Raw genomic sequence first — 55,276 nt, 5'->3', positions numbered from 1 at the left:
GGAGCTGCCGGACTACGTGGAACGGGTCGTGCGCAGGTATGCCGCGACGCGCACCCCGGGGGAGACCTTCGCCCGCTGGGCGCACCGCGTGGACGACGAGGAGCTGCGGTGAACCGCACCGACCTGGGCCTCGCGCCCGCGCCGCGAGCGGTCACGGGAGCGGCGCGGCCGGGTGCGCCGGACCCGACGCAGTCCGACCCCGCCAGGGCCGAGCACCTGCGTGCGACCGCCGAGGAGGCCGGCCGGCGGTTCGCCGCCGTGGAGGCCGACCTGGGTCCGCGAGCCCTGGCCGACCTGGTCCTGGAGTGGGCGGCCGAGGAGTTCGACCGGCTCGCCGTGGCGTGCTCGATGGCCGACGCCGTGCTCCCGCACCTGGTCGCCGAGCACCGGCCCGGGGTCGACGTCCTCTTCCTCGACACCGGCTACCACTTCCCCCAGACCCTGGCCACCCGCGACCGGGTCGCCGCCCAGCTCGACGTCACCGTCGTCGACGTGCTCCCCGGGCGGACCGTGGCCGAGCAGGACGCCGACCTCGGTCCGCGCCTGCACGACCGCGACCCCGCCCGGTGCTGCGCCCTGCGCAAGGTGGGTCCGCTGCGGCGCACCCTGGCGGGTTACGACGCCTGGATCACCGGCGTGCGCCGGGAGGAGGGCCCCACGCGGGCGGACACCCCCCCTCGTCACCTGGGACGAGGCCTTCGGCCTGGTCAAGATCAACCCCCTGGCGACGTGGACCCTCGAGCAGGTGCTCGACCACGCCGAGCGGGAGCTGCTGCCGGCCAACCCCCTGCTCGCCCAGGGCTACCCCTCGATCGGCTGCGCGCCGTGCACCCGCCCGGTCGCTCCCGGCGAGGATCCTCGGGCCGGTCGCTGGGCCGGCTTCGCCAAGACCGAGTGCGGCCTTCATCCCGGCGCTCCCGCCGGTGACCGCGGCACCGCGCCCGCCGGCGCGCACGCCATACCCCCTGCTCCGACCACCCCGACCCCCCGGGAGGCGCCATGACCACCCTGACCCCCGACCTGCGACCCGCGTCCCTGCCGCCGGTGGCCCAGCTGCCGGCGCGCGGGGGCGAGCACGCCCTGCTGGACGCCCTGGAGAGCGAGGCGGTCCACATCATCCGGGAGACGGTCGCCGAGCTGGAGCGGCCCGTGCTGCTCTTCTCGGGCGGCAAGGACTCCGTGGTGATGCTCCACCTGGCGGCCAAGGCCCTGTGGCCGGCCCGGGTGCCCTTCCCGGTGCTGCACGTGGACACCGGACACAACTTCCCCGAGGTGCTGGCGTTCCGGGACCGGGCGGTGGAGCGGTACGGCGTCGAGCTGGTGGTCGCCCGGGTCCAGGACTACCTCGACGACGGCCGGCTGCGGGAGCGGGCCGACGGCACCCGCAACCCCCTGCAGACGGTCCCGCTGCTGGAGGCGATCGCGGCCCACCGCTTCGACGGCGTCTTCGGGGGCGGCCGTCGCGACGAGGACAAGGCCCGCGCCAAGGAGCGGATCGTCAGCCTGCGCGACGACTTCGGCCAGTGGGACCCGCGCAACCAGCGCCCCGAGCTGTGGCGGCTCTACAACACCCGGCACCGCCCCGGTGAGCACGTGCGCGTCTTCCCCCTCAGCAACTGGACCGAGCTGGACGTCTGGCGCTACGTGGCGCGGGAGGGGATCGAGCTGCCCCCACCTCTACTACGCCCCACGAGCGCGAGGTCTTCGAGCGGGACGGGATGCTGCTCACGCCCGGGCCGTGGAGCCGGCCCCGGCCGGGGGAGGTCACGACCGGCCGCCGGGTGCGCTACCGCACCGTCGGCGACATGTCGTGCACCGGAGCGGTCCTCTCCGAGGCCGTGGACGTGCAGGAGGTGCTCGCCGAGGTGGCCGCCAGCACCGTCACCGAGCGCGGCGCCACCCGGGCCGACGACCGGCTCTCCGAGGCCGCCATGGAGGACCGCAAGAAGGAGGGGTACTTCTGATGAGCACCTGGATCTCGACCTCGACCTCGACCGCGCCCGCGCCGTCGACCCTCACCCGGAACCTAGGCTCCACCCGGGGCTCCGGCCCCGTCCCGGACCCGGCGTGGAACCAGGACGGTGCCGCGCGGTCGGCCACCCCGACCCTGCTGCGGCTGGCCACCGCCGGCTCGGTGGACGACGGCAAGTCCACGCTCGTAGGGCGCCTGCTGCACGACACCCGGTCCGTCCTCGCCGACCAGCTCGCCGCGGTCGAGGCCGTCAGCCGGCGCCGCGGGTGGACGGGCGAGCTGGCCGACCTGGCGCTGCTCACCGACGGCCTGCGCGCGGAGCGTGAGCAGGGGATCACCATCGACGTGGCCTACCGCTACTTCGCCACGGCGACCCGGTCGTTCATCCTGGCCGACTGCCCCGGGCACGTGCAGTACACCCGCAACACGGTCACCGGCGCCAGCACCGCCGACGTGGTGGTCGTGCTCGTCGACGCCCGGCACGGCGTGGTCGAGCAGACCCGCCGCCACCTGGCGGTCGTCGGGCTGCTGCGCGTCCCGCACGTCGTCGTGGCGCTGAACAAGATCGACCTCGTCGACGACGCTGAGGCGGTGCACCGCAGGGTCTGCGCCGAGGTGGCCGAGCTGTCCGCCCGGCTCGGCCTCGCCGACGCGCTCGTCGTGCCGGTCTCGGCGCTGCTGGGGGACAACGTCGTCGAACGCTCCCCCCGCACGGGCTGGTACACCGGCCCCACCCTCCTCGAGCTCCTGGAGACCCTGCCGCCTCTGGACCTGGCGCAGGAGCCGTTCCGGATGCCCGTGCAGCTGGTCCTGCGACCCCAGCACGGCGCGGTGGACCCCGCCCTCGTGGACTACCGGGGGTATGCCGGGCACGTGGGCTCGGGCACGGTGCGGGTCGGGGACGAGGTCGTGGTGTCCGCGTCCGGCCGGCGGACCACGGTCGTGGGGATCGACGTCGGCGGACGCGGCGTGCCCGAGGCGGCAGCACCCCTGTCGGTGACGCTCCGGCTCGCCGACGCCCTGGACGTCGCGCGCGGCGACCTCCTCAGCGCCGCCGACGCGGCCCCGGGAACGACGCAGGACGCGGACGCCGTGCTGTGCTGGCTCGCGGAGACGCCCCTCGTGCCCGGTGCGCGGGTGCTGGTCAAGCACGGCACCCGCACCGTGCGGGCCCGGGTCGCCCGGCTGGTCTCCCGCCTCGACGTGGCCACCCTGGACCACGGCCCCGTGGAACGGGCCGGCCTCAACGACCTCGTGCGGGTCGAGCTGCGGCTCGCCGAGGCCCTGCCGCTGGAGCCCTACGACGTGTCCCGCGAGGGTGGATCCTTCCTCGTCGTCGACGAGCACGACGGGACCACCCTCGCCGCCGGGATCGTCGGCACGGGGTCGCTCCCGTGAGCGCCGGTCTGACCCTGCTCGGGCTGGACCTGAGGGGTCGACGGGTCGTCGCCGTCGGGGGCGGGCCGGTCTCGGCGCGCCGGGCGCTCGACCTGGCCGAGGACGGGGCCCAGGTCACGGTCGTCGCGCCCGAGCTCTGCCCCGACCTGGCCGCGGCGGTGGCCCGGCGGCAGGTCGGCTGGGTGCCCCGTCCCTACGCCGGTCCCGGCGACCTGGCCGGGGCCTGGTTGGTGCACACGGCCACCGGCCAGGATCGGGTCGACGACCGGGTGGCGCACGACGCGGAGGGCGCACGCATCTTCTGCATCCGCGCCGGGGCCCCGGAGCGGGGCACCGCCCGGGTGCCCGCACGCGGCACGGTCGCGACGAAGGACGGACCGCTGCAGGTCGCCGTGCACGCCGGCGGCGACCCGCGCCGCTCGGTCACCGCCCGGGACGCGGTCCTGGCGCACCTGGGCTCCGGGTCGGTCGACCTGCGCGCCCGCCGGCCGCGCCGCACCGGCTGGGTGGCCCTCGTCGGGGCCGGTCCCGGTGACGAGCAGCTCGTCACGACCCGCGCCGCGGCCCTGCTGGCCCAGGCGGACGTCGTGGTCACCGACCGGCTGGTCCCGCGCCGTCTGCTCGAGCGCCTCCCCGGGGGCGTGCGCGTGGTCGACGTGGGCAAGACCAGCGGCAGCCACCCCGTCCCGCAGCAGGAGATCAACCGGATCCTCGTGCGGGAGGCCCGGGCCGGTCGAGCGGTCGTCCGGCTCAAGGGTGGGGACCCCTACGTGCTGGGCCGGGGCGGGGAGGAGCGGCTGGCCTGCGAGGCGGCCGGCGTCGAGGTCGAGGTCGTCCCCGGGATCAGCTCGGCGGTCGCCGTGCCTGCCGCCGCGGGCATCCCGGTCACCCACCGGGGCCTGGCCCGCGGCTACACGGTGGTCACCGGCCACGACGAGCTGCCTGCGCTGCCCACCGGTGGCGACCACACCCTCGTCGTCCTCATGGGCGTGGCCACGCTGCGGCGCACGGCGGCCCTGCTCGTGGAGCACGGCCGTTCTCCGGCCATGCCGGTCGCGGTCGTCGAGAGCGGCTGCACCCCGCAGCAGCGGGTGACCCTGGGCACCCTCGCCGACGTCGCGGACCGGGCCGAGGCGGTGGGCGTCGCGTCGCCGGCCGTCGTGGTCGTCGGGGACGTGGTCCGTCTGGCCCACGCGTGGGCGGCTGCCGGGACCACGCCGGCCGGCGTGGTCGACGTGGGGGGCGAGGTGGCCCTCGGCGTGCCTCGCCCCCTGCCCGTCGGTGCGGTGGCGTGACCACCCTGGTCCTGGTCCTGCTCGTCGGGGTCGCGGCCCAGCTCGTGGACGGGTCGCTCGGCATGGGATACGGCGTGACGTCCGCGTCGCTGCTGCTCTCGACCGGCATCGCGCCGGCCCTGGCCAGCGCGTCGGTGAACGTCGCCCAGCTGGGGACGACGCTCTCGTCGGGGATCAGCCACTGGCGGGTCGGCAACGTCGACTGGCGGATCGTGCGCCGGCTGGCCGGTCCCGGCGCCGTCGGCGGGTTCGCCGGGGCGACCGTGCTCTCCGGTCTGGACACCGCCGTGGCGAGACCCGTGATGGCCTGGCTGCTGCTCTTGCTCGGGGTCGTCGTCACCGTGCGTTTCGTGCTGCGGCCGTCGCCACGGCGGGGACGGTTCTCCCGGTGGACGGCGCGGCGCCGGTTCCTCGGGCCGCTCGGCGCCGGGGGAGGTTTCGTCAACGCGACCGGGGGCGGTGGCTGGGGGCCCGTGGTCACCTCCACCCTGCTGGCCACCGCGGACGTCGAGCCGCGCCGGGTCATCGGGTCGGTGGCGACCTCGGAGTTCGTCGTCACGGTCGCGGCCAGCGCGGGGTTCCTGGTCGGTCTGGGTCTGCGGGACCTGGACTGGTGGACGGTGGGCGCCCTTATGGTCGGGGGCGTGGTCGCCGCGCCCTTCGCGGCCCTGCTCGCCGGGAGGCTGCCGCAGGCCGTCCTCGGCGTGGCGGTCGGAGGGCTCATCGTGCTGCTCAACCTCGCCCCGGTGCTGTCCGGGCTGGGGGTGGCGCGGGCGGGGCTCAGCGTCCCCGCGGTCGTGGCCGTCGTCGCCGCGGTGTGGGTGTCGCTGCTCGTGCGCGCCACCCTGGGTGTCCGTCGTGCCCGCACGCCCCGGCCTGCGCCGACGGGCGAGGAGCGCGTCAGCGTCGGAGCGGCACCATGACGGGCCGGCAACCCGTGGTCCCGGCCCGCCACGCCACGGGCGGGGAGGGCCGCCGCACCCTGGTGGGAACCGCGCACGCCACACCGGTGGGGAGGGCCGCCGCCCCCTGGTGGTGGCGGCGCACGGCACGGCCAGCGAGGAGGGCCAACGCGTGGTCCGCGACTGCGCCGCCCGGGCCGGCGCGCTCCTGGGGCTCCCCTCCCCGCCCCCCGTCGGGTTCGTCGACGTCTGCGGGCCGACCCTGCAGGAGGTCCTCACCGGGTTGACCGACCCGGTCGTCGTGCCGTTCTTCCTGGCGTCCGGCTACCACGTGCGCCACGACGTCCCCGCGGCCGTCGTGACGATGCCCGGGGCGTCGGTCACTCCGGCGCTCGGCGCTGCCGAGGAGGTGCTCCAGGCCCTGGCGGACCGCGTGCTGGAGGCCAGTCCCCGGGCGGGGGAGAGCGCCGGGGCGGCGGCCACGAGGCTGCGGGCCGTCCTCGTCGTCGGCGCCGGCTCCAGCGTCGACGCGGCCCGGGCGGAGGTCGCCCAGGTCTCAGGTCTTCTGGGCGCACGGCTCGGCGTCGCCACGGGCACGGCCTTCCTCAGCGGCCCCGGACCCCGGCCGGACGAAGAGCTGTCCCGGCTGGCCGACGACGGCTCGGAGCCGGGACACGTCGTCGTCGCCGCCCACCTGCTCTCACCCGGCCACTTCCTGGACCGGGCCCACCGGGTGGCGGCCACCGCCGGCACCGTGGCCACCGCACCGCTGGGCACCCACGACGCCCTGGCCGCACTCGTGGCACGCCGCTACCTCGAGGCCACCGCGTGATCGCAGGCAGGTGTGGTGGTGCGTCCGCCCGCCGGCGGCATCGGGCGACAAGGGTGTCATCGGGTTTGCCCAGACCGCATCCACGTTTCCGCAGGTCGCGGTCGCGTGGGTCCGTGCAAACTGGACGAGACCTCTGCCGCCGCACGGCGGCCAACCGTGCCCGGGCCGACTATCAGCCGGTTCTCAACCGCGACATGGGTAAAACCGCAGGTCGCGGGAACGCCCGCCGACAAGAACCGGCCGACAGTTCGACGGGCGGGCCCGCCAGACCGCTCGACCGGCCGCCTCCACCGGCTCGACCCGCGATCGCTCGCCCAGCCGGCCCGCCCCACCGGCTCGACCGGCCACACCGACGGCTGGACCGGACGCCGACGGCTCGACCGGCGATCGCTCGCGCAGCCGGCACGCTCCCGACCGCTGAGCCCGCCCCGCCGACGGCCTGCCAGGCCGGCCCACCACCTGCTCAGCCGGCCAGCACCTCCGCCGTGGTCGCCGCGTCGATCCCGAAAGCCTCCCCGACGGCCGGGTACGTGAGCTGCCCGGCGTGGGTGTTCAGACCGTGCGCGAGCGCGTCGTCGTCGTCCCGCATCGCCTGCTCCCACCCCTTCTCGGCCAGCTGCACGGCATACGGGAGGGTGGCGTTCGTCAGCGCCCACGTCGAGGTGTGCGGCACCGAACCGGGCATGTTGGCCACGCAGTAGTAGATCGACTCGTGCACTGGGAAGGTCGGGTCCGCGTGCGTCGTGGCCCGGGACCCCTCGAAGCAGCCGCCCTGGTCGATCGCGACGTCGACCAGGACCGAGCCGGGCTTCATCGAGGCGACCATCTCGTCGGTGACCAGCTTGGGGGCGCGGGCACCGGGCACGAGGACGGTGCCGATGATCATGTCGGCGTCCGGCACCAGCTCGGAGATGGTCAGCGTGTTGGACGCCAGCTGGCGCACCTGGTTGTCGAACCGCCAGAACAGGGTGCGCAGCTTGGCCAGGTCGGTGTCGAGGATGGTGACGTCGGCGCCCATGCCGAGCGCGATGTTGGCCGCGTTCTGCCCGGCGACGCCACCGCCGAGCACCAGGACCTTGGCGTTGGCCACGCCGCCGATGCCCCCCATGAGCACCCCGCGCCCGCCGTTGACCTTCATCATGGTGTGCGCGCCGACCTGGGGTGCCAGGCATCCGGCGACCTCGGACATCGGGTAGAGCAGCGGCAGCGAGCGGTCCGGCAGCTGGACGGTCTCGTAGGCGACCGCGGTCGTCCGGGCCTCCAGGAGACGCCGGTCAGCGGCTCGTCGGCCGCCAGGTGCAGGTAGGTGAACAGGGTCAGGTCCTCGCGCAGGAAGTCGTACTCCTGCTCGACCGGCTCCTTGACCTTGAGCACCATCTCCCCGGCGGCCCAGGTGTCCTCGGCGCCGTCGACCAGCTTGGCCCCCTGGGCGACGTAGTCCTCGTCGGGGATCGAGGACCCCTCCCCGGCCCCCCGTTGCACCAGCACCTCGTGACCCCGGCGCACCAGCTCGTGCACCCCCACCGGGGTGATGGCCACGCGGTACTCGTTGTTCTTGACCTCTGTCGGCACGGCGATCCTCATCCGCCCACTCTGGCATCCCGGGGCGCTTCCGCGCAGGATCGGCGGATCCGGGGCCCCAGCCGAAGCGGTGTGCCGTCGCGCGCCGAGGAGGTGTGCCGTCGCGCGCCCAGGGGGTGTGCGGTCGCGCGCCGAGGGGTATGCCGAGACGCGCGGTCACCGGGGACCGGGGGCCGGGCGGCGCGCGCGGGGGGTGCTGTCGCGCTCCGCGGGGGAGGCGCGGCATACCCTGGCGCCGTGCCCGTCCGTCCCGATCCGCCCCAGCCGCGCTTCTGGCGCAGGTTCGTCGCCGTGGGCGACTCCTTCACCGAGGGGCTGGCCGACGAGGACCCGACCCGGCCGGGGGAGCACGTGGGCTGGGCCGACCGGGTGGCCGTGACGCTGGCGGCCCGCAACGCGCGCGAGGGGGTCGACCTGCGGTACGCCAACCTGGCGGTCCGGGGGCGACGCATCGACGCCGTGCTGGCCGAGCAGCTGCCGGCGGCGCTGGAGCTGCGGCCGGACCTGGTGAGCCTGTCGGCGGGCGGCAACGACGTGCTGCGCCCGCGGGTCTCGATCCCGTCGGTCATGGCCAGGCTCGAGGGGGCGGTGCAGGAGCTGCGGTCCACCGGGGCCGACGTGCTGCTCTTCACCTCGGCCAACGTGTCCTGGATACCGGTCGTCAGCCGGATCACGCCCCGGCTGGTCGAGCACAACGCCGAGCTGTGGGCCATCGGTCAGCGGACCGGGGCGTTCGTCGTGGACATCTACACGCTTCGGGCGCTGCGAGACCCTGCGATGTACGCGCAGGACCGCATCCACCTCAGCTCGCAGGGTCACGAGCGGGTCGCGGCCCAGGTGCTCTGGACGCTGGGGCTGCCCGTCGAGGAGGAGGGGTGGACCGACCCGCCCGTCCCGCTCCCGCCGCGCGGACGGGTCGAGACCATCCGGGAGCACCGGGAGTGGGCCTCCGGGCACCTGGGCCCCTGGGTCGGGCGTCGGCTGCGCGGTCGCAGCTCCGGCGACGGCCGCACGGGCAAACGTCCGGAGCTGCGGCCGGTGGACCTGGCCGACGGGCCTGCCCGGTAGCGACCGGGGCCTGGTCGCGGAGGGGGCCCCTGGTGAGACCGGGCTCCCCTGGCAGCCTCGGCTCCCCTACCGGCTGCCCCACTCCCAGGGTGGCGTGGTGAGCACCCCCTGTCCCTCCACCCGCGTCTCGCCGAGGTCCTTGGCCAGCTCGACGAGCCGCAGGGGCGGCACCTCGCCGGGCTCCGGCTCCAGGTCGCGCGGGTCCTGCCCGTCCACGGTCAGGGCCCGGGCCAGCTCCTCGACGAGGACCTCGGAGTGGGTGACCACGACCACCTGGGTGCGCCCGGACGCGGTGGCGACGAGCCGGGCCAGGGCGGGCAGCAGGGAGGGGTGCAGGCTGGTCTCCGGCTCGTTGAGCGCCATCAGGCGGGGCGGGACCGGGGTGAGCAGGGCCGCGAGCCACAGCAGGTAGCGCAGGGTTCCGTCCGACAGCTCGGCCGTGCGCAACGGGCGCAGCATCCCCGGCTGGTGCAGCCGGACGTCGAACAGCCCGTCCTGGACGGCGACCTCGAGCCGGGCTCCGTCGAAGGCGTCCGCGACCGCCTCGTCCAGGCCCGACCTTCCGTCCTCGGCGATCGTCTGCAGCGCCGCGGCCAGGTCGGCGCCGTCGTCGGCCAGGGCCCAGGTGCGGGTGCCGACCTGGGGCTGGCGGGCGGGGCTGCCCAGGTCGACCCGGAACCCGTCGTAGAAGCGCCAGGAGCGCAGCTGCTCGCGCACCGCCCACAGCTCGGGTGCGGCCACCGGGTCGACGACCTCGGTGAGCATGCTCGACCAGGCCTGCACGCTCACCGGGGCCTGGACCCAGCTGCCAGCGTCGTCGCGGACCTCGACCCGGTGGTGCCTGCGGCGGGCCAGCAGGGTGGAGGGTCGCATCACCGGCCCGGTCCACACCGCCTCCCGCTTGACCTCCGGATCGCGGTCGAAGGCCGACCCGCCCTGCACCGGGATGCCGAGGTCCACGAGGTAGGACAGCTCGTCGCCACCGACCCCCAGCAGGAGGGAGATCCGGCCCTTGCGCACGGTGCCCTCCACGGCATACCCCCGTCGGGCGCCGCCGAGGGTCTCCGGACCGGCCCACAGGGCCGAGCCGAGCCCGCCCTCGCGGGCCAGCGACCCGACGACCTGCCCGCCGCCGCAGTCGGCCAGCAGGCGCAGCGCCCGGTAGACGCTGGACTTGCCCGAGCCGTTGGCCCCCGTGACGACGGTCAGCCGGCCCAACGGCAGGCGGACGTCGCGCAGGGAGCGGTAGCCGCCGATCGCCACGGTGCTGTACACGGACCCCACGCTACGAGCCGGGTCCGACAGGCGGACGAACGAGTGGACGGGTCATGCGGCCGGACCGGGCGCTCGGGTCGAACGACCCGTGCAGTCGTTCGCCGGGCTCGACCCGGTCCCGACCTCAGCGCAGGTCGGTGACCTCGAAGAAGGTGGTCGTGCCGGACACCTCGTTGCCCACGACGACCAGAGGTGCGCCGGTGGGGGACTCCGAGGCCGGGACGAAGGCCAGGCCCTCGGCCCCGAGGTCACCGGCGGCGGCCAGTGCCACGTCGACGTTGTCGGCGTCCTCGACGGACACCGAGAAGTCCCGGTTGTTCACGTAGGTGACGAAGGACGCCTCTGCGGGTTCGGTGACGTCGTAGACCATGACGCCGCCGGTCCTCTCCAGGCCGATGAACGCGTAGGTCCGTCCGGCGACCTCGCCGAGGACGACGCCCTCGGGCTCGGGTCCCTTGTCGTCGGAGCGGCCCTCGAGGTTGGTCTCGGAGTGGTTGGAGTTGAAGAAGTCCGGGACCGCCTCGGCGACGATCTCCTCGAGCTGGGAGCCGGAGTCGAAGACCAGGGTTCCGGCGCCGTCGAAGATCGAGAAGCTGCGCGTGCCGTAGGTGAACAGCTCGGCGTAGCAACCGGCCTCGACGTCGAGGCCCTGGGCGAGGGTGATGTTGAGGCGACCGAGGTTCTCGTCGGCCTGCAGCTCCGCCACCGTCATGCCCGCCTCCTCGGCGACGGCGTCGCAGACGGGGGGTATGCCGTCCCGGCCCAGGTCCTTGACGCGCGCCTCCTCGGAGTAGGCGTCGTAGTCGCGGGCGTCCCCCTCGTTCGCGGTGACGACGTAGTCGGTGCCGCGCACCCGGTAGGAGTCGATCGCATCCGGCAGGCGGAGGCCCTGCACCGGCCAGGTGTCGAGGTTGGTCCCGCCGTCGCGGTCGGAAGGGTCGAAGGCGACCTCCCGCCGGTCCACCGTCCCCAGCGGCAGCAGGTCGGTGACCGTGGCGGCGCGGACGTCGAGGACGGCCAGGGCGTTGGCCTCCTGCAGGGACACCCACGCGGTGCGGCCGTCGTCGGAGACGGTGACGTACTCCGGCTCCAGGTTCTCCGAGACGGGGGACGCCGGGGTGCCGGTGCCGGCGTCCTCCCGGCCACCGAAGACACGGACACCTGCGGGAAGCGCGTCGCCCTCGAAGGCGTGGAAGTCGGCGGTGGCCACGTCACCCTGCGTGATCGCGGCCGTCCCGTGCTGGGCGGAGCGGCCGCGGTCGGTCAGCTGCTTCGGCAGCCTGACCACCGACACCGAGCCCTCGGGGTCGAGGCTGTAGTCGCCCGTCGGCTCGCCCTCGTTCGCGACGACGAGCGCCCGGTCCCCGCGGGGGGTCAGCGCGACCATGTCGGGCAGCGCACCCACGCGGTAGGCACCGAGGACCACCGGCTCCTCCCGCCGCACGTCCACGACGAGCAGCCAGCCGTCGTCGGTCTTCTGCGGTGCCTCCAGGGCCACGACCGCGAGCCCGTCGGGGCGCACCGCGACGGAGTTGGCGACGGTGCCCCCCGGGATGCTCGATTCGTCGGCGGCGACGACACCGACGGCGGAGATCTCGGCGACCTTGACGGGGCTGGTGGGGTCGGCGGCGTCGAGGACGTCGACGGTGCCGGTCTGTGCGTTGACGACCAGGGTGCGCTGGCCGGCGGCGTACCAGGCGACGATCTCGGCGGCGGACCCGTCGAAGACGCCGGTCTCGAAGCTGCCGACCGGATCGAGGGTGAAGGCGGAGTCCGGTGCCGAGTGGCGGACGGGCTCGGGCACCACCCCGGCGACGGCCGGGGCGGCAGCGAGGCCGCCGGCGAGGGAGAGGACGACCGCCGAGCGGACGGTGGCGGGCAGGGCGCGGGTGCGGGTGGAAGTGGTCATGTCGAGGACGCTAGGAAGGGTGGGCGGCCCCGGGGTGACGTCGGGATGAACGGTACGGGTCGATCAGGTGGTGAGTGGGTCGGGCCGGCGTTCCTCAGCCCGGCCCGCCCTGCCGCCTCTCGGCCCGGTCGGAGAGCAACCAGTCGGCGATGATCGCCAGCCAGCGGTCCGCGGAGCCGCGCAGCCGCCGGAGGGCCTCGTCGACCTCGGGCACCTCGAGCCGGGCCAGCGCCTCCACGGCCACCAGGGCGACCTCCTTGTCGTCGTGCTCGACGGCGTGGACGAGGGCGTCCACCGCGGGCCGGGCGTCGGGGTCGCCGACCACCATGAGCACCTCGGCCGCGTGCCGCCGTTGGACGGGGTCGCCGGCGCGCAGGCGGGCCGCCAGCTCGGGCACGGCCGGCGCGCCCAGCTGCTCCAGGGCCCGGGTCAGCAGCTCGTGCCGGCGGCCTCGTCCGGGTCACCGAGGTGGGCCATGAGAGCGGGCACGGCCTCGGACGTCCCCGTGCGGCCCAGGGCCCACCAGGCCTTGGCGGCCACGGCCGGGTCCGGGTCGTCGGCCAGAGGCAGGATCCGCTCGACCGCCGAGGGGTCCTGGATCTTGCTGAGCGCGTGCAGCACCTGGACCCGGGAGGGTGCCCCGCCCTCCAGGGCGCGGAGCAGGTGCGGCAGGGCGGCCTCGGACTGGCGCACCACCGCCCAGGTCAGGCTCTCCCGCACGAAGAAGTCCGGCTCGGAGACCAGCAGGGCGACGAGCTCCCCGGCGGTCGCGGGACCGGCGAGGGTGCCCAGCCGGATCGCGGCCTCCTGCCGCACGCTCGGGTCCTCGTGCAGCGCCGCGCGCAGCGCCTCCCGCAGGTCCTGGGTCCGGTCGTCCACCCGCGGCAGGCTACCCGGCGGTGGATACGCTGGGGTGTGCCGGCCGCTGCCCGACGGGCTGCGGCGACCCGCGACGAGGAGCGAGCCATGCCCACGGACCCCAGCGCGCAGCCCCCAGGCCCGGACGGTCCGCCGGGGGACGGTCCGCCGGGGGAGGAAGCGGCGGGGGAAGGCGCGTCCTCGGGTCCCTCCCCGGAGGCCGTCGACCTCGCGCACGCCCTGTTCGACCTGGCCCGGAACGGGCGCACCGAGCAGCTGACCGCGTACGTCGACGCCGGCGCCCCGGTCGACCTCACCGACCCGGACGGCAACACGCTGCTCATGCTCGCCGCCTACCACGGCCACCCGGACCTCGTGCGGCAGCTGGCCGAGCGGGGGGCCGACGTCGGCCGGCTCAACGACCGCGGGCAGTCTCCCCTGGCCGGAGCGGTGTTCAAGGGGGAGGACGAGGTCGTCGGCGTGCTCCTGGCCGCGGGGGCCGACCCGGACACGGGGACGCCGACCGCCAGCGAGACCGCGAAGCTGTTCGGCCGCTCCGACCTCCTGGACCGCGGAGGTATGCCGTGAGCGCGCCTCCCCGGGACCGTTCCGTGGAGAGAGACAGGCCGCCGCCGCGGGGCGTGCTGGTCACCGGGTCCTCCCGCGGCGTGGGCGCGGCCACCGCCCGGGCCTTCGCCGCCCGCGGCGACCGGGTCGTCGTCCACTACCACGGCAGCGAGGACCTGGCCCGGGAGGTGCTGGCCTCGCTGCCCGGCGAGGGTCACGGCCTGGTGCGGGCCGACCTGGGCGACCCGGCCGCCGTCGAGCGGCTGGCCACCGAGGCCGTCGGCCTGCTCGGACGGATCGACGTCCTCGTCAACAACGCGGCGATGATCGTCGCTCCCGAGGAGGGACGCGGACGGCGCGGGACGCACCCGCTCGAGGAGACGTCATACCCCGACTGGGTCGCGGTCTGGGAGCGCACCCTGGCGACGAACCTGCTCGGGCCGGCCCACCTGATCTGGCAGGTGGCGCGGCACATGATCGACGTGCCGCCGGGCGAGGGGCTGCCGACCGGGCGGATCGTGGACGTGGGCAGCCGGGGCGCGTACCGGGGCGAGCCGGACATCCCCGCCTACGGCGCCAGCAAGGCCGGGCTGCACAGCCTGGGGCAGTCGATGGCGGTCCGGCTGGCACCGCACGGGATCGCCGTGCTCGGGATCGCGCCCGGGTTCATCGCGACCGAGATGGCCGGGTACGCCCTTGCCGGGGAGCAGGGCGCGGCGATCAGGGCCCAGAGCCCGTTCGACCGGGTCGCCACCCCCGAGGAGGTCGCCGACGCGGTCGTCGCGCTCGCCGACCCGTGGTCCCGCTGGGCCTCCGGGGCGGTGCTGGACTTCAACGGGGCCAGCCACCTGAGGTAGGAGAGGCCGCTCCGCACAGATGTACCCGGCTGTCGTGTCACATCGGTCGTCCCGGTGACCGATGTGACACGACAGCGGCGTCCCACGGCGGGCCGCGCCCGCCCGTCCCGGACGAGCGCATGCCACCCCCCTACCGTGGTCCCATGACTCCGAGCCCTCGCCGTGTCCTCGTCACCGGCGCCGGCGGCACCCTCGCCGGCGACTCCCTGCCGATCCTGCTCGAGCGCACCCGCGGCGAGTGGGAGCTCGTGCTCACCGACGCCGACGCGGACCCCGACGCCGCCCCGCCCGTGCAGGAGCTGGACGTCCGCGACCTCGAGGCGTGCGGGCGGGCCTTCGACGGGGTGGATACGGTCGTCCACCTGGCCGGTGCGGCCGCCCCGGACTCACCGTGGGAGATCGTCCTGGACCTCAACGTCGTCGGCACGAGGACGGTCCTGGAGGCGGCCCGCCTGGCCGGGGTGCGCCGGGTCGTGCTCGCCTCGTCCAACCACGCGATGGGGATGTACGACCGGGACGAGCAGTGGCCCGTCTACAACTCTCAGCCGCCACGGCCGGACTCGCTCTACGGCGTGTCCAAGGTCGTCGGCGAGGTGCTCGGGCGGTTCTACCACGAGGAGCACGGGCTGGACGTGATCGCGCTGCGGATCGGCTGGGTCAGCGGCGACGACTACGGGGCGGCCGACCAGGACATCGTGCGGGCCATGTGGCTCAGCCCCGGGGACGCGGCCCAGGCGCTGCAGCGTGCGGTCGAGGCGCCGACCCGGTTCGGGATCTACTACGCCGTCTCCGACAACCACAACCGTCGGTGGGACCTCACCGACGCGATGCTGGAGCTGGGCTACCGCCCGCAGGACAGCTGGCACGCGGTGGCCGGCGAGGAGGAGCGCGTCGTGCCCGGGGGCGAGCACACGCCCGACTCCTGGCCGGAGGCGTAGGGCGAGGACCTCGTCCGCACGCGCGTGCTCCGGTCCTGCGAGCCGCCGGTCGCGCAGCCCCGTCCGCTCAGCGCCGCCGGAGGGCCGCCCGGTCCTGCCGGCCCAGCCACACCGCCAGCGCCACCCCCGCCAGCGCGCCGAAGAGGTGCGCCTGCCAGGAGACCCCCTCGCGCAGCGGCAGCACGCCCCACAGCATCGACCCGTAGAGCACGACCACGAGACGCACGCCGACGAGCCCCCGCCACAGGTGGCGGGAGACGAACCCGTAGACCGCCAGGAACGCGGCATACCCGTAGACCACCCCGCTCGCCCCGATGTGCACCGTGCCCGGACCGCCCAGCAGCCACACCCCCAGGCCGCCGACCAGCACGACGCCGGCGGTCACCAGCCACAGGTGCCGGGTGGTCAGGGCAAGCAGGCCGCCGAGCAGGAGCAGCGAGACCGTGTTGGTCATCAGGTGCCCGAAGCCCAGGTGCAGGAACGGGCTGAGCACGATCCCCGCCACGTGCCCGGTGTCGCGCGGACGGATCCCGAACTGGTCCAGCGGCAGCGGGAGCACCAGGTCCACGACCTCGACGGTCCACATGAGCGCCACGAGGAGGAGCACGGGCAGCAGCCGCCGTCCCCAGGTGGGCGAGCCGGGTCGGGCGGGGGCGCGGGAGGTCACCTCCCCATCGTGCCAGGGCAGGAGGCGGGGGTATGCCGTCGCGCCGGCCAGGGGTATGAGGTGAGCGCGGCCAGGGGGAATGAGCGCGGCGCGCCTCGCGTTAGAATGATTGACACATCAAGCAACGAGAGGTGAGCCATGCAGTTCGGTCTGTTCAGCGTCGGGGACGTCACGCCCGACCCCACCACCGGCCGCACGCCGAGCGAGCACGAGCGCATCCAGGCGATGACCGCGATCGCGCTCAAGGCCGAGGAGGTCGGTCTCGACGTCTTCGCGACCGGGCAGCACCACAACCCGCCGTTCGTGCCGTCCGCGCCCACCACGCACCTGGCCTACATCGCCGCGCAGACCGATCGGCTCCTGCTCTCCACCGCGACCACCCTGATCACCACCACCGACCCGGTGCGCATCGCCGAGGACTACGCCTTCCTGCAGCACCTCTCGGGCGGCCGGGTCGACCTGATGATGGGCCGCGGCAACACCGGCCCGGTCTACCCGTGGTTCGGCAAGGAAATCCGCCAGGGCCTGGCGCTGGCCGTGGAGAACTACCACCTGCTGCGTCGGCTGTGGCGCGAGGAGGTCGTGGACTGGCAGGGCAAGTTCCGCACGCCGCTGCAGGGCTTCACCTCCACCCCGCGCCCGCTCGACGGCACCCCGCCGTTCGTGTGGCACGGGTCGATCCGCTCGACCGAGATCGCCGAGCAGGCCGCCTACTACGGCGACGGGTTCTTCCACAACAACATCTTCTGGAACATCGAGCACACCGCCCAGATGGTGGGCCTCTACCGTCGTCGGTTCGAGCACTACGGCCACGGCTCGGCCGACCAGGCGGTCGTGGGTCTCGGCGGCCAGGCGTTCATGGCCGGGACCGAGGCGGAGGCCAAGCGCGCCTTCCGGCCCTACTTCGACAACGCGCCCGTCTACGGCCACGGCCCGAGCCTGGAGGAGTTCACCCGGGCCACGCCGCTGACGGTCGGCACGCCGGAGATGGTGGTCGAGCGCACCCTCGGCTTCGCCGACGCCGTCGGGGACTACCAGCGCCAGCTCTTCCTCATGGACCACGCCGGCCTGCCGCTCGAGGTCGTCCTCGAGCAGGTCGAGATCCTGGGCCGTGAGGTCGTCCCGGTCCTGCGGCGCGAGTTCGAGGCCCGTCGCCCGGCGCACGTCCCCAGCGACCCGCCCACGCACGCCTCGCTCGTCGCCGACGGGCCGCAGGCGCCGCACCACCTGGTCGCCCCGGCCCGGTCCGCCGCGGACCGCGCCGCCGCCCGGGCCAGCTGACCCGCCGGGACCGCCGACCGCCGGCGGTCCCGGGACCTGCCCCACGCCATACCCCCGAGGAGTGCCATGACCCGTCGCATCGTCGTCGTCACCGCCGGACTGTCCACCCCCTCCTCCACCCGGCTGCTCGCCGACCGCATCGCCGACGCGGTCACCACGCAGATCACCGCCCGGGGTGAGAGCGCGCACGTGGACGTCGTCGAGCTGCGCGAGCTCGCCCAGGACCTGGCCACCACCATGACCACCGGGGGCATGCCGGTGGGCCGGGTCTCCCAGGCCCGTGACCTCGTGGCCGCCGCGGACGGGGTCGTCGCCGTGACGCCGGTGTTCACCGCCAGCTACTCCGGGCTGTTCAAGATGTTCGTCGACGTCCTCGGCACCGACGCCCTCAACGGCGTCCCCGTGATCGTCGCCGCCACCGCGGGCACCTCGCGCCACCAGCTCGTCCTGGACCACGCGCTGCGGCCGCTGTTCACCTACCTGCGGGCGGTCGTCGTCCCCACCGGTGTGTTCGCCGCCACCGAGGACTTCGGCGGTGGCGAGGGCGACGAGCTGGGCCGGCGGATCGCCCGTGCGGCCTCGGAGCTGGCCGCGCTGGTCGTCGCCGAGAGCGGGTCGGTGGCCGGCTTCGTCCCCCGGGAGGACGACCTGGCCGCGCCCCGCCGCCGACGCTCCGGCACCACCGTCGACCAGGACGTGACCGACTTCGAGACGATCCTCGGCGGCCTGGGGCAGTAGGCGAGGGGAGAGGGCGCGGCGGCGACCCGGCCGGCCCGGGCCCCTGGGACGGCCCGGCCCTCACGCGCGGCTCGGCCACTGGCACGGTCCGGTCCGTTGGACGGCCCGGTCTACGGCCCGGCCCCCGGCACCCGACGATGCAGCGCAAAGCCGTGCGATCGAGGGAAATAACCCCCGATCGCACAGGTTTTCGCTGCCTCGAACGCGACGCCAGCATCTGACCGCCCGCGACGACGGGTCGCGGTCCCCACGGGCTCGTGTCCCAGGTCGCTGACAGACCCGTCCCGCACACTGGGTCCGTGACCTCGAGGACGGAACGGGGCCGCGGGAGCTCCTGCGGCGGGGTGCTGGGCACCCTCGTCGTCGTGGGCGCGGTGATCGTCGGGACCGTCGTGGCTTCCCCCGCCCTGCAGCTGAGCGACCTGCGCGACGCCGCCGTCGACCCGCTCCACGGCGAGCCGGGCTCCGGCGGGGAGGGGTACACCTTCCTGCAGACGACCGGCAGCGGAGCCCCCCTGACGTGGCCCTGCGACGAGCCCGTCGAGATCGTCGTCAACCCCGAGGGGGCCCCGGAGGGGTATGCCGACCTCGTCGCCTCCGCGGTCGACCGGCTCTCGACCGCCAGCGGGTTCACGCTCGAGGTGGTCGGCGAGACCGACGACAGAAACTTCGAGGACCGTGGCTACGGCCCGGTGCTCGTGGGCTGGGCCGACGAGGAGGAGGTGTCGGCGCTCGCCGGCCCGGTGGCGGGGATCGGCGGGTCCAGCTACCTCGCCGGGCCGGGCGGTGGCGGCCGGGCCGTCGGCGGGATGGTGGTCGTCGACACCGAGGAGAACGGTGGGTGGTTCTCCCGCACCGAGCCCGAGGCGGTCCTGGTCCACGAGCTGGTGCACGTGCTGGGGCTGGGGCACAGCGAGGACCCGACCCAGCTGATGGCCGCACGCAACGAGGGGCAGGTCGAGCTGGGGGAGGGCGATCTCGCCGGGCTGGCGGCCCTGCGCGAGGCCGCCTGCTCCTGACCTGCCGTCTCGTGCAGTCGTCCGTGGCCCCCATCAGGGCCACGGACGACTGCACGGCGCCGCTCCGTGACGGGGACACGGCATACCCCGGTCCATGGGGCACGGCGAACCCCTGGACGTGCGGTGACCTGCGCTGTCGTGCACGTCACAGGCCGCGCGGATCCGTTGCCGCCGACCCCGACCCGTGGCAGGCTGAGGGTATGGGCGCCTTCGAGATGTTCACCCGTGGCAACGACAGCAGCGAGGAGCCCCCCACGCCCGTGCCGCCGCCGGTCCGGCCCTCGGTAGGTGAGCAGCTCGGGACGCTGGCCCGGCTGGGGCTGGAGGCGCAGGACGGCGTCAGCACCCAGGACATCGCCGACGACCCGGACGCGGTGGGGTGGATCAAGCTGCACCCCTACGTGGCCGTCCTGCAGGTGATGGCCCGCGACCAGGACGGGTCGCTGACCAGGCACCCGCACGTGACGACGATCGACCTGGACCACCTCGTGGGCCCGGAGTCCTACCCCGACCTCGTGCGCAAGCTCGCGGACGCGGCCGGCACGACCCACCTGCTCGACGAGGTGGAGGGCGGTGTCGACGAGGAGCGGGGCCGTTGGGTGGTCCGCTTCACCTTCGACGAGGTCACGCGGGAGATCCACCCGCGGCGGGACCACGACCGGGCCGACCCGGTCGTGATGCCCGAGCTGTTCGCGGCCGTGGCCGGGGCCGGCCATCGCCCCGCCTACGTGCGCCACGGACGCTCGATGACGGTGGCCTACGTGCCGGCCCGCCACGCCGGCGAGCTGCAGCGCGTCTTCTCCCGCTGGGCCTGACCTCCGCGCCGGGGCGGTCCCGGGTGGTAGGCATGGAGGCATGACGACGACGTCCCCCACCAGCACCGACCGCTACCGCGAGGCCCGCGACCTCCTGCTCTCCCTGCACGGCCAGCCGGAGCGGGCCCGGGCGCAGTTCCGCTACCCGGACGTGGGACAGACCTTCAGCTGGGCGGTCGACTGGTTCGACGCGGTCGCCCGCGGCAACGACCGGCCGGCCCTGACGATCGTCGAGGAGGACCTGTCCGAGCTGACGCTGACCTTCGACGAGGTCGCCACCCGCTCCGACCAGGTCGCCGCCCTTCTTGCGGCGCAGGGCGTCTCGAGGGGAGACAGCGTCATGGTCATGCTCGGCAACCAGGTCGAGCTGTGGGACACGATGCTCGGGGTGATGAAGCTCGGCGCCGTCGTCATGCCGACCACCACCGCGGTCGGACCGGCCGACCTGCGCGACCGGGTCGAGCGCGGCCAGGCACGGGCGGTCGTCGCCAACCCCGCCGACACCCCCAAGTTCGAGGAGGTCCCGGGCGACTACGTGCGCCTCAGCATCGGGGAGGTGGACGGGTGGACCGACCTGCGCACGGCATACCGGACCTCGGTCCCGCCGGCCGAGCACCCGGGCACCCGGGCGGACGACCGCCTGCTGCTCTACTTCACCTCCGGCACGACCAACCGGCCCAAGCTCGTGGAGCACACGCAGGTCAGCTACCCCGTGGGCCACCTGTCGACGATGTACTGGCTCGGCGTGCGCCCCGGCGACGTGCACCTGAACATCTCCAGCCCCGGCTGGGCCAAGCACGCCTGGAGCTGCTTCTTCGCCCCGTGGATCGCCGAGGCGACCATCCTGGTCTTCAACTACGCGCGGTTCGACGCCGCGGCGCTGCTGAAGGTCCTCCGGGCGCACCGGGTCACGACGTTCTGCGCGCCGCCGACCGTGTGGCGGATGCTCATCAACGCCGACCTCTCCGGCGGTCCGGGTGCGCTGCGGGAGGTCATCGGCGCGGGGGAGCCGCTCAACCCCGAGGTCATCGCCCAGGTGCAGCGGCAGTGGGGGCTGACCCTGCGCGACGGCTACGGGCAGACCGAGACCACCGCCCAGATCGGCAACTGCCCCGGGGAGCGGGTCAAGCCCGGATCGATGGGTATGCCGCTCCCGGGCGTCCCCTCCGTGCTCGTCTCCCCGGACACGGGCGAGGTGGTGCAGGGGCCGCGGGCGAGGGGGAGATCTGCCTCGACCTGGCGGCCGCGCCGGTCGCGCTGATGACCGGCTACCAGGGCGACGACGCCCGCAACGCCGAGGCGATGGCCGGCGGTTTCTACCACACCGGCGACGTCGCCGAGCGGGACGCGAACGGCATGGTCACCTACGTCGGCCGCACCGACGACGTGTTCAAGGCCAGCGACTACAAGATCAGCCCCTTCGAGCTGGAGTCGGTCCTCATCGAGCACCCGGCGGTGGCCGAGGCGGCGGTCGTGCCGGCGCCGGACGAGGTGCGCCTGGCGGTGCCCAAGGCCTACGTCGCGCTCGTCGACGGCCACGAGCCGACGCGGGAGACCGCCCTGTCGATCCTGCGGCACGCCCGCGAGCACCTGGCCCCGTGGCAGCGGGTGCGACGGATCGAGTTCTACGAGCTGCCCAAGACGATCTCCGGCAAGATCCGGCGGGTCGAGCTGCGGGCGCGGGAGAACGAGCTGGCCGCCGGCGCCTCGGCGGTCGGGCCGACCGGCCACGTGGGCCTCGAGCACGAGTTCCGCGACAGCGACTTCCCCGAGCTGAGGGGCTGAACCGCAGAGGCCGCCCGCCGGCGCGCGCCGGCCCCGGCGCGCGCCCGGGCGAGGCGCCTGCCCGGCGCCGGGCCGGCCCTCTGCCCGTCACCGGCGAGCCGTCTGTCCGTCACCGGGCGGCCCGCCGGCCCGGCGCCGGGCACAATGGTCGCTCGTGACCACCATCGTCCTCCTCCACGCCCATCCCGACGACGAGGCCTCGCAGACCGCGGGCACGATGCGGCTGGCGGCCGACGCCGGCCACCGGGTCGTGTGCGTCTACGCCACCGACGGAGACCACGGGACGGTGCCCGCCGACCTGGTCGAGGGCGAGACCGTCGTCGACCGGCGCCGGGCCGAGGCCGCCGCGTCCGCCGAGGTGCTGGGCACCGCCCGGGTCGCCTGGCTGGGCTACGCCGACTCGGGCATGACCGGCTGGGAGCAGAACGTCGGGGAGCGCGCCTTCCACGCGGCGGACACCGACGAGGCCGCCGGTCGGCTGGCCGCCATCCTCGACGAGGAGGACGCCGACGTGGTCGTCGGCTACGACTGGCACGGTGGCTACGGCCATCCGGACCACGTCAAGGTCCACCACGTGGTGCACCGGGCGGCCGACCTCGCCGCCCGTCGCCCCCGCCTCCTGCAGGCCACCATGAACCGCGACGCGATGCGGCGTCTCTACCTCGCGGCGAAGGAGGCGGGGCTGGCCGGGGAGGAGGGGCAGGACTGGGACCCGGACCTGCCGGCCGACGACGGCAACCCCATCGGTTCGCCGGAGTCGGACCTGCACTGGCACGTCGACGTGCGGCCGGTGATGGCGGCCAAGCGCACCGCCCTCGCCGCGCACGCCTCCCAGGAGGACGTCGGCTGGATGCTGGGCATGCCGGAGGAGCAGTTCGCGATGGTCTTCGGCGACGAGTGGTACATCGAGGAGGGCCGCCCCGCCGGCGTCGTCGACGGGCACCCGCTGCTCGACGGCTGAGCCGCGGTTCGAGCCCACCGCCTCGTCGCCGCCCCCCCCCCGCCCCGCCCCCCGACGCCCGGTCGCGGGGGCCGGCGCGGCTGCATACCCTCGCAGGATGGACGAGCCCCCCGCCCCGATGCCGGAGTCCGCGCGCGAGCTGCCCGACGGGAGCGACCTCGGCCGGGCCCTGGGTACCGACTTCTACGGCCTGGACGAGCTGCTGACCCACCGGGAGCGGGAGCTGCGCGACGGGGTGCGCCGCTGGTGCGACGAGGAGGTCGTTCCGCGGGCCGCGGAGTTCTGGGAGGCGGCGCGCTTCCCGCGCGAGCTGCTCCCGGGGTATGCCGCCACGCACGTGGCGGGGTCCTCGATCGAGGGGTACGGGTGCGCGGGGGTCTCCCCGCTGGCCGAGGGGATGATGTGCGCAGAGCTGGCCCGCGGGGACGGGTCGGTCGCCACGCTCAACGCGGTGCACTCCGGCCTGGCGATGACGTCGGTGCACCTGCTGGGGTCGCAGGAGCAGAGGGAGCGCTGGCTGCCGGCGATGGCCCGGGTCGAGCTGCTCGGTGCCGTCGCCCTCACGGAGCCCACCCACGGGTCGGACGTGGTCAGCCTGGAGACGACCGCCCGGCGGGACGGGAACGACTGGGTGCTCGACGGGGCCAAGCGGTGGATCGGCAACGGGTCGGTGTGCGACCTCGCGGTGGTGTGGGCGAGGGATGACGACGGGAACGTCGGAGGGTTCGTCGTCGAGGCGCCCCAGCAGGCCGACGGCTGGGACGCCCGGGTCATCGAGGGCAAGATCAGCAACCGGGGGGTCTGGCAGGCGCACATCCGCCTCGACGGCGTGCGCGTGCCGGTGGAGAACCGGTTGGCGCAGGCGCGGACGTTCGAGGACACCAACCGGGTGCTGGCGCGGTCGCGGCAGACGGTGGCCTGGGAGGCGCTGGGCCACGCGGTGGGGGCGTACGAGGGAGCCCTGACCTATGCGCTGCGCCGCGAGCAGTTCGGTCGCCCGCTGGCTGCCAACCAGCTGGTCCAGGATGCCCTGGCGCGGATGGTCACGCTCATCACCTCGATGCAGCTGATGTGCACCCGGATGTTGCAGCTGGAGGAGCAGGGCCGGTGCACCCTCGAACAGGCGGCGATGGCCAAGCTGCACACCACCACGGCGGCCCGGGAGGTCGTCGCCACCGCCCGGGACCTGCTGGGCGGCAACGGGATCCTGCTCGACCACCACGTCGGACGGCACTTCGCCGACCTGGAGGCCGTCTACACCTACGAGGGCAGCCGGACGGTGCAGTCGTTGCTGGTCGGCCGGGCGGTGACGGGGCTGAGCGCCTTCACGTAGACCTGCCGTGGCAGGCCTGATGGTATTTTTCTGCCATGAGGACGACCATCGACGCCGCTGGCCGCATCGTGGTGCCGAAGGCGCTGCGGGACGCCATGCACCTGAGGCCCGGTCAGCACGTGGACATTGTCCTCACACGGACGGACGGCTCGAGATCGAGGTGGCCTCCACCCCCGTCACGCTGCAGGAGGAGGACGGGTTTCCGGTGCTGGTGCCCGACCACGAGCTCCCCCCGCTGACCACCGAGACGGTGCGCGACGTGCTCGAGGCCACCCGCCGGTGAGGCCGTCGTGCGACACCAGCGTCCTGGTGCCCGCGTTCCTGCCGTTCCACGAGCGGCATCGGCAGGCTCTGCGAGGTCTGGGCGGTGCCGAGCTCGACCTCCCCGCCCACGTGCTGCTGGAGACCTACAGCGTCCTCACCCGCCTGCCGGCTCCGCACCGGATGGCGCCGGCCGCGGTGCTGGCAGCCCTGCAGCGGGTCACGGGATCGACGTTGACGCTCCCCGGCGACGGGCACCTCGAGACCGTGGTCGCCCTGGCCGCAGCGGGGATCACGGGGGGTGCGGTCTACGACGGTCTCGTGGGCATGACCGCCAGGGAGCACGACCGCACGCTCCTCACGCTCGACCGTCGTGCCCTGCCCGCGTACGAGGCCGTGGGCGTCCGCGTCCGACTGCTCTGACGGAAGGCCCGACTGGGACCGTCCTCAGACCGTCACGCCGCCCTGACCGGGTAGGCGGGGGGAGCTCAGGACGCGTCGTGCACGTGCCTGCGGAACCAGTCCAGGCTGGCCGCCCACGGGCCGGACCGGTCGGCCAGGTCCGGCAGCAGCGGGGTCAGCTCGGCGCTGAAGGTCTCCGAGGACTCCCGGGGCAGCAGCGAGGGCAGGTTGTCGATCGCGATGACGTCGAGCGGGTGGTCGTCGCCGCCGAACCGGCGCACCGGCTCGTCCCAGGTGGTGATCTCGGTGTTGACCGGGAGCTTGTTCGCCTCGGACGTGACGTCGCAGGTCACGTCCCCGACGACCCGCAGGCGACGCTCCGGGGTGGTCACGTCCTCGGCGGTGACGAAGGCGTCCCCCTTGCCGACGCTGACCACGCAGTTGACGAGAATGTCCTGGTCGAGCAGCGCCGGCTTGTTCAGGACCAGGGTGTCGGCCCGGTCCCACCGGGTCAAGGCGCAGCCGGCCACGGCCAGCGCCTCGACGGCCCCGGTGCCGGACCGTCCGCGGGAGCCAATGACCATCGCGCGCTCCGGCTCCTCGGGGGTGCTGCTGCGAAGCCGCTCGTCCAGGTCCGCGCGGGTCATCGGGCCGACGCCACCCTGGAGCAGCCCGCGGTGGCGCAGCACGGCCAGCGCGGCCCCGACGTAGCCGGCCCAGAAGCCGAATGCCACGACCCGCTTGCCGTCGACGGTGAGGTACTCGACGTCGAGCAGCTCACCGCCGCCGCGGCGGAAGCGGTCGAGCACCTCCTCGGCACCCTCCTGCCCCTTGTAGGCGTGCGCGAAGAACACGTGCGTGTGCTGCAGGTCGGAGGGGTCCTCCGGCAGTTCCTTGATCCCCACCACCACGGCCCCCTCCGGGGCGTCCACCCAGGACCCGAAGGGCGCGACGGAGCAGCCCACCTCGACGTACTCCTCGATCGGCACGATCCGGGTCGGCGACTCCTCGACCGTGACGGTGAAGCCGTCGGCGATGAGCCGGGCGGCGTCGGCGGGGACGATGGGGACGCGCTGCTCGGTCGGGCGGGACTCGGCGCGGATCCACAGGTGGGGACGGGTCATGGAGGCAAGGGTATGGAGTGGGACCGGCGGTCCCCAACTTGCGCTCCGGTGTCGGTCGGCCGGGGTCGGCGGGGCCGCCGACCGGCGGGGGTTCAGGAGCATGGGGCACCATGTCCTGCCATGGGGATGTTCGAGGCCGCCGCCCGTCGTCGGAGGGCGGCGGAGCTGCGGCGGCGGCTCGCCGAGCTCGACGAGTGGGACCGGAGGTTCGGCCTGGGCGGGACCCCGCCGGGCCACTCCCTCGCCCGTGACACCACCGCGTGGCGCTACCACTCACCCGACGGCGCCCCTCCGGTCTCGGTGCTCGACCCGGTGCCGACGCGCCGCCCGGTGCGCCGCCGACGACGGTCCTGGCCGAAGCTTCTGCTGGTCCTCGGTCTGGGCGGCGTGGCTCTCGCCTACGCCTACCCGGACCGGGCCTCGACGGTGTGGACCTGGGCGGAGGGGACGGGGCGTGAGGTCCTCGGCATGCCGGACCCCGACGGGCAGGGGGACGCTCCGCCGGTCCCTGCTCCGGGCGGGCGGGACGACCTCCCGCCCGACGTCGTGTGGCGTGCTGGTCGCTTCGCCGGAGGCTGGGAACCACCGCGAGGCGAGCGTCTGCTGCCGGCGGTGCAGCCGGGACCCGGGGGGGACCACGCGTTCCTCACGACCCAGCCCGGGACCGACGACCCGGTCGGGTTCTCCCCGTGCGGGCCGGTCGAGGTGGCGGTCAACCCCTCGGGTGCGCCGGAGGGCTACGACGCGTTGGTCCGCGCCTCCCTGGAGCGGCTCACGGACGCGAGCGGCCTGCAGCTGGAGCTGGTCGGGGAGACCGACCGCACCTGGTCCGACGACGTCCGCGGCCGCGGCCGTGGGGAGCCGGTCCTGGTCGCCTGGGCCACGTCCGACGAGGTCCCGGCGCTCGCGGGCACCAGCGCCGGCTTCGGCGGCCCCACCGTCGTCACCTTCCCGGACGGCCTGTCGTGGAACGCCTCCGGACAGGTGGTCCTCGACGCCGACGACCTCCCCACACCGGAGGCCCACGCGGCGGTGCTCGACCACGAGCTGGCCCACGTGCTCGGCCTGGGCCACGTCGAGGCCCCCGGGGAGCTGATGAACGCGGTCAACACCGGCCAGACCGACCTCGGCCCGGGGGACCTGGCCGGGCTGGCCCGCCTGGGCGCCATCCCCTGCCCCTGATCCGGCCCCCTCTTGCCGGGAGCGAGGGGACCCGGCCATGCTGGCCCCATGCGCAGCCGTCACCTGAGCCGGATCGTGCACCGGGCCCCGCAGGACGTCTACGACGTCGCCGCTGACCCTGACACCCTGCCCCGGTGGGCCGCCGGTCTGGCCGGGGGGCAGGCCGAGCGCGAGGGGGACGCCCTGGTGGTGCACTCCCCGATGGGTCGGGTCAGGGTCCGGTTCGCCGCCCGCAACGAGCTCGGGGTGCTCGACCACGACGTGACGCTCCCGTCCGGGGCCACCGTCCACAACCCGATGAGGGTCCTGCCGCACCCGGAGGGGGCCGAGGTGCTCTTCACCCTGCGGCAGCTCGACCTGAGCGACGAGGAGTTCGAGCGGGACGTCCGCATGGTCGAGGACGACCTGGACCGGCTCAAGCGCCTGGTGGAGGGCTGACCCACCGGACGGCCTGCCGCCATGCGCCACGCGGCCGGGCGGCCGACGCCACGACGGTCGACCTCACGGCGACGCGCCCAGGTTCAGACCGCCAGCGCCATCCGTCGGACCGCCTCGGCCATCAGCTCCGGCGAGGTCCCGATGTTGAGCCGGGCGAAGCCCGCCCCGCCGGGCCCGAACGCCGGTCCCGAGGACAGCAGCACCCGTCCCCGCTCCAGGAACGCCGCCGCCGGGTCGTCACCGAGGCCGAGCCCGCGGCAGTCCAGCCACGCGAGGTAGCTCGCCGACGGCCGGTGGTAGCGCACCCCGGGCAGGTGCTCGGCCAGCAACGGCTCCAGCTCGCCCACGCGCTCCTCGATCTCCCGACGCACGACCTCCAGCCAGTCGCGCCCGTCCGTCCAGGCCGCCACCGCGGCGTACTGCCCGAGGATCCCCGCGCCCCAGTCCAGCCCGCCGGGCATCGACTCCGGCCAGCGCGCGCGGTCGGCCACCACCCCCACGGCGAGCTTGAGAGCCCGGCGAGGTTCCACGCCTTCGAGGGGGAGTGGAGCGCGACGCCGACCTCGCGCGCGGCGTCGGAGACGGTGAGGAAGGGCACGAACGGTCGCTCGCTGCCCGGATGCACGAGCGGGGCGTGGATCTCGTCGGAGACCACCAGCGCCCCGTGGGCCTTCGCCAGCCCGGCCAGCGCGGCCAGGTCCTCCCGGGGGGTCACCATGCCGAGCGGGTGTGCGGCGAGCACAGCAGGACGACTCTCGTCCCCCCGGCCAACGACCGCTCGATCCCCTCCAGGTCCAGCCGTCCCCCGCGGTCCTGGTCGAGCATCGGCACGTCCTCGGCGACCAGGCCCAGCCCCGCCAGCCACGGGTAGAAGCTGAGGTAGACCGGCGGGTTCAGCACGACCCGGTCGCCCGGCGAGGTGACCGCGCGCAGGACCTCCTGGACCCCCACCCCGACGTCGGCCATCACCCGCACGCTCCCGCCGTCGGCCACCGGGTCCCACCCCCAGGCGTCCCGCGCGAACCCGGCGAAGGCCTCCACCACGGGTCGCGGGTGCCCGGCGTAGCCGAAGTCGGACAGGTCGACCGCGGCGTGCAGCGCCTGCGCGACCGCCGGTGCCGTGCGCACGTCCATCTCCGCGGTCCAGGCAGGCAACACGTCTGGGGCCACCCGGCTCCACTTCGCGCTGCGGTGCTCCCGCATCTCCTCCAGGGTCAGGTCGAACGGTGCTCCCATCACCCCAGCCTGCCAGGCCCAACCAGGAGCGACAGGATGGGGGTATGGCGTCGCGCACCTGGACCTTCACCGGCCGGATCCTCGGGGTCGGCACCACCAGCGGGGTGCGGCTCGTCGTCGGGGTCTGGGACGACTCGCCGCTGGGTTCCTTCGCCGACGTCATGGTCGAGCGGGCCGACGGCCACCGGCTCCTGCTGGCCCCGACCCAGGAGGTGGCCGACTTCGTGACCGGCACCTACACCTTTGACGAGACCCGGATCGAACCGGTCGAGGTCGACCTCGTCGACGTCTCCCGTGCCGCACCGGTGGAGGGGGGAGGCGGACCGGGCGCAACGGTCCGCGTCAGCATGCCCTCCCTGGCCCTCGCCGCCCACCTCGGCCGGCGCACGGCGCTCGGGTGGCTGCTGCGCGGCATACCCCGCAGGGTCGCGGCCAGCCCGCTCCTGTCGACGGTGACCGACCCGGTGGCCCGGGTCGTCCTGCGGGGGGGGGTGCGCACCCGCGGCAGCGCGGGACAGGGGCGACGCGAGTACTACGGCGCGACCGACCTGCGGGCCGTCACCGCCGTGACCGCCCGGCTCGACGGCGTCGACCTGGGCACGCTGACCGCGGTCGACCCGCCGGCCCGGTTCGGGTTCTCCTCGACACCGCGACGGCCGACGCTGACCGAGGTCGTGACCACGATCCGGGAGTGAACGGCGCACCAGCGCACCGGCCGGAAAGGCTGCCACCCCTCCGGCCGGCGGCCGGCGTCGCGCAGTCCCCTCAGGCCACCCGGGTCTGCGGCGCGTTCTCGGCCGTCTTGCCCGGGTCGCGCTCGACGACCCCGTCGAGCACGTCGTCGATCCTGCCCATGAGGTCGGCCTCGAGCCTCACGCCGGCCGCTTTGACGTTGTCCTTGACCTGCTCGGGGCGGGAGGCGCCGACGAGGGCGGCGGCCACGTTCGGGTTCTGCAGCACCCAGGCGACCGCGAGCTGCGGCATCGTCAGGCCGGCCTCCTGCGCCAACGGCTTCAGGTTCTGCACCGCCGTGAGGGTCTCGTCCGACATGAAGCCCTTCATCCCCTTGCCCATCTTCTCGTCGGCCGCCCGACCCTCGGTGGGCTGCTCGCCGGGGAGGTACTTGCCGCTCAGCACGCCCTGGGCCATCGGGCTCCAGACGATCTGGGAGATGCCCAGCTCCTCGCAGGCCGGGACGACCTCGGGCTCGATGACCCGCCAGAGCATGGAGTACTGCGGCTGGGAGGAGATGAGCGAGAAGCCCAGCTCCTTGCTCAGCCGGTGGCCCTCGCGGATCTGGTCGGCGGTCCACTCGCTGACGCCGATGTAGAGCGCCTTGCCCTGGCGGACGATGTCGGCGAAGGCCTGCATCGTCTCCTCCAGCGGCGTCTCGGTGTCGAACCGGTGCGCCTGGTAGAGGTCGACGTAGTCGGTCTGCAGGCGCTTCAGCGAGCCGTCGATCGACTCCATCACGTGCTTGCGGGACAGGCCGGTGTCGTTCGGGCCGCCCGGGCCGGTGGGCCAGTAGACCTTGGTGAAGATCTCCAGGCTCTCCCGGCGCTCGCCCTTGAGGGCCTCGCCGAGGACGCTCTCCGCCTTGGTGTTGGCGTAGACGTCGGCGGTGTCGAAGGTGGTGATGCCCTCGTCGAGCGCGGCGCGCACGCACTGGTGGGCCACCTCGTTCTCCACCTGGGACCCGTGGGTCAACCAGTTGCCGTAGGTGATCTCGCTGATCTTGAGCCCGCTGTTGCCGAGGTACCTGAATTCCATCCCCCCAGCCTACGGACGGAGAGGCGTGCTCCGCGCCGTGGGTGTCCACCCCCCGAGGGGTCGAGGTGGACCCGGCGGGTGTCGACGTCCCCGCGGGGTCGACGTCTGCGGCGGGCGTCCTCCACCGTCGGTGGCCGCGGCTACGGTGGGGGTATGACGTACGGGTCGGGGTGGCAGGACGAGCAGCGTGGGCAGGGTCCTCGGGAGGGCGAGGAGCTGGCGGCGCCGCCCGGTGCAGACCCTGCCCTGCCGGGGCCGGGGATCGACCCCGCGCTGCGGCCCCCCGCCGCTGCCCGGCCCGCAGACGCCGGGCGCCGGGATGCCCGAGGTCGTCCCCGGGGCGCCGGGCTCCTGGCAGGGAGGCGGTGCGGCATACCCCTCCGGTCCGGGGAACCTGCCCGCCCGCCGGGACCGTGACCAGCCGATGGTGTCGGCGTTTGGCGACCTCGTGCGGACCGGGTCGTGGGACGCCGCGAGGAAGACGGTGGCCTACCAGGTGTTCGGCGACAGCAAGCTGGACCTGCGCCAGGTGCTGCGCCCCGGCGAGACGTTGGAGGTCGAGCTCTACAGCCTGTTCGGCAGCGCGAAGATCCTCGTGCCCGAGGGCACGGACGTGCAGATCCAGGGGATGACGCTGCTGGGTGACGCCCGGGCCGAGGTGGGTGCGGCGGCGACCGGGACGACCCCGCCCTCCGGCGGCCGGCTCGTGGTCACCGGCTGGTCGGTCTTCGGCGACGTGCGCGTCCGGTCGGTCGCGGCCGGCGAGAAGCTGCCCCGCGGGTGGCGCTGGGCCCAGCCGAAGCGGTCCTGACGCGGCCGAGCGCCTCTCGCCGGGGTCCTGACGCCGGGCCTCAGCGAGCCGTCGTCGGCGTCGGGTCACCGCCCCGGCGGGCGAGCTCGGCCTCCGCCCGCCGCAGACCGCCGTGCTCGAGGCCGGCGAGGGAGGAGACGCCGCTCCACACGGGCCGCCCGCCGCGGGTCACCCGCACCTCCATGGTGCCGGTGAGGTGCTCCAGCGCCCCCGGGGTGTTGCGACCCTGGGACGGCAGCGGGACGGGGAGGACGTGGGCGTCGCCCACCGGGGCCGAGGCCTCCACCTCGACCCGCCAGCCTCCGGCCCGGTGGGTCCCCGCCAGGAGCCACCGGTCGTCGTGGACGGTGGCGCGGACGGGGCTGAGCCCGGGGTCGCCCAGCCGCAGCACCCGCCCCTGCGGGAGGCGGACGACCAGCCCGGTCACCTCGGTGCGCAGCGGCAGCCCCAGGGGTCGGGCATGGACCTGGCCCCCGGCGAAGGCGACGGCTGCCCCCGGCTCGGCGAAGCCGTGGGCCTGACCCCACCACCAGGAGTCGGGGAACCCCTCGGCGCCCCAGTTCTTCTCCCCGTAGACCTGCGCACCGTCCAGCTCCCAGCGGGCGTCGCCGAGGCGGACCGTGCCCGTGGCGCGTCCGCCGAGCAGCCAGGGGTGCCAGTACTGGTTCAGCCGGGGCACCGCCTGGAAGATGCTGGACCCGCCCAGGGCCCGCCGGGGCCAGGGGGCCAGCGGCTCGAGGCAGACGTCGACCATCGCGTCGTCCAGCTGCACGTGCAGGTGGGTCGCGCTCCCGCTGAAGCTCGGTGACCCGTCCCGGCCCGCCGCCGCTGCGCCCGCCGTGGCCCCCAGCCCGGAGGGGTCGGCCGTGGCGCCGGCCACCGCGGCCGTGCGCAGGAAGCCGTCCGAGGAGCCAGCCCGACGGTCGCCCACGGGCCGTCGGGTCCCTGGTTGACTCCCACGAGCGCGATGAGCACCCGGCCGGTGGCCACGTCCGTCAGACGCCAGAAGTAGCCCTCCATCGCCACGCCCGGGTGGGCCCGGCGCGGGTCGCCCCCCGGCAGGTCGGCACCGGTGGCGCGGTAGCGGCGGAGCGCGGAGGAGATCACCGTGCCCACGCTAGGCCCGCGACCGGCCGGCCGCCCCTCGAGCTCCCTGACCGGCCCCGTCCGGCTTCGGCAGGACGGGGCGGCACGACCGTCCTAGCGTGGGAGGCGTCGCCACCGACGGCGAGCGAACGACGCGGGAGGACCCCAGATGGCCACGAAGAAGTCAGCCAAGACCGCTCCGACGTCCCGGGGAGGGGACGGCCGCAAGGGCGGTCGGCCGAGCGACCCGTCCGTGCCGGCGGTGGAGGACGGCGGCCCCCGGCTCCCGGACTACCCCCAGGACCCGGTCCCTCCGCAGCCGCCGACGCCCCGCCACGCGGGTGCCGCTGCGGACAACCCGCTCTACACCGACGCGACCGAGCCCGGGACCGGTGGCGAGCTGCACCAGCTGCCGGGCGACGGCATACCTGCGATGACGACCTCGCAGGGGCAGGTCCTCTCGGACGACCAGAACTCCCTGAAGGTCGGTGACCGCGGGCCCACCCTGCTGGAGGACTTCGCCCTCCGCGACAAGATCTTCCACTTCGACCACGAGCGGATCCCTGAGCGGGTGGTGCACGCGCGGGGGTATGGCGCGCACGGCACCTTCACCGCCGCCGAGGACCTGTCCGACCTGACCCGGGCCTCGCTGTTCGCGCAGGCCGGCAAGGAGACGCCGGTGTTCGTCCGGTTCTCCACGGTCGCGGGCAACATGGGGTCCTTCGACCTGGCCCGCGACATCCGTGGGTTCGCGACGAAGTTCTACACCGACGAGGGGAACTGGGACCTGGTCGGCAACAACGTCCCGGTGTTCTTCATCCCCAGGACGCGATCAAGTTCCCCGACCTCGTGCACTCGGTCAAGGAGGAGCAGGACCGGGGCTGGCCGCAGGCGCAGTCGGCGCACGACACCTTCTGGGACTTCGTCGGCCTGATGCCCGAGTCGACCCACACCCTGCTGTGGCAGATGTCGGACCGCACGATCCCGAGGTCGTTCCGCTTCATGCAGGGCTTCGGTGTGCACACCTTCCGGTTCGTCGACGCCGAGGGGAAGAGCACGTTCGTGAAGTTCCACTGGGTGCCGAAGCAGGGGCTGCAGTCGGTGGTGTGGAACGAGGCCGTCAAGATCAACGGCGCCGACCCCGACTTCCACCGTCGTGACCTGTGGATGGCGATCAACAACGGCGACTTCCCCGAGTGGGACCTGTGCGTCCAGGCCTTCGACGACGAGTTCGCCGACTCCTTCGAGTTCGACGTGCTCGACTCCTCCAAGATCATCCCCGAGGAGCAGGTGCCGCTGCGGGTGATCGGCACGATGCGGCTGGACCGGGTGGTCGACAACGTGTTCAGCGAGACCGAGCAGGTGGCGTTCATGACCCAGAACGTCGTGCCCGGCATCGACTTCACCAACGACCCGCTGCTGCAGGGTCGCAACTTCTCGTATCTGGACACCCAGCTCAAGCGCCTCGGTTCGACCAACTTCAGCCAGCTGCCGGTCAACGCCCCACGCTGCCCCGTCATGCACTTCCAGCGGGACGGCCACATGCAGATGGGCCGCCAGGCCGGTCGGGCCACCTACGAGCCCAACTCCTTCACCGGGGCCGCCGCCGGCCCACGGGCCGACCGGGAGGCGGGCTTCCGCACGGTGGAGCGCCCGGAGAGCGGCGACACGCGGCGCGTGCGCGCCGAGAGCTTCGCCGACCACTACTCCCAGGCCGGACAGTTCTGGCGCAGCCAGAGCCCGGTCGAGCAGGACCACATCCGGATGGCGTTCGTCTTCGAGCTGTCCAAGTGCGAGATCCCGGTGGTCCGGGAGCGGATCGTGGCCAACCTGCGCAACGTCGACGAGGAGCTGGCGGCCGGGGTGGCCGACGGGCTCGGGATGGACCTGCCCGAGGCCACGACCCCGCACGTGCAGCCGAACCACGACCTGCCTGAGTCGCCGGCGCTGAGCATGGAGGCGAGGGCGCCGGAGAGCTTCGCCGGGCGCAAGCTGGGCATCGTCGTCACCGACGGGACCGACGCAGCCGTGCTGGACGCGCTGACGAAGGCCTTCGAGGACGGCGGCGCGATGGTGGAGACGATCGCCCTCAAGATCGGAGGAGTCACCCTGGCCGGCGGCGAGCGCCGCCCGGTCGACCACAAGATCGACGGTGGCCCCTCGGTCCTCTTCGACGCGGTCGCCCTCCTCGGTGAGGGCGCCGGTGCGGAGGAGCTGGCCGGCCACCCGGCCACCCGGGACTTCGTGGCCGACGCGTTCTCGCACTACAAGTTCATCGGCTACGTGCCCGGCGCCCGCCCGCTGCTGGAGGCCGGCGCGATCGCCGAGCGCCTGGACCAGGCCTGCCTGGACCTGTCGACGACGACGCCGGAGGACTTCTTCACCGCCTGCGGGGCGATGCGCCGCTGGGAGCGCGACGTCTGAGCCGCGGCACGGCAGGCGGTGAGTCAGGGGCCGGCCCCCCGGCGTGTCGCGCACTGTGCCCGGCCGTTGTTGCGTGTCATGTGCCAGAACACGGATGGTGCAGCACGCGACACGCCGCAGCGGGGTGGTCGGTTGGCTGCCCTGCTTGTCGCGGACCGTCTCGGCCGGGGCCGGATCGCCCGCCGTCGGCACGGGGAGCTTCGTCTTGCGGGCGACCGGTGCCCTGCGGAACAGTCGGGCGTGTGGATGATCGGGCCATGAGCCGACGCTCGGCCTGGTGGGCCCTGGCGGCGCCGGCCGTCGTCATCGCCGCCGGTGTCGCGCCCGCCGTCGCCGGCGTCATCGCCTGGTGGCACGGGCTGATCATCCTGGTTCTCGGAGGCGCGTGGTTCGTCCTGAGTGGCGCACCGTCCTGCGTACGACGGCCCCCAGAGCGGCGGGTCAGCCTTCCGGCGGGGCCACCGGGCGGCCGATCCGCGGGGCGACCGGTCGACCGGGCGGGGCGACCGGGGAGGCGTCCGGCGGGGTGACCGGTGAGGCGTCCGGCGGGGTCACCGGGCGGCCGGGGACAGCCCAGTCGGTCAGTCGGCCAGCTTGGCCGGAAGACCGGCCCGCGCGAAGGCGGCCTCGTCGAAGAAACCCACGACGGCGGTGACCGCCCCGTCGACGACGTCGACGACCACGAGCTGGAAGGGACGGTGGACGCCGTCCTCGCCGCGCAGGTACATCCCGGCGGCGGGCTGGCCGTTGGAGACCGTCGGCACCATGCGCAGGTCGAGCGGCCCGGAGGCGGGGCACTGAGTCCCGATGAGGGCGGCGATGGCCTCCTGGCCGACGTAGTAGCGGTCGAACGGAGGCATCTGCCAGGTGGCCTGCTCGGTCATGACCTCCACCACGGCGGGGGCACGTCGTAGCGTTCGAACGCCTCGCAGAAGCGGGTGAAGATCTCGCGCTCCTCGGCGGTGAGCTCGTGCACCCGGCGCCCGGCCTGCCGCATGCCGTCCCCGACGGTGGCCCGGGCGCGCTGGAGGGCGGAGTTGGCGGCGGCCACCGAGCACCCCAGCGCCTCGGCCGTCTCGGCGGCCGACATCTGCAGCACGTCGCGCAGCACGAGAGCGGCACGCTGCCGCGGCGGCAGGTCCTGGAGGGCGGCGACCACCGCCAGCTGGACACCCTCGTGCGCCACCGCGGCGTCGGCCGGGTCCGGCCGGGCCTCGCCCCAGACCATCCGGTCCGGAAGAGGCTCCAGCCAGTCGCGGGAGCGGTCCTCGACCACCGGCACGTGCGGGTCGCCGGGAGGTTGCCCGAGGCCGCTGGGCAGGGGCCGGCGGCCCTGCTGCTTCAGGGCCGTCAGGCAGGTGTTGGTGGCGATCCGGTACATCCAGGTCCGGACCGAGGAACGTCCCTCGAAGGAGTGGAACGCCCGCCACGCGCGCAGGTAGGTCTCCTGCACCAGGTCCTCGGCCTCACCGGCCGAACCGAGCATGCGGTAGCAGTGCGCGAGCAGCTCGCCGCGCAGCGGAGCGGTCAGCTCCTCGAACGTCTGCGTCCCCGTGGTCGTCGTCATGCCTCGCTCCTCGCCCACCCGTCCTGGACCCGCCTGTCCTGAGCCGGCCCGTCGCGGACCAGCCCGTCGCGGACCAGCCCGTCGCGGACCAGCCCCTCGCGGACCGGCCCCTCACGGACCAACCCCTCCTGGACCGGCCCGGTCATGCGCGACGGCCGGCAGCGACCGGCGCGCCGTCGATCTCCACCGTCCCACCGTCGGGCACCTCCGGTCCATCCCCGGTGAAGGCCGGGTCCATCCACATGACCTCCCACACGTGGCCGTCCGGGTCGCTCCAGGAGCGGCCGTACATCAGGCCCATGTCCTCGCTGCGGACCGCGGTGCCACCCAGCTCCGCGGCCCGGTCGGCGAGACCGTCCACCTCCGCGCGGGACTCCACCGACAGTGCCAGGAGCGTCTCCACGGTGCCGGTGTCGGCGGTCCGGCGGTCGTGGAAGCCGTCGAAGAAGTCCCGCCGCAGCAGCATCGCGTAGAGGGCGGGGCCGAGCTCGAGGCAGAGCGCGTTGTCGTCGCAGAAGTTCTCGTCGAAGGTGTAGCCGAGCCCGGAGAAGAAGGCCCGGCTCCGGTCGAGGTCCTCCACGGGCAGGTTGACGAAGATCGCCTGGTGCTGTGGCATGTCGTTCCTCCTGGGTCGTCCTGGTCGGCGACGGTCGTCCCTGGTCTGCGACGGTCGCCGCGGCGGCGCCGTCCGGTGCCGCTGCTGGGTCCGACCAGTCCCGGTGACCGAACTCATCGGTGGGGTGTTCTTCCCGCTCCACGAGCTGGTCGGGCCGCCCGGGCTACGGTGCCCCGGTGGACCCGGCCGAGACGCAGGACGAGCGGTGGATAGGCCACAGCGTGCTCCAGGTGTCGGTGCCGGCCCTGGAGGGGTGGGTGCGCGCCCGGACCGCGGAGCACGATCCCGCCTTTGTCTCGAACGACCCGCGCTTCGGGCACGCCCACGTCACGGCGCTGGGTCCGTTCGTCGACGTCCTGGACGAGGCGGTGGCCGGCCGGGTCGCCGACGTCGCGGCCCAGGTGGAGCCGTTCAGCTACCGTCTCGCCCGGGTGGCCACCTTCCCCAACGGGATCGTGCATCTCGTGCCCGAACCCGCCGAGCCGTTCGCCCGGCTCACGGCCCTGCTCGTCGGGGAGTTCCCCGACCATCGGCCCTACGGCGGGCAGTTCGCGCCCGACCCGCACCTGACCCTCGACCTCGTCCACGGCGATGTCACCGAGGAGTCCACGCGCGCACGGCTCGAGGGCCTGCTGCCCCTCGAAGCCCGGGCGGAGACCCTCGACCTGGCCTGGTGGGAGTCTGGCCGCTGCCATCTCGTCCACCGGTGGCCGCTCGGCGGGTCGGGGTCCGGCGCGTACGACGGACGCATCGGCACTCCGCACGGCGTATGATGGTTGCATCATGCATGTATCTGAGCAGCTGGCGCGTGCCTTCGCCTCGATGGGTCGCCTCCTCATCGAGTTCCAGGGGGAGCTGTCGCGTCCCGACTTCTCCGTCCTCGTCCACCTCACCCACCAGGACGACGTCGGGGAGGCGGTCCGCTCCCGCGACCTCGCCCGTTCCGAGGGGCTCGACCCCTCCACCATGAGCCGCCGGCTGGCCTCGCTGGCCGAGCGGGGGCTGGTGGCGCGCGAGCCCGACCCGGCGGACGGCAGGGCCCACCTGCTGCGGCTGACGGAGTACGGCCGGGAGGCCGTCCGTCAGGAGCGGGCCCGGCGGGTCGCGCTCGTCACGGACGCCCTCGAGGGATGGGACGACGCGGACCGGGCCGACCTCGCCCGCCTGCTGTCCCAGCTCACCGACAGCCTCGAGACCCGCCGCGACGACGAGCGCACCCGCCGGCACCACCGCATACCCGGGCGGTCCGCGTGACCACGCCCGCAGCCGCGCCCGCCGACGCCCCCGACCCCACGCCCGAGCCCGTCGCCTACCGGATGACCCCGGCCCACCGGCGGGTCTTCGTCGGGCTGATGCTCGGCATGTTCGTCGCCTCGATCAGTCAGACGATCGTCGGCCCCGCCATCCCGCGGATCGTCGCCGAGCTCGGGGGTATGGAGCACTACAGCTGGGTGGCGACCGCGGCCATGCTGGTCTCGGCCATCGTCGTGCCGATCGTCGGCAAGCTCTCCGACATCTTCGGCCGGCGCGGCTTCTACCTCGGCGGGCTGGTCGTGTTCATGCTCGGCTCGGTGATCTCGGGGCTGGCGCCCAACTTCTGGACGCTCGTCCTCGGCCGAGCGGTGCAGGGCCTGGGCATGGGCACGCTGATGCCGTTGTCGCAGACGATCATCGGCGACATCATCCCGGCGCGGCAGCGGGGCAAGTACCAGGGCCTCATGGGCGCCGTCTTCGGGGTGACCTCGGTGGCCGGGCCGCTCGCCGGCGGAGTGATCACCGACGCGCTGGGCTGGCGCTGGTTGTTCTTCGCGATCCTCCCCGTGGGGATCGTCGCTGTCTTCATCATCGCCCGCTTCCTGCACCTGGACCACGAGCCGACCCGGGGCAGCATCGACGTGCTGGGCATCGTCACGCTGACCCCGGCGCTGGTGGCGATCCTGCTGGCGACCTCGTGGGGCGGCACCACCTACCCGTGGGGCTCGGCGCCGGTGCTGGGCCTCTTCGCCGCGGGCACGGTGCTGCTGGCGGCCTTCGTCCTGGTCGAGCTGCGGGCCGACAACCCGCTGCTGCCGCTGGGACTGTTCCGCAACAGCATCTTCACCTGGGCCAACATCGCCGCCTTCGGGCTGGCGATGGTGATGTTCGGGGCGCTCATCTACGTCCCGGTCTACGCCCAGGGGGTGCTCGGGGCCGGGGCGACCGAGTCGGGCCTGATCCTGATGCCGATGATGCTGGGGATGATCGTCGTCGGGATCCTGGCCGGTCTGCTCATCACCAGGACCGGGCGCTACAAGGAGCTGATGCTGCTGGGCACGGTCGTCACCGGGGTGGGGCTGTGGATGCTCACCCGGCTCACCGTGGACTCCTCGGAGTGGGCGATGACCGCGGCGATCGCGGTCATGGGCACCGGGCTGGGGATGGCGATGCAGCAGTACACCCTCGTCGTCCAGAACGCGGTGTCCCGGGCCGACCTGGGCGTGGGGACCGCGACGCTGCAGTTCTTCCGCAACGTCGGCAACACCGTGGGGATCGCGGTCTTCGGCTCGGTGATGACGGCGGGGATGACGTCCGCGATCGCCGGCTACCTGCCCGCGGAGGTCGCTGCGCGGGCGGCCGAGCTCGGACAGATCGACGCGGGCGTCGCGCTCGACCCGGCCGCGACCCAGGGGCTGCCGCCCGAGGTCCTCGCGGCGGTGCGCGCCGGCCTGGCCGACCAGCTGCACGACGTCTTCGTGCTGGGGCTGCCCATCGTGGTCGTCGTCTTCTTCGCGACGCTGGCCATCCGGCCGATCCCCTTGCGCGAGACCGTCGACACGCCGGAGGAGGCGCAGCGGGAGTACCTCGACACGATGGCCCAGAGTGCGCCGTCCCGGGGGTACGTCCCCAGCCTGCGGGAGGGCGACGTCGGCGCCCGGACCCGTGAACGGGTGCTGGGGCTGCAGCTGGCCATGCTCGCGCGGCAGGTGCTCCTGGAGGACCGGCCGCTGCTGACCCGGGCCGTGGCCGAGGTCGGCGAGGGCGACGTGGAGCGTGGCCGGTGCCTGCTCGAACGGGCGGCGAGGATGCTCACCAGCGACGACCGCGAGGAGGTGGCGGCCGGCGAGCGCTTCGCCGTGGAGCTGGCCCGTCGGGCGGACCGGGAGGGCGGGCTGCTCAGCCCGGAGCTGCGCCAGGAGCTGGCCGTGCAGGCCGCGGCGGCCGCGCGGAACCGGGACGAGTGCTCTCGAGCATCGAGCCGAGCGTGGAGGAGCGGCACGCGGCCGTCGACCTGGACAAGGTGCGGCAGGCGGCCGCCGAGCTGTCGACCGCACTGCTCGTCGACCTGGGCCGGCCGGTGGAGCCGGCTGGCACGTCCGGGCGGGGGTAGGCCTCGGCCGGGTTCTGCTCGGACGGCCCGGCCGGGATCTGGTCCGGGACGGACAAGGTTGTGCACCAGGGACAAGGTCGTCGACCTTGCCTGCGGTGCACATCCTTGTCTGCTGGGCCCGACCGGGAGGCTCAGGCCTCCTTGGCGCCGGAGAACTCCAAGAAGGCGTCCATCGCGCGCGGGCCGTAGACGGTGGCCGGGCCGCCCGCCATGAGGATCGCGACGCCGATGGTCTCGGCGACCTGCTCGGCGGTGGCGCCGGCGCGGGCGGCGCCACGGGCGTGGCTGGCGATGCAGCCGTCGCACTGGGTGGCCACGGAGATGCCGAGGGCGATCAGCTCCTTGGTGGCGGTGCTCAGCTCGCCGTCGGCGAGGGCGGCCTTGTGGGTGGCGGCGAAGCCGGCGTAGACGTCCGGGATGCGGGAGCGCAGCTCGCGGGAGGGGGCCTTGAGGCTGTCGAGGACGTGGGCACCGTGGGACATGGGACTCCTGACTGAACGGGTGGAACTGATACCCCCGAGGGTATCTCGGGGAGCCGGTGGACGCCAAGATCGACGGCCGCGCTCCCCAGCCTGGCACGCCCGGGCGGGGGGGGGCCGGGGGCGGACGGACGGGCGGCACGGCATACCCTCGCTGCATGCAGGACTTCCACCTCCCCACCGCGATCGTGGTGGCCGGAGCCTTCCTGGTCCTGCAGGCCGCGCTGTGGCTGCGGCGCCGGCGGGAGGCACGGGGGTTCCTCTCCGAGGCGGACCGGATCACCTACGAGACGCTGCGCACCGGGTCCCAGGCGGGTCGGCACCTGCGCTCGGGCCTGACGACCGAGCACGCGGGACGCGCGGCCCGCCACCTGCGGCTCATGCTCGGGGCGTCGGCGCTGGCGATCAGCGACGGGCAGCAGCTGCTCACCTGGTCCGGCCACGGTGAGCACCACTCCCCGCAGGCGCCCGACCACTCGCGTCGGGTGCTGACCAGCGGGGACGTCGTCGTGCTCGACCGGGACGACCTGCCCTGCCGCGACCCCGAGTGCGACGTCCGGGCGGGGGTGGTGGCCCCCCTCGTCGTGGAGGACCGGGTCATCGGCACCATCGCCGCCTACGCCGCGCGTCCCTCGGCCGGGCTGGCCCGGGCGACCGAGCAGCTGGCGACCTGGGTCAGCGGACAGCTCGAGCTCGGCGAGCTCGACCGCGAGCGCACCCGGGCCATGGAGGCCGAGCTGCGCAGCCTGCGGGCCCAGATCAGCCCGCACTTCATCTACAACTCCCTCGGCGCCATCGCCTCCTTCGTGCGCACCGACCCCGACCGGGCCCGCGAGCTGCTGCTGGAGTTCGCCGACTTCACCCGCTACGCGCTGCGGCGCGGCGGCGCGTTCACGACCCTGGCCGACGAGCTACGCAACATCGAGCGCTACCTCGTGCTGGAGCAGGCGCGCTTCGGCGAGCGGCTGCAGGTCCACCTGCTCGTGGCGCCCGAGGTGCTGACCGTGGCCGTCCCCTTCCTGGCCGTCCAGCCGCTCGTGGAGAACGCGGTCCGCCACGGGCTGGCGCACAAGGAGGGGGTGGGGACGGTGACGATCACGGCCACCGACCTGGGCGACCTGGCGGAGATCACCATCGAGGACGACGGGGTCGGCTCCGACCCCGACCTGGTGCAGCGAGCGCGCTCGACGGGGACACCGCCGCGGACGGCAAGGACACCGACAGCGTCGGGCTGGGCAACGTCGACGCCCGGCTGCGGCAGGTCTACGGCGACGACCACGGCCTCGTCGTCGAGACCGCGCCGGGGCTGGGCACGAAGGTCGTCTTCCGGGTGCCCAAGTACGCCCCCGGTGTCCACGCGGGCCGGATGAGGCCCTGGCTCACCGCCTCCGCCGCGACCCTGGTCGCGGCGCTCGTCACCGGGGTCTCGGTGGCCGTCGATGTCGTGGGCTCCCCGGCCGTGGACGAGGTCGGACCGGTCGACGCGGTCTACGTCATCGGTCCGGTCGAGACCCGCATCGAGGAGGCGCTGGCGGTGATGGACAGGGGCGTCGCCCCCGTGCTGCTGGCCACCACCTCGGTCCACGCCGGCACCGGGGAGCCCTACGCGACCGACCACTGCGGCCTGCGCACCGCGACCTACCGGGTCGAGTGCGTCCTGCCCGACCCGTACTCCACGCGCGGTGAGGCCCGGATCCTCGGCGACCGCGCGGCCGGGCACGGCTGGTCGCGGGTCGCGGTGATGACCAGCACGCCGCACGCCGGGCGCACCCGTCTGCTCATGGAGCGCTGCACCGACGCCGAGGTGCTTCTCTGGACGACCGACGCCGCGACCGACCGCAGCCTGCGGGGCCGGGTCCGCGCCGCGCCGGCTCTACCAGTCGGCCGCCTGGGTCAAGACGCAGGTCCTGCGCGGTTGCTGAGCCGGCGTCGCGGCCCGCCGCCGTCCCGGCCGCGCCCCGGCCGCGCCCCGGCCGCGCCCCGGCCTCGCCCCGCCCGCGCCCCGCCCGCGCCCCGCCCCCCCGCCACCCCCCCCGCCGCCCCCCCCTACGATGAGGTCATGCGCGCCCTCGTCGTCGACGACGAACCGCCCGCCCTCTCCGAGCTGACCTACCTCCTGGAGCAGGACGGACGGTTCGACGACGTGGTGCCCGCGTCCTCGGGCACCGACGCGCTCCGGGCCCTGACGCCGGCGACGTCGACGTCGTCTTCTCCGACATCTCCATGCCCGGGCTCGACGGCATGGAGCTGGCCCGCATCGTCGCCCGCTTCGCCCGTCGTCCCCAGGTCGTCTTCGTCACCGCCCACGAGGAGCACGCCGTCGACGCCTTCGCCGTGCAGGCCACGGACTACGTCATGAAGCCGGTCTCCCCGTCCCGCCTCGCCCGCGCGGTGGACCGGGTCCTGGAGGGTATGGCGTCCGCGCCCGCCGCAGGTGCTTCCGCGTCCGCCGAGGGTGTCACGGCGGGCGAGCCGACCGACCCGGCCGTCGGGCCGGCCGCCCGACAGGAGGGCGGCTCTCCGTCGGCCGGCGTCCCGGCCGACGAGCGCATCGCGGTCGAGCTGGGCGGCGTGACCCGCTTCCTGCTGCGTTCGAGCATCCGCTACGTGCAGGCCCAGGGCGACTACGCCCGGCTGTTCACCGCGACCGGCTCGCACCTGCTCCGGGTCCCGCTGAGCACGCTGGAGGAGCGCTGGGCCGGCGCGGGGTTCGTGCGGATCCACCGCTCGACGCTGGTCTCCCTCGCGCACGTGTCGGAGGTCCGGCAGAGCCAGGGAAGGGTCTCCCTCGTGCTCGTCCCGGACGGGACCGAGCTGCAGGTGGCGCGGCGGCACACCCGTGAGGTCCGCGAGCACATCCTGGCCCGGGGCTCGCGGCCACGCTGACCGGACCGCGACGACCGCGCGACGAGTCCCGCTCGGGGGGCCCAGGCGACCGGGCGAGAGTCCCGCCGCGGTGGCCGGGGCGAACGCCCGGCCGGCAGCCGGGGCGTAGCCTGCCCACCATGTCCACGCCGCCGCCCCCTACCCCGGACGCGGCGGGCGGGAGGCATGACGTCGCGGCGGCGCGACGGCATACCTCGCGGGTCCGGGTGACCTCGTCCCGCCGCGGCGCCCCGCCTGTCCGGCAGCGCACCCCCGCCGCGGACCTCGTCGAGCAGACGGGGGTGGGCGAGCTCTACCTCGAGGGCCTGCTGCGGGCCCAGCTGCGGCTGGCGCTGACCGTCCTGGGCGTCTTCGCGGTCGCGCTGCTGGGCGTGCCGCTGCTCGTGACCGTCGTCCCCGCCAGCGGCGCGGTGAGCCTGGGCGGCGTGCCGCTCGTGTGGGTGCTGCTCGGGGTCCTCGTCTACCCGGTGATGGTCGCCCTGGCCGCCTGGTACGCCCGGCAGGCGGGGCGGCTGGAGACCCGGTTCAGCGACGTCGTCGGACGGGACCACTAGTGTCCGGGGTGCTGCCCGGCCTGGCGGTCCTGGCCGTCTGCGTGCTCACGCTCGTGCTCGGCGTCTTCGGGCTGCGGCTGTCCCGGCGCACCAGCGACTTCTACGTCGCCGGCCGCACGGTCACGCCCGGGCGCAACGCGGCCGCCATCGGCGGGGAGTACCTCTCGGCCGCCAGCTTCCTGGGCGTCGCGGGGCTGGTCTACGACACCGGGGTCGACGCGCTGTGGTACCCGATCGGCTACACCGCGGGGTATGTCGTGCTGCTGGTCCTCGTCGCGGCGCCGCTGCGGCGCTCGGGCGCCTACACCCTGCCGGACTTCGCCGAGGCCCGGCTGGAGTCGCGGGCGGTGCGCCACCTGTGCACGCTGCTCGTCGTCTTCATCGGCTGGCTCTACCTGGTGCCGCAGTTCCAGGGGGCCGGGTTCACGCTGCGGCTGGTCACGGGGGCTCCCGAGCGGCTGGGGGCGACGGTGGTCCTCGTCGTCGTCGTGCTGTCGGTGGCTGCCGGCGGGATGCGCTCGATCACGCTGGTCCAGGCGGTGCAGTACTGGGTCAAGCTCACCGCGCTCGCCGTCCCCGCCGGGGTCATCGTCGCGGTCTGGTGGGCCACCCGCGGCCCGGTGCCGCAGGTGGACGACTCCTGGCTGCTGCCGCTGACGGGCGGGGACCCCGACCGGCACCACCTCTACCGCACCTTCTCGCTGCTCGTGGCGCTGGCCCTGGGCACCACCGGGCTGCCGCACGTGGTCGTGCGCTACTACACCAACCCCGACGGCGCCCAGGCGCGACGCACGACCGTGCGGGTGCTGTGGCTGCTCGGCATGTTCTACGTGGTGACGGTCGTCTACGGGGTGCTGGGCCGGGCCTACCTGGCCACGCCGGGGGAGGGGCGCGCGGACACCGTCGTGCTGCGCCTGCCCGCGCAGGTGCTCGGGGGGGCGTGGGGGCAGAGGTGCTGGTGGCGGCCCTGGCGGGCGGGGCGTTCGCGGCCTTCCTGTCGACGAGCTCGGGGCTGGCGGTGGCGGTCACCGGGGTGCTCAACCAGGACCTGGTGCGACCGCTGCTGGCCCGGGTGACGGGCGGGGACCACTCGGAGGTCACCGGGTTCCGGCTCTCGGCGGTGGTGGCGGTCCTCGTGCCCTACGGGCTGAGCCGGTTCTTCCCCGAGGTGGGGCTGGCGGCCTTCGTCACCCTGGCGTTCGTCGTGGCCGCGTCGACCTTCTTCCCGCTCCTGGCGCTGGGCGTGTGGTGGCCCCGGCTGTCGGTGCCGGGCGCGGCGGCCGGGCTCGTCGTGGGGGCGGTGCTGGCGACCGGGGCGATCGGGGTCACCGTGCTCGTCGGCGACCGGCCGGGCTGGAGCGGGGCGCTGCTCGCCCAGCCGGCGGCCTGGACGGTGCCGGTCGCCCTGCTCACCGCGGTCGGCGTCTCCCTGGCCACCCCGCACCGGATCCCGCGGGGCGCGCGGCGCACCCTCGTGCGGCTGCACACCCCGGAGTCGATCCCCACCGGGATGCCGGGCGGCCCGGGCCGCCGCTGACGGGCAGGGTGCCACCCGGCTGGTGGGACGCCCCGGCGCGGGACGCGGCGGCGCCGACCGGACGCCGCTCGTCGCACGGCACCGCCCGCTCGTCGCCCCGGGACGGCCCCGGCCCGCGCCACCGGCGCAGGAACGGCATACTCGGGAGCACGCAGCCCAGAGCAAGGAGGCACCTATGTCCGAAGAAGGACTGTCCAACCTGTTGCACGAGGAGCGCACCTTCCCGCCGAGCGAGGAGTTCGCGGCCGCCGCCAACGGCAGGAGCGAGCTCTACGAGCAGGCGTCCGCCGACCGGGAGGGCTTCTGGGCCGAGCAGGCGCGGAAGTACGTCACCTGGGAGCAGGACTTCGACCAGGTGCTCGACTGGTCGCAGGCACCGTTCGCCAAGTGGTTCGTCGGGGGGCACGCTCAACGCCTGCGTCAACGCGGTGGACCGGCACGTCGAGGCCGGCAACGGGGACCGCGTGGCCATCCACTTCGTCGGGGAGCCGGGGGACACCCGCGACATCACCTACGCCGACCTGCACCAGCAGGTGCAGAAGGCCGCCAACGCGCTCGCCGACCTGGGGATCGGCAAGGGCGACACGGTCGCGATCTACCTGCCGATGATCCCCGAGGCGGTCGTGGCGATGCTGGCCTGCGCGCGCCTGGGGGCGCCGCACTCGGTCGTCTTCGGCGGCTTCTCCGCCGAGGCCCTGCACAGCCGGATCGACGACGCCGGCGCCAAGGTCGTCATCACCGCCGACGGCGGGTGGCGCCGCGGCAAGCCCGGCGCGCTCAAGCCGGCCGTGGACGCGGCGCTGGCGGTCGGGGAGTCCCCGGTCGAGAAGGTCCTCGTCGTGCGGCGCACCGAGCAGGAGGTGGAGTGGAACGACGACCGTGACCTGTGGTGGTGGCACGAGCAGCTGGAGCAGGCGGCCGACACCCACGAGGCGCAGGCCTTCGACGCCGAGCACCCGCTGTTCATCCTCTACACCTCGGGGACCACCGGGAAGCCCAAGGGGATCTTCCACGCCACCGGCGGGTATGTCGTGCAGACGGCCTACACGAGCTCGGTGGTGCACGACATCCACCCCGAGTCCGACGTCTACTGGTGCACCGCCGACATCGGCTGGGTCACCGGGCACTCCTACATCGTCTACGGGCCGATGACCCTGGGCGCGACCCAGGTGATGTACGAGGGCACGCCCGACACCCCGCACCAGGGCCGGTTCTGGGAGATCGTCCAGGACAAGAAGGTCAGCGTCCTCTACACCGCGCCCACCGCGATCCGGACCTTCATGAAGTGGGGCAAGGAGATCCCGGCGAAGTTCGACCTGTCCTCGCTGCGGCTGCTGGGGTCGGTCGGTGAGCCGATCAACCCCGAGGCGTGGATGTGGTACCGCGAAGTCATCGGCGGCGACCGGTGCCCGATCGTGGACACCTGGTGGCAGACCGAGACCGGCGCGATCATGATCAGCCCGCTGCCGGGCGTCACCCCCACCCGTCCCGGCTCGGCCCAGCACGCCATCCCGGGCATCGTCGCCAAGGTGGTCGACGACATGGGGCAGGAGGTCGAGAAGGGCGGCGGCGGCTACCTCGTCCTCACCGAGCCCTGGCCCGCGATGCTGCGCGGCATCTGGGGCGACCCGGAGCGCTACAAGGAGACCTACTGGAGCCGGTTCGAGAACGTCTACTTCGCCGGTGACGGCGCCAAGCTGGACGAGGACGGCAACATCTGGGTGCTCGGCCGGGTCGACGACGTGATGAACGTCTCCGGCCACCGGATGTCGACCGCCGAGATCGAGTCGGCGCTGGTGTCCCACCCCAAGGTCGCCGAGGCGGCCGTGGTCGGTGCGGCCGACGAGACGACCGGCCAGGCGATCTGCGCCTTCGTCATCCTCCGTGAGGAGGCGGTCCAGGAGGCCGACGAGCAGGGCGAGGGCTCGGACCTGGTGGCCGAGCTGCGCAACCACGTGGCCAAGGAGATCGGCCCGATCGCCAAGCCGCGACAGATCATGATCGTCCCCGAGCTGCCCAAGACCCGCTCGGGCAAGATCATGCGCCGTCTCCTCAAGGACGTCGCGGAGCACCGGGAGGTCGGCGACGTGACCACGCTGGCCGACTCCTCGGTGATGAACGCCATCTCGGCGGGGCTCAACAAGGGCGACTGACCCGCCAGCTCGCCCGGCCGGCTTCGTCAGCCGGTCGGGCGGCCGGTCCCCACGACGAACCAGGCCCAGGGGCGCGCGGGCGGGAACCGCGTCAGGTATGCCTCGTCCGTGACCAGCTCGAAGCCCGCGGCGCGCACCAGGCCCGGCACGTCCCGGGTGACGTGGCAGCCCCCGGCCACAGGCCCCCAGACCGGCTGGATGGCGTCCTGCACCCGCCGCACGCCCTTCTCCGGCGCCCGGGAGTGCTCGACGAACCGCAGCGTCCCGCCGGGGCGAAGCACCCGACGCGCCTCGGCCAGCGCAGCCCGCACGTCGGGGACGGTGCACAGCGACCAGGTCGACACCACCGTGTCGACGCTGCCGTCGGGCAGGGGGATGCTGGCCGCGTCGGTGCTCACCCGCTCGACGGGACGTGCGAAGTCCTCGATGCGCGGACCGGCGATCTCCCAGGCCCGGTCGGAGGGCTCCGCCGCCAGGACGCGCTCGACGCCGGCGCGGTAGTGCGGCAGGTTCAGCCCGCTGCCGAAGCCGATCTCCAGGACCGTGCCGGTGGCCTCGGCGCACACGCGCTCGCGCCACCGCCGGCTGACCCGCTCGGACAGGACGAGGTCGACGACCCGGGGGAGCACCCGCTCGCTCCAGGGCCCGGTGCCGGTGATCAGTCCTCCGGCAGCATGTGCCGCCACGGCCGCGCGAGGTGGAAGTCGCGACCGCTGACCTCCTCGACGCTGATGCCCACGACGTTGAACTTGGCCGAACTGACCCAGGGACGCAGCCGCAGGTTGTCGGCGTCCCTGGCGTCGTCCCCCTCCAGGATGCGGGCCTTGCCGCGGGCGATGACGCTCCAGGCCCGCTCCTCGTCCTCGAGGATCTCGTCGACCTCGAAGGCGACGTCCTCGTTCATCGCGACGCCGAGCAGCTTGGAGCCCTCGGCGGTGCGGAAGACGATCCGGTCGCCGTCGACGGCGTAGTTGAGGGGGGTGATGTGGACCTCGTCCGCCAGGTGGAAGGCCATCCGGCCGAACTCCGTGCGGCGCAGCCGCTCCCAGCACTCGTCCTCGGACAGGATCGGCGTCGACCTCTGCTCGGACATCTCATCCTCCTGTGTGTTCGTCCTCCCACTCTAGTGAGGTGACGATCCTCGCGGGGGGCGGGGTGCCGTCGTGGACCGGCCCTCCCGACGGGTGCCAGGAGGGCCGGTCCGAGGACACGGGTGCGGCCCGGCCCGGAGGCCGGGCCGCACCCGGTGTCGTGGACTACGCAGGGACCATGCCGTGCGGGTCGATGACGTACTTCTTGGCCGCGCCCTGGTCGAACTCCCGGTACGCCTGGGGCGCCTCGTCGAGGCTGATGCGGGTCGCGTTGACGGCCTTGGCGATGTGCGCCCGGTCGGCCAGGATGAGGTTCATCAGCTGGCGGTTGTACTTCTTGACCGGGCACTGGCCCGTCGTGAACGAGTGCGACTTGGCCCAGCCCAGCCCGAGGCGGACCCCGATCTGGCCGACCTTGGCGTTCTCGTCGACGCCGCCGGGGTCGCCGGTGACGTAGAGGCCCGGGATGCCCAGGCCGGCACCGGCACGCGCGACGGTCATCATGTCGTTGAGCACCGTGGCGGGGGCCTCCTCCGCGCCCTCACCGTGACCGCGGGCCTCGAAACCGACCGCGTCGACCGCGGCGTCGACCTCCGGCTCGCCGGTGATCTGCTCGATCATCTCAGCGAGGTCGCCGCCGGAGCTGAGGTCCACCGTCTCGCAGCCGAAGCTCTCCGCCTGCCGCAGCCGGTCGCCGATCATGTCCCCGACGATGACGACCGAGGCACCGAGCAGCTGGGCCGAGTAGGCCGCGGCCAGCCCGACGGGGCCGGCCCCGGCCACGTACACCGTCGATCCGGTCGTCACCCCGGCGGTGTAGGCGCCGTGGTAGCCGGTCGGGAAGATGTCGGAGAGCATGGTCAGGTCCATGATCTTCTCCAGCGCCTGGTCCCGGTCCGGGAACTTCAGCAGGTTGAAGTCGGCGAACGGCACCATGACGTACTCCGCCTGGCCACCGATCCACCCGCCCATGTCGACGTAGCCGTAGGCGGCGCCGGCGCGGGCGGGGTTGACGTTGAGGCAGATGCCCGTCTTGCCCTCGTTGCACATCCGGCAGCGCCCGCAGGCGATGTTGAACGGCACCGAGCAGATGTCGCCCGGCTTGACGAAGAGCACGTCGTCGCCGACCTCGACGACCTCGCCCGTGATCTCGTGGCCGAGCGTCTGGCCGGGAGGAGCGGTCGTGCGTCCGCGCACCATGTGCTGGTCGCTGCCGCAGATGTTGGTCGTGACCAGCTTGAGGATCGCCGCGTGGGGCGCCTCCTTCTTCAGGTCCAGTCCCTGGACGACGTCGTCCGGGAGCTCCAGCCGGGGGTAGTCCACGGGTTCGACCGCGACCTCTCCTGGGCTCTTGTAGACCACGACTCGGTTGCCTGTCATTTCGTGTTCCTTCCTAGGTGGAACCTGGGGCGACCCCACGGCGGCGCCGGGCTGGCCCGTCGTGCGGCGGGGTCAGGTCTGCGGGAGGTCGTCGGCACCGGGCGTGCCCCTCCGGCTCACGCGGTCTTCCGGCTCCTGGGAGACGAACGCGTAGGTGAGGACGGCCAGGACCGCACCGGCGACCGGGCCCACGACGTAGACGAAGAACTGGCCCCATGGCACCTCCCCGCCGAGCACCGTCAGCGTCAGGTAGGGGCCGAAGGTGCGGGCCGGGTTGACCGACCCTCCGGTGAGCGGGCCGATGAGGAGGATTTCGAGGGCGACCGCGAGGCCGATCATCAGCCCGGCCCAGCCCGCCGGTGCCCGGGGGTCCACGGCCAGAGCCATGATGGCCAGGAGCAGGATGAAGGTGCCGAAGGCCTCGGCGACGATCCCCTGCCAGGCCGGGACCCCCTCGGCCAGGACGGTGGCTCCCATGCCCAGGTCGACCGCGCTCATCCCGAAGGTCGCCACCACCAGCAGCCCGCCGACGAACGCCCCGACCAGCTGGGCCGCGACGTAGGGCGCGACCTCGACCCAGGGGAACCGCTTGGCCACGGCCAGCGCGATCGTGACCGCCGGGTTGATGTGGGCGCCCGAGACCGGGCCGAAGGCGTAGATGACCAGCGCGACCACCACGGCGAAGGCCAGCGCGACGAAGCCCAGGTCGGCGAACGTGAGTGCGCCGTCCCCCATGGTCAGGGCGGCGATCACCGCGCCCGGCCCGAACAGGACCAGCAGCGCGGTGCCCATGAGCTCCGCCGCGAGCCGACGAACGATCCGACCTTCCATGAGGCTCCCTTGCCAGGACAGGTTGTGCTCGTTCTCGAACGTACTCCTGCATCCGGACGAGCCGTCAAGGGCGGACGCCGCGAAGTGGCTCACCTCACACACGGATGTGTCCTCGCGGACGTCGACCCCTCGCAGAACGTCGGTCCCGCGACCTAGAGTGGGCAGGACACGGCGACGAGGAGGTTGCGGACGTGGACGAGGCCGACGGCCGACGCAGGCGGCGGCGCGACGTGCCCCGGGACGGCGTTCCCGCCCGGGTGCCCGAGGGCGCGCGGGCCGACGCGGCGAGGGATCTGGCCCGGCGACGGGCGGGTGAGCGCGGCCCGCTCCTCGAGGTGCTGCACGACGTGCAGGACGCCCTCGGCTGGATCGACGAGGCCGACGTCCGGGTGCTGGCCGACGAGCTCAACCTCTCGGTCGCCGAGGTGCATGGGGTGGTCAGCTTCTACCACGACTTCCGGCGCACCTCGCCGCCGGCGCACACGGTCCGCGTCTGCAGGGCGGAGGCCTGCCAGTCCGTCGGGGCGGAGCAGGTGTATGCCGCCGCGCAGCAGGCGGTGCAGGCGGTCGGCCCCGACGTCGAGCTGCACCAGGTGTTCTGCTTCGGCAACTGCGCTCTCGGTCCCACCGTCGAGGCCGACGGGGTGCTGCACGGGCGGGTCGACGAGTCCGGGGTGCAGCAGCTGGTCGCGGAGCTCGCCGACCAGCCGCCCTCGATGGGCGTCACCGTGCCGACCGCCGACCAGGAGGTCCGTCCATGACCATCGTCTGGGTGCCTAAGGACAGCTCCGCCCGCGCCGTCGGGGCCGACGAGGTCGCCGCCGCGCTCGCCCAGCAGCCAGGGGTCACGGTGCGCCGCAACGGCACCCGCGGGATGCTGTGGCGCGAGCCGCTCGTCGAGGTGGAGACACCCGCCGGCCGGGTCGGCTACGCCAACGTCGCCCCGACCGACGTCCCCCGGCTGGTCTCCGGCGGCATGCTCGAGGGCGTCCCCGTCGGGGACCACCTCGGCCCGGTGGCGGAGGACCCCTGGCTGACCGCCCAGCACCGGGTGAGCTGCGCCCGGCTGGGTCTGGCCGAGCCCACCGACATCGCGGCATACGGTGACGCCGGCGGCTGGGCCGGCCTGCGCCGGGCCCTGGACATGGACCCCGCCGACGTCGTCGAGGAGGTCGTCACCTCCGGGCTGCGCGGCCGGGGCGGCGCCGGGTTCCCGACCGGGATCAAGTGGCGGACCGTGCTCGAGGCGCAGGCCGACCAGAAGTTCGTGGCCTGCAACCTCGACGAGGGGGACTCGGGGACCTTCGCCGACCGGATCGTGGCCGAGGCCGACCCGTTCACCCTGCTCGAGGGGATGGCCATCGCCGCGGTCGCCGTCGGGGCCACGGAGGGCTACCTCTACGTCCGCAGCGAGTACCCCGACGCCATCGCCATCCTCGGCGAGGCGATCTCGGTGGCGACTGCCGAGGGCTACCTCGGCGAGGACGTCCTCGGCAGCGGCCGCTCCTTCACCGTCCACGTGCGCCGTGGTGCCGGTGCCTACATCTGCGGCGAGGAGACCTCGATGCTGGAGTCGATCGAGGGCCGCCGCGGCGAGGTCCGCGCCAAGCCCCCGATCCCCGCGCTGTCCGGCCTGTGGGGGTGCCCCACGGTCGTCAACAACGTGCTCACCCTGGCCGCCGTGCCGGCCATCCTCACCGGCGGCGGGGAGGCGTATGCCGCTGCGGGCGACGGCCGGTCCCGCGGCACCCAGGTGTTCCAGCTGGCGGGCAACGTCGCCCGCGGCGGTCTCGTCGAGGCCGACCTGGGCACCGACCTGCGCGAGCTGGTCGAGGGCTTCGGCGGCGGCACCCGTTCCGGCCGTCCCGTGCGGGCCGTCCAGATCGGTGGTCCGCTCGGGGCCTACCTGCCCGCGGACGGGCTCGACGTGGCCGCCGCCGCTACGAGACGCTGGCCGAGGCCGGCGGGATGCTCGGCCACGGGGGGATCGTGGTCTTCGACGACACCTTCGACGCGGCCCGGATGGCCCGGTTCGCGATGGAATTCTGCGCCGCCGAGTCCTGCGGCAAGTGCACCCCCTGCCGGATCGGCTCCACCCGTGGCGTCGAGACGATCGACCGGATCCGGGTCGGCCCGCCGGCCGAGCGCGAGGCCGCCCTCGTCCTGCTCGAGGACCTGTGCACCACGATGACCAGCGGGTCGCTCTGCGCGATGGGCGGCCTGACGCCCATGCCCGTGCGCAGCGCCCTGAAGCACTTCCCCGAGGACTTCGCCCCCGCCGGAGGTGGTGGGGACGCCACCGACCCCGACGCCCGCGCCGGGGCAGCAGCCGCCAGCACCACCAGGAGCGCGCCATGACCCTCGCCCCGCACCGTCCGGCCGGCACGGCCTACGCCCCCGAGCCCGACCTGGGCACCCCGGCCGTGGAGACCGACGTGACGTGACCGTCCGGGTGACGGTCGACGACCGCGACGTCGAGGTGCCTGCCGGCACTTCGGTGCTGAGGGCGGCGCGCGAGGCCGGGGTCGACGTGCCCAGCCTGTGCGCCACCGACTCGTTGTCGGCGTTCGGGTCCTGCCGGCTGTGCCTCGTCGAGGTGGACGGGGCGAAGGGCACGCCCGCCTCGTGCACCACCCCGTGCACCGACGGGATGGTCGTGCGGACCGGCACCGAGCAGGTGCAGCGGCTGCGCCGGGGCGTCATGGAGCTGTACCTGTCGGACCACCCCACCGACTGCCCCGGGTGCGCCCGCGGCACCTGCCAGCTGCAGGACCTGGCCCGGCGCACCGGGGTCGCCGAGGTGCGCTACGGCCTGCCGACCACCCCCGGGCCGGCCGACCAGGAGGGCACCACGGAGGCGTTCGTCGACAGCCCCGCGACCGGGCGGGCTGACGTACTGGCGATGGCCCGGGCCGGGCTGGCGCACCACGTCGACGGGGGGAGGGGCCGCGACGCGTCCAACCCCTACTTCGACTACGACCCCCAGGCCTGCATCGTGTGCTCGCGCTGCGTGCGGGCCTGCGCCGACATCCAGGGCACCTTCGCCCTCACGGTGGAGGGGCGGGGGTTCGGCTCGCGGATCGCCCCCGGGCCGACGGACATGCTCGGCAGCGAGTGCGTCAGCTGCGGCGCGTGCGTCCAGGCCTGCCCGACCGAGGCGCTGGTCGAGCGCTCGCTGGTGAAGCTGGGGATGCCGACCCGGGTGGTGGAGACGACCTGCGCCTACTGCGGCGTCGGCTGCACCTTCCGGGCCGAGATCCAGGACCGGCCGGTGGAGGGTGGCGCGGGCGGCGACGCCGACGGGTCCGCGACCGTCCCCGAGGTCGTGCGGATGGTCCCGGCCCGCTCCGGCGGGGCCAACGAGGGGCACTCCTGCGTCAAGGGGCGCTTCGCCTACGGCTACACCAACCACGCGGACCGTCAGCTGCACCCGATGGTGCGCGACGACACGATCGAGGACGAGTGGCGGGTGGTCTCCTGGGAGGAGGCGGTCGGACGCGTCGCCGAGGGCTTCCGGGGCATCCAGGACCGGTATGGCGTGGGTGCCGTCGGGGGGATCTCCTCCTCCAGGTGCACCAACGAGGAGGTCTACGTCGTCCAGAAGATGGTGCGGGCGGCGTTCGGCAACAACAACGTCGACACCTGCGCCCGGGTGTGCCACAGCCCGACCGGCTACGGGCTGAACCAGACCTTCGGCACCTCCGCCGGCACCCAGGACTTCGAGTCGGTCGACCACACCGACGTCGTCCTGCTCATCGGGGCCAACCCCACCGACGCCCACCCGGTGTTCGCCTCGCGCCTCAAGCAGCGTCTGCGGCAGGGGGCGCAGATCATCGTCGCCGACCCGCGCCGGATCGACCTCGTGCGCTCCCCGCACGTGGAGGCGGCCTTCCACCTGCCCCTGCTGCCGGGGTCCAACGTGGCCTTCATCAACGCGATGGCGCACGTCGTGGTCACCGAGGGGCTCGCGGACGAGGAGTTCCTGCGCGAGCGCTGCGAGGACGTCGAGCCCTACCTTGAGTTCGCGCGC

53 protein-coding genes and 9 pseudogenes (2 of these 62 only partly in view) are annotated in these 55,276 nt (G+C 74.1%); 41 read left to right on the top strand and 21 right to left on the bottom strand.

Going from position 1 to position 55,276, the window contains the following annotated elements:
• The 7 genes and pseudogenes from ACQ95T_RS18715 to ACQ95T_RS18685 form a co-directional block, all read left to right on the top strand.
• Window positions 1–112, top strand: a pseudogene (locus tag ACQ95T_RS18715) (nitrite/sulfite reductase) (it extends 1,651 nt beyond the left edge of the window).
• 104 nt (window positions 113–216) lie between these two features.
• A pseudogene (locus tag ACQ95T_RS18710) lies at window positions 217–1,003 on the top strand (phosphoadenylyl-sulfate reductase).
• Window positions 1,000–1,964 (top strand): annotated as a pseudogene (gene cysD / locus ACQ95T_RS18705) (sulfate adenylyltransferase subunit CysD). Before ACQ95T_RS18710 ends, cysD begins: the two co-directional pseudogenes overlap by 4 nt.
• Window positions 1,964–3,370: a sulfate adenylyltransferase subunit 1 gene (locus tag ACQ95T_RS18700; RefSeq protein ID WP_425943325.1), complete on the top strand. Its 1,407-nt coding sequence runs from the start codon at window positions 1,964–1,966 to the stop codon at window positions 3,368–3,370. Before cysD ends, ACQ95T_RS18700 begins: the two are co-directional and overlap by 1 nt.
• A complete protein-coding gene (cobA, locus tag ACQ95T_RS18695) occupies window positions 3,367–4,665 on the top strand; it encodes a uroporphyrinogen-III C-methyltransferase (protein WP_425943324.1) in 1,299 nt (432 codons plus the stop codon). Before ACQ95T_RS18700 ends, cobA begins: the two co-directional genes overlap by 4 nt.
• Window positions 4,662–5,588, top strand: a complete 927-nt coding sequence (locus ACQ95T_RS18690) for a sulfite exporter TauE/SafE family protein (RefSeq protein WP_425943323.1) — start codon at window positions 4,662–4,664, stop codon at window positions 5,586–5,588. Before cobA ends, ACQ95T_RS18690 begins: the two co-directional genes overlap by 4 nt.
• A 151-nt stretch (window positions 5,589–5,739) precedes the next feature.
• Window positions 5,740–6,399 (top strand): sirohydrochlorin chelatase, encoded by a 660-nt coding sequence (locus ACQ95T_RS18685; protein ID WP_431473280.1) that lies wholly within the window; start codon window positions 5,740–5,742, stop codon window positions 6,397–6,399.
• Between the two features lie 463 nt (window positions 6,400–6,862).
• Here ACQ95T_RS18685 and ald read toward each other — a convergent pair.
• A pseudogene (gene ald, locus ACQ95T_RS18680) lies at window positions 6,863–7,983 on the bottom strand (alanine dehydrogenase).
• Window positions 7,984–8,217: 234 nt separating this feature from the next.
• On the opposite strand from ald, the gene ACQ95T_RS18675 reads away from it, so the two are divergent.
• The gene (locus ACQ95T_RS18675) at window positions 8,218–9,048 is read left to right on the top strand and encodes an SGNH/GDSL hydrolase family protein (protein ID WP_425943320.1); all 831 of its coding nucleotides are present in this window, start codon (window positions 8,218–8,220) and stop codon (window positions 9,046–9,048) included.
• A 66-nt stretch (window positions 9,049–9,114) separates the two neighbouring features.
• Here ACQ95T_RS18675 and ACQ95T_RS18670 read toward each other — a convergent pair whose 3' ends face one another.
• The 4 genes from ACQ95T_RS18670 to ACQ95T_RS18655 form a co-directional block, all read right to left on the bottom strand.
• Window positions 9,115–10,323 (bottom strand): AAA family ATPase, encoded by a 1,209-nt coding sequence (locus ACQ95T_RS18670; RefSeq protein ID WP_425943319.1) that lies wholly within the window; start codon window positions 10,321–10,323, stop codon window positions 9,115–9,117.
• A gap of 124 nt (window positions 10,324–10,447) precedes the next feature.
• Window positions 10,448–12,232 (bottom strand): choice-of-anchor I family protein, encoded by a 1,785-nt coding sequence (locus ACQ95T_RS18665; RefSeq protein ID WP_431473279.1) that lies wholly within the window; start codon window positions 12,230–12,232, stop codon window positions 10,448–10,450.
• A gap of 94 nt (window positions 12,233–12,326) precedes the next feature.
• On the bottom strand, window positions 12,327–12,629 hold the full coding sequence (locus ACQ95T_RS18660; protein ID WP_431473278.1) for a HEAT repeat domain-containing protein: 303 nt from the start codon (window positions 12,627–12,629) through the stop codon (window positions 12,327–12,329).
• A gap of 32 nt (window positions 12,630–12,661) precedes the next feature.
• Window positions 12,662–13,111 carry a HEAT repeat domain-containing protein gene (locus ACQ95T_RS18655; protein ID WP_431473277.1) on the bottom strand — a complete coding sequence of 150 codons (450 nt, stop codon included), beginning with the start codon at window positions 13,109–13,111 and terminating at the stop codon, window positions 12,662–12,664.
• Between the two features lie 87 nt (window positions 13,112–13,198).
• On the opposite strand from ACQ95T_RS18655, the gene ACQ95T_RS18650 reads away from it, so the two are divergent.
• The 3 genes from ACQ95T_RS18650 (at window position 13,199) to ACQ95T_RS18640 (ending at window position 15,452) form a co-directional block, all read left to right on the top strand.
• Window positions 13,199–13,678, top strand: a complete 480-nt coding sequence (locus ACQ95T_RS18650) for an ankyrin repeat domain-containing protein (RefSeq protein ID WP_425943316.1) — start codon at window positions 13,199–13,201, stop codon at window positions 13,676–13,678.
• Window positions 13,675–14,514, top strand: coding sequence for an SDR family NAD(P)-dependent oxidoreductase (locus ACQ95T_RS18645; RefSeq protein ID WP_425943315.1), 840 nt, complete (start codon window positions 13,675–13,677; stop codon window positions 14,512–14,514). The genes ACQ95T_RS18650 and ACQ95T_RS18645 overlap by 4 nt, the downstream gene beginning before the upstream one ends.
• Before the next feature lie 143 nt (window positions 14,515–14,657).
• Window positions 14,658–15,452 (top strand): NAD-dependent epimerase/dehydratase family protein, encoded by a 795-nt coding sequence (locus ACQ95T_RS18640; RefSeq protein WP_431473276.1) that lies wholly within the window; start codon window positions 14,658–14,660, stop codon window positions 15,450–15,452.
• Between the two features lie 67 nt (window positions 15,453–15,519).
• Here ACQ95T_RS18640 and ACQ95T_RS18635 read toward each other — a convergent pair whose 3' ends face one another.
• Entirely contained in the window at window positions 15,520–16,119 is a 600-nt protein-coding gene (locus ACQ95T_RS18635) for a rhomboid family intramembrane serine protease (protein WP_431473275.1), read from the bottom strand.
• 138 nt (window positions 16,120–16,257) lie between these two features.
• Between ACQ95T_RS18635 and ACQ95T_RS18630 the strand changes: the two genes are divergently transcribed.
• The 10 genes and pseudogenes from ACQ95T_RS18630 to ACQ95T_RS18585 all read left to right on the top strand — a co-directional run bounded on the left by ACQ95T_RS18630 (window position 16,258) and on the right by ACQ95T_RS18585 (window position 24,735).
• Complete coding sequence (locus ACQ95T_RS18630) at window positions 16,258–17,400, top strand: LLM class flavin-dependent oxidoreductase (protein WP_425943312.1); 1,143 nt, start codon at window positions 16,258–16,260, stop codon at window positions 17,398–17,400.
• A gap of 66 nt (window positions 17,401–17,466) precedes the next feature.
• Entirely contained in the window at window positions 17,467–18,138 is a 672-nt protein-coding gene (locus ACQ95T_RS18625; protein ID WP_425943311.1) for an FMN reductase, read from the top strand.
• A 299-nt stretch (window positions 18,139–18,437) separates the two neighbouring features.
• Complete coding sequence (locus ACQ95T_RS18620; RefSeq protein WP_425943310.1) at window positions 18,438–19,157, top strand: matrixin family metalloprotease; 720 nt, start codon at window positions 18,438–18,440, stop codon at window positions 19,155–19,157.
• Between the two features lie 200 nt (window positions 19,158–19,357).
• Complete coding sequence (locus ACQ95T_RS18615; protein ID WP_425942507.1) at window positions 19,358–19,972, top strand: hypothetical protein; 615 nt, start codon at window positions 19,358–19,360, stop codon at window positions 19,970–19,972.
• A 40-nt stretch (window positions 19,973–20,012) separates the two neighbouring features.
• A pseudogene (locus ACQ95T_RS18610) lies at window positions 20,013–21,757 on the top strand (AMP-binding protein).
• Window positions 21,758–21,911: 154 nt separating this feature from the next.
• Window positions 21,912–22,718: a PIG-L family deacetylase gene (locus ACQ95T_RS18605; protein ID WP_425942505.1), complete on the top strand. Its 807-nt coding sequence runs from the start codon at window positions 21,912–21,914 to the stop codon at window positions 22,716–22,718.
• A gap of 97 nt (window positions 22,719–22,815) precedes the next feature.
• Window positions 22,816–24,051: an acyl-CoA dehydrogenase family protein gene (locus ACQ95T_RS18600; RefSeq protein WP_425942504.1), complete on the top strand. Its 1,236-nt coding sequence runs from the start codon at window positions 22,816–22,818 to the stop codon at window positions 24,049–24,051.
• A gap of 35 nt (window positions 24,052–24,086) precedes the next feature.
• Window positions 24,087–24,152, top strand: a pseudogene (locus ACQ95T_RS18595) (AbrB/MazE/SpoVT family DNA-binding domain-containing protein); the annotation flags it as partial.
• Between the two features lie 59 nt (window positions 24,153–24,211).
• Window positions 24,212–24,334, top strand: a complete 123-nt coding sequence (locus tag ACQ95T_RS18590; RefSeq protein WP_431473926.1) for a hypothetical protein — start codon at window positions 24,212–24,214, stop codon at window positions 24,332–24,334.
• A gap of 26 nt (window positions 24,335–24,360) precedes the next feature.
• On the top strand, window positions 24,361–24,735 hold the full coding sequence (locus ACQ95T_RS18585; protein ID WP_431473274.1) for a PIN domain-containing protein: 375 nt from the start codon (window positions 24,361–24,363) through the stop codon (window positions 24,733–24,735).
• A 65-nt stretch (window positions 24,736–24,800) separates the two neighbouring features.
• Here ACQ95T_RS18585 and ACQ95T_RS18580 read toward each other — a convergent pair whose 3' ends face one another.
• A complete protein-coding gene (locus ACQ95T_RS18580; RefSeq protein ID WP_425942501.1) occupies window positions 24,801–25,838 on the bottom strand; it encodes a saccharopine dehydrogenase in 1,038 nt (345 codons plus the stop codon).
• A 120-nt stretch (window positions 25,839–25,958) separates the two neighbouring features.
• Here ACQ95T_RS18580 and ACQ95T_RS18575 point away from each other — a divergent pair, with 120 nt between their 5' ends.
• Window positions 25,959–27,020: a hypothetical protein gene (locus ACQ95T_RS18575; RefSeq protein ID WP_431473273.1), complete on the top strand. Its 1,062-nt coding sequence runs from the start codon at window positions 25,959–25,961 to the stop codon at window positions 27,018–27,020.
• Window positions 27,021–27,068: 48 nt separating this feature from the next.
• Window positions 27,069–27,458 (top strand): SRPBCC family protein, encoded by a 390-nt coding sequence (locus ACQ95T_RS18570; protein ID WP_425942499.1) that lies wholly within the window; start codon window positions 27,069–27,071, stop codon window positions 27,456–27,458.
• Window positions 27,459–27,541: 83 nt separating this feature from the next.
• Here ACQ95T_RS18570 and ACQ95T_RS18565 read toward each other — a convergent pair whose 3' ends face one another.
• From ACQ95T_RS18565 to ACQ95T_RS18555, 3 genes and pseudogenes are all read right to left on the bottom strand, one after another.
• On the bottom strand, window positions 27,542–27,988 hold the full coding sequence (locus ACQ95T_RS18565) for a hypothetical protein (protein ID WP_431473925.1): 447 nt from the start codon (window positions 27,986–27,988) through the stop codon (window positions 27,542–27,544).
• Between the two features lie 41 nt (window positions 27,989–28,029).
• Window positions 28,030–28,176, bottom strand: a pseudogene (locus tag ACQ95T_RS18560) (aminotransferase class I/II-fold pyridoxal phosphate-dependent enzyme); the annotation flags it as partial.
• Window positions 28,170–28,694, bottom strand: coding sequence for an aminotransferase class I/II-fold pyridoxal phosphate-dependent enzyme (locus ACQ95T_RS18555; protein WP_431473272.1), 525 nt, complete (start codon window positions 28,692–28,694; stop codon window positions 28,170–28,172). The gene ACQ95T_RS18555 and the pseudogene ACQ95T_RS18560, both read right to left, overlap by 7 nt.
• Before the next feature lie 44 nt (window positions 28,695–28,738).
• Between ACQ95T_RS18555 and ACQ95T_RS18550 the strand changes: the two genes are divergently transcribed.
• Window positions 28,739–29,389 (top strand): hypothetical protein, encoded by a 651-nt coding sequence (locus ACQ95T_RS18550; protein WP_431473271.1) that lies wholly within the window; start codon window positions 28,739–28,741, stop codon window positions 29,387–29,389.
• 70 nt (window positions 29,390–29,459) lie between these two features.
• On the opposite strand, the gene ACQ95T_RS18545 is transcribed toward ACQ95T_RS18550, so the two are convergent.
• Entirely contained in the window at window positions 29,460–30,464 is a 1,005-nt protein-coding gene (locus ACQ95T_RS18545) for an aldo/keto reductase family protein (RefSeq protein WP_425942496.1), read from the bottom strand.
• 232 nt (window positions 30,465–30,696) lie between these two features.
• Between ACQ95T_RS18545 and ACQ95T_RS18540 the strand changes: the two genes are divergently transcribed.
• Entirely contained in the window at window positions 30,697–31,275 is a 579-nt protein-coding gene (locus tag ACQ95T_RS18540; protein WP_431473270.1) for a LiaF domain-containing protein, read from the top strand.
• A 40-nt stretch (window positions 31,276–31,315) separates the two neighbouring features.
• Here the strand turns inward: ACQ95T_RS18540 and ACQ95T_RS18535 are convergent, their stop codons facing one another.
• Window positions 31,316–32,206 (bottom strand): tocopherol cyclase family protein, encoded by an 891-nt coding sequence (locus tag ACQ95T_RS18535; protein ID WP_431473269.1) that lies wholly within the window; start codon window positions 32,204–32,206, stop codon window positions 31,316–31,318.
• A gap of 324 nt (window positions 32,207–32,530) precedes the next feature.
• Between ACQ95T_RS18535 and ACQ95T_RS18530 the strand changes: the two genes are divergently transcribed.
• Together ACQ95T_RS18530 and ACQ95T_RS18525 are read left to right on the top strand one after the other, a co-directional pair.
• A complete protein-coding gene (locus ACQ95T_RS18530) occupies window positions 32,531–33,295 on the top strand; it encodes a catalase (RefSeq protein ID WP_431473268.1) in 765 nt (254 codons plus the stop codon).
• Window positions 33,211–34,785 (top strand): catalase, encoded by a 1,575-nt coding sequence (locus tag ACQ95T_RS18525; RefSeq protein WP_431473267.1) that lies wholly within the window; start codon window positions 33,211–33,213, stop codon window positions 34,783–34,785. The genes ACQ95T_RS18530 and ACQ95T_RS18525 overlap by 85 nt, the downstream gene beginning before the upstream one ends.
• 581 nt (window positions 34,786–35,366) lie before the next feature.
• On the opposite strand, the gene ACQ95T_RS18520 is transcribed toward ACQ95T_RS18525, so the two are convergent.
• The 4 genes from ACQ95T_RS18520 to ACQ95T_RS18505 are packed head-to-tail and all read right to left on the bottom strand — an operon-like array spanning window position 35,367 to window position 36,968.
• Window positions 35,367–35,669, bottom strand: a complete 303-nt coding sequence (locus ACQ95T_RS18520) for a hypothetical protein (protein WP_431473266.1) — start codon at window positions 35,667–35,669, stop codon at window positions 35,367–35,369.
• A complete protein-coding gene (locus ACQ95T_RS18515; RefSeq protein ID WP_431473265.1) occupies window positions 35,666–36,352 on the bottom strand; it encodes an RNA polymerase subunit sigma-70 in 687 nt (228 codons plus the stop codon). The genes ACQ95T_RS18520 and ACQ95T_RS18515 overlap by 4 nt, the downstream gene beginning before the upstream one ends.
• Window positions 36,349–36,498: a hypothetical protein gene (locus tag ACQ95T_RS18510; protein ID WP_425942491.1), complete on the bottom strand. Its 150-nt coding sequence runs from the start codon at window positions 36,496–36,498 to the stop codon at window positions 36,349–36,351. The genes ACQ95T_RS18515 and ACQ95T_RS18510 overlap by 4 nt, the downstream gene beginning before the upstream one ends.
• Window positions 36,495–36,968 carry a VOC family protein gene (locus ACQ95T_RS18505; protein ID WP_425942490.1) on the bottom strand — a complete coding sequence of 158 codons (474 nt, stop codon included), beginning with the start codon at window positions 36,966–36,968 and terminating at the stop codon, window positions 36,495–36,497. The genes ACQ95T_RS18510 and ACQ95T_RS18505 overlap by 4 nt, the downstream gene beginning before the upstream one ends.
• A gap of 176 nt (window positions 36,969–37,144) precedes the next feature.
• Between ACQ95T_RS18505 and ACQ95T_RS18500 the strand changes: the two genes are divergently transcribed.
• Genes ACQ95T_RS18500 through ACQ95T_RS18490 form a run of 3 tightly spaced genes read left to right on the top strand, consistent with a single transcriptional unit; the run spans window position 37,145 to window position 40,549 of the window.
• On the top strand, window positions 37,145–37,741 hold the full coding sequence (locus ACQ95T_RS18500) for a 2'-5' RNA ligase family protein (protein ID WP_425942489.1): 597 nt from the start codon (window positions 37,145–37,147) through the stop codon (window positions 37,739–37,741).
• A gap of 10 nt (window positions 37,742–37,751) precedes the next feature.
• Complete coding sequence (locus tag ACQ95T_RS18495; protein WP_431473264.1) at window positions 37,752–38,222, top strand: MarR family winged helix-turn-helix transcriptional regulator; 471 nt, start codon at window positions 37,752–37,754, stop codon at window positions 38,220–38,222.
• The gene (locus ACQ95T_RS18490) at window positions 38,219–40,549 is read left to right on the top strand and encodes an MDR family MFS transporter (protein WP_431473263.1); all 2,331 of its coding nucleotides are present in this window, start codon (window positions 38,219–38,221) and stop codon (window positions 40,547–40,549) included. Before ACQ95T_RS18495 ends, ACQ95T_RS18490 begins: the two co-directional genes overlap by 4 nt.
• Here ACQ95T_RS18490 and ACQ95T_RS18485 read toward each other — a convergent pair.
• A complete protein-coding gene (locus ACQ95T_RS18485; protein WP_425942485.1) occupies window positions 40,467–40,817 on the bottom strand; it encodes a carboxymuconolactone decarboxylase family protein in 351 nt (116 codons plus the stop codon). The two genes, ACQ95T_RS18490 and ACQ95T_RS18485, sit on opposite strands and share 83 nt — an antisense overlap.
• Before the next feature lie 155 nt (window positions 40,818–40,972).
• On the opposite strand from ACQ95T_RS18485, the gene ACQ95T_RS18480 reads away from it, so the two are divergent.
• The 7 genes and pseudogenes from ACQ95T_RS18480 (at window position 40,973) to acs (ending at window position 47,944) form a co-directional block, all read left to right on the top strand.
• Window positions 40,973–42,184 carry a GAF domain-containing sensor histidine kinase gene (locus tag ACQ95T_RS18480; RefSeq protein WP_431473262.1) on the top strand — a complete coding sequence of 404 codons (1,212 nt, stop codon included), beginning with the start codon at window positions 40,973–40,975 and terminating at the stop codon, window positions 42,182–42,184.
• Window positions 42,145–43,173 (top strand): hypothetical protein, encoded by a 1,029-nt coding sequence (locus ACQ95T_RS18475; protein WP_431473261.1) that lies wholly within the window; start codon window positions 42,145–42,147, stop codon window positions 43,171–43,173. Before ACQ95T_RS18480 ends, ACQ95T_RS18475 begins: the two co-directional genes overlap by 40 nt.
• A complete protein-coding gene (locus ACQ95T_RS18470) occupies window positions 43,056–43,700 on the top strand; it encodes a LytR/AlgR family response regulator transcription factor (RefSeq protein ID WP_431473260.1) in 645 nt (214 codons plus the stop codon). Before ACQ95T_RS18475 ends, ACQ95T_RS18470 begins: the two co-directional genes overlap by 118 nt.
• A gap of 119 nt (window positions 43,701–43,819) precedes the next feature.
• Window positions 43,820–44,254 (top strand): hypothetical protein, encoded by a 435-nt coding sequence (locus tag ACQ95T_RS18465; RefSeq protein WP_425942477.1) that lies wholly within the window; start codon window positions 43,820–43,822, stop codon window positions 44,252–44,254.
• The gene (locus ACQ95T_RS18460; protein ID WP_431473259.1) at window positions 44,254–45,330 is read left to right on the top strand and encodes a cation acetate symporter; all 1,077 of its coding nucleotides are present in this window, start codon (window positions 44,254–44,256) and stop codon (window positions 45,328–45,330) included. Before ACQ95T_RS18465 ends, ACQ95T_RS18460 begins: the two co-directional genes overlap by 1 nt.
• On the top strand, window positions 45,213–45,791 hold the full coding sequence (locus ACQ95T_RS18455) for a sodium:solute symporter family transporter (RefSeq protein WP_431473258.1): 579 nt from the start codon (window positions 45,213–45,215) through the stop codon (window positions 45,789–45,791). The genes ACQ95T_RS18460 and ACQ95T_RS18455 overlap by 118 nt, the downstream gene beginning before the upstream one ends.
• Before the next feature lie 175 nt (window positions 45,792–45,966).
• Window positions 45,967–47,944: pseudogene (gene acs, locus ACQ95T_RS18450) on the top strand (acetate--CoA ligase).
• Window positions 47,945–47,970: 26 nt separating this feature from the next.
• On the opposite strand, the gene ACQ95T_RS18445 reads toward acs, so the two are convergent.
• The 4 genes from ACQ95T_RS18445 to ACQ95T_RS18430 all read right to left on the bottom strand — a co-directional run bounded on the left by ACQ95T_RS18445 (window position 47,971) and on the right by ACQ95T_RS18430 (window position 51,348).
• Entirely contained in the window at window positions 47,971–48,630 is a 660-nt protein-coding gene (locus ACQ95T_RS18445; RefSeq protein WP_425942471.1) for a class I SAM-dependent methyltransferase, read from the bottom strand.
• On the bottom strand, window positions 48,603–49,037 hold the full coding sequence (locus ACQ95T_RS18440) for a pyridoxamine 5'-phosphate oxidase family protein (RefSeq protein WP_425942469.1): 435 nt from the start codon (window positions 49,035–49,037) through the stop codon (window positions 48,603–48,605). Before ACQ95T_RS18440 ends, ACQ95T_RS18445 begins: the two co-directional genes overlap by 28 nt.
• A 163-nt stretch (window positions 49,038–49,200) precedes the next feature.
• Entirely contained in the window at window positions 49,201–50,415 is a 1,215-nt protein-coding gene (gene fdhA, locus ACQ95T_RS18435; protein WP_425942467.1) for a formaldehyde dehydrogenase, glutathione-independent, read from the bottom strand.
• A gap of 72 nt (window positions 50,416–50,487) precedes the next feature.
• Entirely contained in the window at window positions 50,488–51,348 is an 861-nt protein-coding gene (locus tag ACQ95T_RS18430; protein WP_431473257.1) for an MIP/aquaporin family protein, read from the bottom strand.
• A gap of 89 nt (window positions 51,349–51,437) precedes the next feature.
• On the opposite strand from ACQ95T_RS18430, the gene ACQ95T_RS18425 reads away from it, so the two are divergent.
• From ACQ95T_RS18425 to fdhF, 4 genes and pseudogenes are all read left to right on the top strand, one after another.
• Window positions 51,438–52,007 (top strand): NAD(P)H-dependent oxidoreductase subunit E, encoded by a 570-nt coding sequence (locus ACQ95T_RS18425; RefSeq protein ID WP_425942463.1) that lies wholly within the window; start codon window positions 51,438–51,440, stop codon window positions 52,005–52,007.
• Window positions 52,004–53,437: a formate dehydrogenase gene (locus ACQ95T_RS18420; protein WP_431473256.1), complete on the top strand. Its 1,434-nt coding sequence runs from the start codon at window positions 52,004–52,006 to the stop codon at window positions 53,435–53,437. Before ACQ95T_RS18425 ends, ACQ95T_RS18420 begins: the two co-directional genes overlap by 4 nt.
• A pseudogene (locus ACQ95T_RS18415) lies at window positions 53,329–53,604 on the top strand (NADH-ubiquinone oxidoreductase-F iron-sulfur binding region domain-containing protein); the annotation flags it as partial. The gene ACQ95T_RS18420 and the pseudogene ACQ95T_RS18415, both read left to right, overlap by 109 nt.
• 82 nt (window positions 53,605–53,686) lie before the next feature.
• A protein-coding gene (fdhF, locus tag ACQ95T_RS18410) for a formate dehydrogenase subunit alpha (protein ID WP_431473255.1) crosses the window boundary here: on the top strand, window positions 53,687–55,276 show its 5' portion. Its footprint extends 1,338 nt past the window's final position; the window shows 1,590 of its 2,928 coding nt (coding positions 1–1,590); its start codon is at window positions 53,687–53,689; its stop codon lies beyond the right edge, outside the window.

The sequence above is a fragment of the Ornithinimicrobium carbonis genome (genome assembly GCF_050703245.1).
In the GTDB taxonomy this organism is placed as follows: Bacteria; Actinomycetota; Actinomycetes; order Actinomycetales; family Dermatophilaceae; genus Ornithinicoccus.
Note: the sequence above shows the minus strand (reverse complement) of the source record. Positions and strands in the feature narration are given on the sequence as shown.

What these genes read in the sequence shown, in the direction of transcription:
- ACQ95T_RS18700 (WP_425943325.1), top strand. Translation starts at nt 1,964, where the DNA reads ATGAGCACCTGGATCTCGACCTCGACCTCGACCGCGCCCGCGCCGTCG.
- ACQ95T_RS18665 (WP_431473279.1), bottom strand. Translation starts at nt 12,232, where the DNA reads ATGACCACTTCCACCCGCACCCGCGCCCTGCCCGCCACCGTCCGCTCG.
- ACQ95T_RS18650 (WP_425943316.1), top strand. Translation starts at nt 13,199, where the DNA reads ATGCCCACGGACCCCAGCGCGCAGCCCCCAGGCCCGGACGGTCCGCCG.
- ACQ95T_RS18640 (WP_431473276.1), top strand. Translation starts at nt 14,658, where the DNA reads ATGACTCCGAGCCCTCGCCGTGTCCTCGTCACCGGCGCCGGCGGCACC.
- ACQ95T_RS18630 (WP_425943312.1), top strand. Translation starts at nt 16,258, where the DNA reads ATGCAGTTCGGTCTGTTCAGCGTCGGGGACGTCACGCCCGACCCCACC.
- ACQ95T_RS18625 (WP_425943311.1), top strand. Translation starts at nt 17,467, where the DNA reads ATGACCCGTCGCATCGTCGTCGTCACCGCCGGACTGTCCACCCCCTCC.
- ACQ95T_RS18615 (WP_425942507.1), top strand. Translation starts at nt 19,358, where the DNA reads ATGGGCGCCTTCGAGATGTTCACCCGTGGCAACGACAGCAGCGAGGAG.
- ACQ95T_RS18600 (WP_425942504.1), top strand. Translation starts at nt 22,816, where the DNA reads ATGGACGAGCCCCCCGCCCCGATGCCGGAGTCCGCGCGCGAGCTGCCC.
- ACQ95T_RS18580 (WP_425942501.1), bottom strand. Translation starts at nt 25,838, where the DNA reads ATGACCCGTCCCCACCTGTGGATCCGCGCCGAGTCCCGCCCGACCGAG.
- ACQ95T_RS18575 (WP_431473273.1), top strand. Translation starts at nt 25,959, where the DNA reads ATGGGGATGTTCGAGGCCGCCGCCCGTCGTCGGAGGGCGGCGGAGCTG.
- ACQ95T_RS18570 (WP_425942499.1), top strand. Translation starts at nt 27,069, where the DNA reads ATGCGCAGCCGTCACCTGAGCCGGATCGTGCACCGGGCCCCGCAGGAC.
- ACQ95T_RS18555 (WP_431473272.1), bottom strand. Translation starts at nt 28,694, where the DNA reads ATGGGAGCACCGTTCGACCTGACCCTGGAGGAGATGCGGGAGCACCGC.
- ACQ95T_RS18550 (WP_431473271.1), top strand. Translation starts at nt 28,739, where the DNA reads ATGGCGTCGCGCACCTGGACCTTCACCGGCCGGATCCTCGGGGTCGGC.
- ACQ95T_RS18545 (WP_425942496.1), bottom strand. Translation starts at nt 30,464, where the DNA reads ATGGAATTCAGGTACCTCGGCAACAGCGGGCTCAAGATCAGCGAGATC.
- ACQ95T_RS18530 (WP_431473268.1), top strand. Translation starts at nt 32,531, where the DNA reads ATGGCCACGAAGAAGTCAGCCAAGACCGCTCCGACGTCCCGGGGAGGG.
- ACQ95T_RS18520 (WP_431473266.1), bottom strand. Translation starts at nt 35,669, where the DNA reads ATGACCGAGCAGGCCACCTGGCAGATGCCTCCGTTCGACCGCTACTAC.
- ACQ95T_RS18515 (WP_431473265.1), bottom strand. Translation starts at nt 36,352, where the DNA reads ATGACGACGACCACGGGGACGCAGACGTTCGAGGAGCTGACCGCTCCG.
- ACQ95T_RS18510 (WP_425942491.1), bottom strand. Translation starts at nt 36,498, where the DNA reads ATGACCGGGCCGGTCCAGGAGGGGTTGGTCCGTGAGGGGCCGGTCCGC.
- ACQ95T_RS18505 (WP_425942490.1), bottom strand. Translation starts at nt 36,968, where the DNA reads ATGCCACAGCACCAGGCGATCTTCGTCAACCTGCCCGTGGAGGACCTC.
- ACQ95T_RS18495 (WP_431473264.1), top strand. Translation starts at nt 37,752, where the DNA reads ATGCATGTATCTGAGCAGCTGGCGCGTGCCTTCGCCTCGATGGGTCGC.
- ACQ95T_RS18485 (WP_425942485.1), bottom strand. Translation starts at nt 40,817, where the DNA reads ATGTCCCACGGTGCCCACGTCCTCGACAGCCTCAAGGCCCCCTCCCGC.
- ACQ95T_RS18480 (WP_431473262.1), top strand. Translation starts at nt 40,973, where the DNA reads ATGCAGGACTTCCACCTCCCCACCGCGATCGTGGTGGCCGGAGCCTTC.
- ACQ95T_RS18470 (WP_431473260.1), top strand. Translation starts at nt 43,056, where the DNA reads ATGGAGCTGGCCCGCATCGTCGCCCGCTTCGCCCGTCGTCCCCAGGTC.
- ACQ95T_RS18465 (WP_425942477.1), top strand. Translation starts at nt 43,820, where the DNA reads ATGTCCACGCCGCCGCCCCCTACCCCGGACGCGGCGGGCGGGAGGCAT.
- ACQ95T_RS18440 (WP_425942469.1), bottom strand. Translation starts at nt 49,037, where the DNA reads ATGTCCGAGCAGAGGTCGACGCCGATCCTGTCCGAGGACGAGTGCTGG.
- fdhA (WP_425942467.1), bottom strand. Translation starts at nt 50,415, where the DNA reads ATGACAGGCAACCGAGTCGTGGTCTACAAGAGCCCAGGAGAGGTCGCG.
- ACQ95T_RS18420 (WP_431473256.1), top strand. Translation starts at nt 52,004, where the DNA reads ATGACCATCGTCTGGGTGCCTAAGGACAGCTCCGCCCGCGCCGTCGGG.